Source organism: Streptomyces flavotricini (genome assembly GCF_020639365.1).
GTDB classification, from domain to species: Bacteria; Actinomycetota; Actinomycetes; order Streptomycetales; family Streptomycetaceae; genus Streptomyces; species Streptomyces flavotricini.
Map to the genome: position 1 here is coordinate 3687081 of NZ_JAINUL010000001.1, position 54700 is coordinate 3741780.

Consider the following 54700-nt stretch of genomic DNA (forward strand, 5'->3'; position numbering starts at 1 on the left):
GCTCGTGCCGGGCCGGCAGGAGCAGCGAGAAGGCCAGCCGGCCCTCCCCGTCGGGGCGGTCGAAGCGGGTGGAGGCGAGCGTCTCGGGCGTGCGCCACGCGTGCATCTGCCACCACAGCGTGAAGGCGGCCATCCAGAAGAGCGCGAACGAGATCATGGATATGGCGACAGATGTGTACAAAGCGTCCCCCACAGACATGCCGCGACACCAGGCGGCGATCGTCAATCCCCCCAGGGGATCAGGACGGGCCCCCCGGCCCGCCTGCCCCCGCTTCCCCCGGCTCCCCCTGCTTCCCCCTCGGGCACACCCCCCGGTGTGCCCGCTCGGCGGCTCCCCAGCGACGGCCGCAGACATGAGAGTAGGCAGCGAAAATGAAACCCAGGAGCCGAGGGGATAAAAACCAGGTTTCCGAAATGCGGGACGAGCAACCGGAATTGACGGTACTCCGGAAGATTCAGGGATGAACCGCACCCAATTGATCGGCGAGCTCGACCGGGTCTGTCGTAGGCCGCGCGCAGACGAAATGTCGACACACATACGCCGTCGGAAGGTCGTGCACGAGCGTGCGCTCGGCCAGGAGGGGGAATTCGCCCCCGCTGCCGTCGGCCGCCCGCGGCAGCCCGACCGCCACGACGGCCCCGGGAGCCGTCCCCAGCAACGCCGTCCGGTGCAGCCGGGCCAGCGCAGGATCCTCCGGATGCCCCACCACGGCCACCTCGCGCGGGCCGTCGAGCAGCGCCTCGGCGACGGCGAGCCCGTGCCCGATGAAGCGCGGGACGCGCGGACCCAGCGCGTGCACGACCCCGAGTGCCCGCTCGGCGGCCGTACGGTGCGCCCCGGAGCCGGTGTGGGCGGCGTACGAGAGGAGCGCGCCGGCCGCGGCCGTCCAGCCGGAGGGGGCCGCGGTGTCGGTCGGGTCCTGGGGGCGGCGGATGAGCCGCTCGGCGTCGTGCGCGGTGTCGTAGAGGGAACCGTCCTCGGCGGTGAACCGGTCCAGGACGAGGTCGACGAGGAACCCGGCGAACTCCAGCCAGACGCCCTCGCCGGTCACGGCCGCCAGCGCGAGGAAGCCCTCGGCGACGTCGCCGTAGTCCTCCAGGACTCCGGCGTTGGCGCCGACGCGCCCGTCCTTGCTGGTCCGGGCCAGCCGTGCCCGCCCGGCGGCCGCGTCGAAGTGGACCCGGACGAGGAGGTCCGCGGCCTCGGTCGCCCGCTCGACCAGGTCCGGCCGGTCGAAGTACGCCCCGCACTCGGCCAGCGCGGCGATCGCCAGGCCGTTCCAGGCGGCGACGATCTTGTCGTCCCGGCCGGGAGCGGGCCGCTCGGCGCGCGCCGCGAGCAGCCGCTCCCGGATGCCGGCGACGGTCCCGGCGTCCAGGACGGGACCGTCCTGCGGCAGCTGCAGCACGGACTTCCCGTGCTCGAAGGTGCCCTCGACCGTCACCCCGAAGTACGCCGCGGCCAGGGCCGCGTCGTCCGCGCCGAGCACCTCGGTCAGCTGGGCGGGGGTCCAGGCGTAGTACGCCCCCTCCACGTGCTCGCCGGTCTGCGGGTCCTCGCTGTCGGCGTCGAGCGCGGAGGCGAAGCCGCCCTCGGCGGTGCGCAGCTCGCGCACCATGAAGTCGGCGGTCTCCAGGGCGACGCGCCGCGCGAGATCGGAACCCGTCGCCCGCCACAGGTGCGCGTACACCCGGCACAGCAACGCGTTGTCGTACAGCATCTTCTCGAAGTGGGGCACGACCCACTCCCGGTCCACGGAGTACCGGGCGAACCCGCCCCCGAGCTGGTCGTAGATCCCGCCGCGGGCCATCGCCTCGCAGGTGTCTGCGGCCATCTGCAGGGCCCCCTCGCCCCCGGTGCGCGCATGGTGGCGCAGCAGGAACTCCAGCACCATGGAGGGCGGGAACTTCGGCGCCCCGCCGAAGCCGCCGCGGGCGGGGTCGTAGTCCCGCGTCAGCCCGAGCAGCGCCTGCGCGAGCTCCTCGGGGCCGGGCGTACCGGCCTTGCCGTAGTCCAACTGCCGTCCGGCGAGGTCCCGTACGATCCGCTGCGCGACCTCGGCGACCTCCTCGCGCCGCCCCGTCCACGCGGTCCGCACGCCTTCGAGGACCTCCATGAAGGAGGGCATCCCGTGCCGGGGCTCGGGCGGGAAGTAGGTCCCGAAGTAGAAGGGCTCGGCCTCGGGGGTGAGGAAGACGGTCATGGGCCAGCCGCCCTGTCCGGTGGCGGCCTGCACGGCCTCCATGTAGACGGCGTCGACGTCGGGCCGCTCCTCGCGGTCCACCTTGATGTTGACGAAGTGCTCGTTCATGTAGGCGGCGGCCAGCTCGTCCTCGAAGGACTCGTGCGCCATGACGTGGCACCAGTGGCAACTGCTGTATCCGACGCTGAGCACGACGGGCACCCCCCGCTCCCGCGCCTCCGCGAACGCCTCCGGCGACCAGGGCCACCAGTCGACGGGATTGTCCGCATGCTGCAGCAAATACGGCGAGGTCTCATGAGCGAGGCGGTTCGGCATGGCCCCATCCTCGCGCACCGGGCGGGGCGTCGCGGGGAGCGGAAGACGGCGTGCCACCCCCCGTCGGCCGCGGCCCCGGCCCGCAGGTCGGGCCGCGCGGCCTCGACCGGAGGTCGCGTGCGCGCGGCGGAACGTACATATATGCGCGTGAGCGGGGGGAGTTGGGGCAACTCCCTCTGATCTAGCTCAGATTCCCTCGCGCTCGCGGCAGTCCCGGCGGACACTTGGGGCCACGTTGCCGGAGCTCTCTTGAGGGGGATGCCGATGCGGGACAGCCATCGCGGCGAGGCCGAGCGACTGTTGGAGCGGGCCGTCGACGAGGAGGCCCGGCGGGGGGCCCGTGCGGCGGTCGACAAGGCGGCGCTGATGGCGCGCGGCCTGGAGGCGCTGGACGCGCTCGCGGCGAGCGCGGCCGAGGAGTACGAGGCGTACGTACGGGCCCTGGACGAGGCGGGGGCCGGGGACGAGTCCCTCGGCGAGGCCTTCCGGCGCGGCAACACCTCAACGGCGCTGCTCGTGACGGCGGTTGCGGCGGCCGCTGGCGTCGGGGCGGATCTGTCGCTCGGCGTGGGGGCGGGCACGGCGCTGGCCGCCGGGGCCGTCACCGGCATCGCCGGGGCGGTGGCCACGGTCGCCAAGGTGACCGCCCTGCACCTGCCCGCCGCGAACCGCCGGGCCGGGGTGCGCGGGCGGCCCGGCGGGCCGGAGCAGCTGCGGCTGCAGTGGCTGACGGCGCTGGAGGTGCGCGGGATACGCCCGTTCCTGGAACAGCAGCGCGCGGTGGCCGCCGCGGCGCGGGCGCCCCGGCAGACCTCCCGGGCCACCGCTCCCCAGCTGCGCGGGACCGACCGCAGCGCGGAGGCCCGGCGGCGCAGCGTACTGGAGCAGTCCTTCGGCCAACTCCCTCAAGCAGCGGCCTCGTTCGCGGGCCGGCGGGCGGAGCTGACCCGGATCGCGCAGTGGGTGCAGGCGGCCCGGGCCAGTACGGAGACCCGCCCGGTGGTCGTCGTGCTGCACGGCGAGCCGGGCGTGGGGCGTACGGCGCTGGCGCTGCGGGCGGCGGACGCCCTGCGCGACCAGTTCCGCGGGGCGTGCGTGGTGGACCTGCGGGGCGGCTCGCTCAGCGGGGAGGCGCCGCTGCCGATCCGGGAGGCGCTGCTGCACCTGCTGAACCGGCTCGGCGCCCCGCGCGAGCAGCTGCTGTTCCGCGAGGGGTCCTCGGCGGAGCAGCAGGTGCGGCGCCTGGGCGAGCTGTACCACCAGCACCTCCAGGGGCTGCCGGTCACGGTGCTGCTGGACGACGCGGTGGACGCGGAGCAGGTACGGATGCTGGTGCCGGAGCGGTCGGAGAGCCTGGTGCTGGTCACGGCCCGGGAGCCGCTGGAGCTGCCCGGCCTGTCGGCCTGGGTGCACCAGCTCCCGGTGGAGCGGCTGGCGGAGGCGGAGAGCGCGGAGCTGGTGCGCTCGGGGGCCGGGGCGGCCGGATCGGCCCCGTACGAGAAGGACGGGCAGGACGGGACGGGCGGAGAGGGCGGAGAGGCGGCTCTGCGGGGGCTGCTCGCCCTCGGCTCCGGGCTCCCGCTGGCCCTGCGCGTACTGGCGCCCCTGGCTCCGCTCGGTGCGACCGGAGCGCAGGCCCCGGGTGGCCCCGACGCGCTGGACGGCGCCCTCGCGCTGGCCTACGCGCGGCTGCCGGAGGAGCGGCGGCGGCTGCTGCGGCGGCTCACGCTCGCCGGGCGGGCGTCGCTCGGGCCGTCGGCCGCGGCGGCACTGATCGACGCGGACCGGGCGGCGGCGGGCCCGCTGCTGCGCGACCTGGCGCGGGCGGGCCTGCTGGACCACGTACGCGGCGAGCGGTACCGGATGCACGACGCGGTGCGCTCGTACGCGGCGGCGCGGCTCGCGCAGGACGAGGACCGGGCCGAGTCCTCGGCGGCGCACGGCCGGCTGATCCGCAACTACGCACAGCTCGCAGACTCGGTGATCCGGATGGTCGACGGGAAGATGTCGACCCGTGCGAACGCGCCTTCGAAGACGAGCACGGTCGGGGGGCACGGCTTCGCCTCGCTCGACGCGGCGCTGCGCTGGCTGGACGAGGAGTCGAGCTTCATCACGGCCACGCTGCGGCACTCGGAGGACGTGGACCAGCAGGCAGTGCTGGACCTGCTCGGCGCGCTCTGCGACTTCTGCCTGCTGCGCGGGGACCTGTACCGGCTCGGCGAGATCAACGAGCTCACGCTGGCGGTGGAGGCCGCGCGCCGGGGCGAGCCCGGCCAGGGCCGCCTGGTCCGCTCCGTGCAGTGGCGTACGGGCATCGCCGCCCGCCAGCTCGGCGAGCTGGACAAGGCCCGCACCACGCTGACCTCGGTGGTCGACCAGTACCGGGAGGCCCACCAGGACGCCGGCGCGGGCATGGCCCTCATCTCGCTCGGCATCACCCTGCACCACCAGGGCCAGCTCCCGGAGGCCGCCGCCCGCATCCGCGAGGCGCTGGTGCTCCAGGAGCCGGAGGAGCTGGCCGGCGACCGCGCGTGGGCCCTGCACGCCCTCGCGGCGGTGGAGCGGGACCGGGCGCACCTGGCGGAGGCCGTGCAGCTGCTGGAGCGGTCCCTGGCCCTGCACCTGGAGAGCGAGAGCGTGCACGGCGAGGCGTGGGCGCACTTCCAGCTGGGGCAGGTGTACCTGCGCCTCGGCGACGTCCCGGGGGCGGAGGCGGAGCTCAAACTGGCCCTCGACCTGTACGGGCGCACCCGCGACGAGCGCGGCCAGGCCTGGGCGCTGACCCAGCTGGGCCGCGCCCGGGTCGTCGACGGGGACCCGGGGCCCGCGGTGGAGCGGCTGCGGGAGGCGCTGGCCCGGCACCGGGAGCAGGAGGACGCGCGCGGCGAGGCCTGGTCGCTGTACTACCTCGGGCAGGCGCTGGAGGAGGGCGGCGAGCGTGATCAGGCGGTGCGGGAGCTGGAGCGGGCCCGCACGATGTTCTCGCGGATGCGGGACGTGTACGGGCTGGCGCACGCCCGGCACCACTCGGGCCGGGTCACCCGCGACCAGCGGGCGGCGCAGACGGGGAACCTGCGCAACTCCGGGTTCGCCCGGCAGCTGCTGATGGACGCCCGGGCGGACTTCCGGCGGATCGGGCTGGCGCACGGGGAGGCGTGGACCTGCCTGGAGCTCGCGGTGATCGACGCGGGCAACGGCCGGGTGTCACAGGCGCTGGGCCTGTGCGAGGAGGCGGCCCGGCTGTTCATCTCGTACGGGGACCGGCGCGGGGAGGACTGGGCGCGCTTCCTGCGCTGCACGCTGCTGCCGTACGCGCTCCCGGGCGCGGGCGCGGACGAGGCCCGGGCGGATCTGGCCCGGCTGGCCGCGGCGCCTCACGCGATGCGGGACGGGCGGCTGGAGGACGGCCTGGACGCCTACGCGGTGGTGCTGGGGCGCGGGGTGGACCCGGCGGAGGGCTGGCAGGCGTGGCGGCTCGGACTGGTCCCGAACCTGCGCTCGCGGGAGATCATGGGCGTCCCGATGCCGCCCGCCCCGCCGGTGCGCTGACGCAGTGGGCCGGCCGTGCGGCTGCGCGGGCCGAAGGCGGCCGGCGGCCGTACGGACCCGCCCGCCGCGGATCGGCCCGACCCGGATCGGCCCGACGCGGATCGGCCCTACGGGCGAGGGGCGGAGCCGTGGGCAGCGCGCTCTCGCCGCCCCGCCCGCGGCACGGGCGGGCGGTGGGGCGGCGCCCGCAGCCCGGGCGCGAGGAGCGCTCCGCCGGTGGAACGGCTCCTACGGGGCCTTCTCCGCCGCCGGGGCGGCGGCCGCCGCCCCCGTCTCCGGGGCCTCCTGGAAGTCGACCCGGCCCATGTGCCGGCTCATCGACTTCATCAGGCCCCACACCGCGAGGGCGAGGGCCGCGAACACGATGAAGCCCAGGACTCCGGGGGTCACCTTGTTCTTGTCGAAGGTGTCACCCGCGAGCGGAAGGAGCTCGGTCAGTGCTGCGTGCGTAGCGCTCATAGCTACGCATTCTCCCGGATGCCCTCGAAGAGGTCGGACTCGGGGAGGGAAGTGTCGACGAGCGACTTCGCGAGCTCGTACTCCTCCGTGGGCCAGACCTCCTTCTGGATCTCCATCGGCACGCGGAACCAGCCGCCGTCCGGGTCGATCTGCGTGGCGTGCGCGATGAGCGCCTTGTCACGGATCTCGAAGAACTCGGCGCACGGAACGTGCGTGGTCAGCGTCCGCTCGGCGCGCTCGAACTCCTTCCAGCGCTCCAGCCACTCCCCGTAGGGGGACTCCATGCCGCGCGAGAGCAGCGCCTCGTGCAGGGCCAGGGTGCGCGGCTTGTTGAAGCCCTGGTTGTAGTAGAGCTTCCGCGGCTGGTACGCCGGGCCGAACTCGGCCTCCGGGTACTTCACGGTGTCCGCGGCGCCCTCGAAGGCCACCATCGAGATCTTGTGGGTCATGATGTGGTCGGGGTGCGGGTAGCCGCCGTTCTCGTCGTACGTGGTGATGACCTGCGGCCGGAAGGCGCGGATCTTCTTCACCAGGCGGCCGGCCGCCTCGTCCACGTCCTCCAGGGCGAAGCAGCCCTCGGGCAGCGGGGGCAGCGGGTCGCCCTCCGGCAGGCCGGAGTCGACGTAGCCCAGCCATTCCTGCTCGATGCCGAGGATCTGGCGCGCCTCGTCCATCTCCCTGGCGCGGACCTCGTGGATGTTCTCCTCGATGTACTTGTCACCCTGGAGCTTGGGGTTGAGGATCGAGCCGCGCTCACCCCCCGTGCAGGTCACCACCAGCACGGGAACCCCCTCGGACACGTACTTGGCCATGGTGGCCGCGCCCTTGCTCGACTCGTCGTCGGGGTGGGCATGGACGGCCATCAGTCGAAGCTGCTCGGTCAAGACAGGATCCTCTTTGAGTCGTCAGGGCGTTCGCCTCCTATAGTGACCGAATCGGGGGGTGGAAAAATTCCGGGGCTGCCCCCGGGAATCCGGAGTCCTGCCCTCCCGAAAGGAACGATCAATGAGCGCGGTGCGCGAGGGGCTGCCCGAGGGCCGCTACGGCCGATCGGCGGACGAGCGTGCGGACCGCAAGCTCAAGATCGTCGGTTCGGTGCTGGGCGTCGGGCTGCTGGGCGTGGTCGGGTGGATCGGCTGGGACTACGTCGCGGGCCAGAGCGTCAGCGCCCAGGTGATCAAGTTCCAGGTGGTCTCGGACTCCGAGGTGAAGGTGCAGCTGGAGGTGCGCAAGGACGCCGGGGTCACCGGTGTCTGCACCCTGAGCTCCCAGAACGAGGAGCACGCCGAGGTGGGCCGCGCGGACTTCACCTTCGGGCAGAAGGACACGCGCGTGGACGAAATGCTCTCGCTGAAGACCACCGGCCGGGCCACGATGATCGAGCTCGTGGGCTGCCAGGCCGCCGGCAAGGGCACCACGCCGACGGCAGGCTGAGCTCTTCCCTGCTCACGGGCCCGATGACACACTTCATACACATGGTGTCCTCCCCCTTTTCTTCCCGAATTGTTAGGCTCGTGGTTTCGCCCGCCGCTGGCGGCCAAGTAGTCCCCTGTACCGACGAGGAGCACCCGTGACCCAGACGAGCGAGAGCGTCACCTGGCTGACCCAGGCGGCGTACGACCAGCTGAAGGCCGAGCTGGACTACCTCTCTGGTCCCGCACGCACGGAGATCGCCACCAAGATCGCAGCCGCCCGCGAGGAGGGCGACCTGCGTGAGAACGGCGGTTACCACGCGGCCAAGGAGGAGCAGGGCAAGCAGGAGCTCCGCGTCCGCCAGCTGACGCAGCTCCTGGAGAACGCCAAGGTCGGCACCGCACCCGCCTCCGACGGCGAGGTCGCGCCCGGCACGGTCGTCAAGATCGCCTTCGACGGCGACGAGGACGACACGATGTCCTTCCTGCTCGCCTCGCGCGAATACGCGTCCTCGGACTTCGAGACCTACTCCCCGCAGTCCCCGCTGGGCACCGGCGTGATGGGCAAGAAGGTCGGCGAGAACGCCGAGTACGAGCTGCCGAACGGCAAGAAGGCCACCGTCAAGATCCTGGACGTCAAGCCCTTCACCGGCTGATCACCCCACGCGTACGGGGAAGCCCCCGCCGGACCGGTCCGGCGGGGGCTTTCCCGCGTCTGCGTACCTGCGCGCCCTCGCGTCTGCCCGGGTGCGTACGGACGTACGGGCGTACGGGCCCGCGGCCTAAGCCGTCGCGGAGCGGTACTTGCGGACCGAGAGGGTCCGGAACACCACGATGATCAGCACCGACCACAGGACCGGGGCGAGCACCGGGTGCTGCATCGGCCATGCCGCGGGGGCCTCGTACCCGGGCGGGAAGTTGCCGAACAGCTGCCGGGCCGCCTCGACGGTGGCGCTGAACGGGTGCCGGACCGGGCGGGCGGGGACGCGCCCGGCGTGCGGGCTGTGCGTCAGCCCGCGCCGAGGTAGGTCACGTTGACGGTGAGCAGGCTCTCGGTCGATTTCAGGTTGACCGTGTTCGACTGCTTCGTGCTGCCGATCAGCAGCACCCAGTCCGTCTTCTCGTAGCTCTGCGGCGCCGTCTCGCGCCAGCCGAGGTGCTTGAGCTGCTCGCCCAGCCGGGGCAGGGCCCATTCGGCCTGCTGCGTGGTCGTGACCGCGGTCCAGTCGACCACGCTCGCGTTCTTCGTCGCGTTCGCGTCGCCCGAGCCCTTCCCCTTCTCGGGGTCCAGACCCGCGGCGCGCAGCGAGGACTTGACCTCGTCGTCCACGGCGTCCCGGCCGAGCGGCGCTCCGGTGGCCTTCGGGGACGGCTTGGCCGACTGGGACGCGGCCGCCGGCTTCGGCGCCCCCGCCGCACCGGATCCGTCGGAGGACGAGCAGCCCGCGAGGGCGAGGGCCGCGGACGCGGCCAGAGCGATGACGGCCGCCGTTTGCGGTCTGACGCGAATGTGCACCGAGAGACTCCCACCCCATGTGAACGTGGCCGGGAGTCTCACACAAACGGCCGGATTCCGCACCCCTGTGTCACTGGCGAAGGGGACAAGACCTAGCTCATCACCTTGTATCCGGCGGCGTGGAGCGAGCGCGCGACCTCGGCGCAGTGCTCCTGGCCCTTGGTCTCCAGGTGCAGCTCCACCTCCACCTCCGTGAGCCCCAGCCGCGGATCGGTCCGTACGTGGCTCACGTCCAGCACGTTCGCGTCCACCCCCGACAGCACCGCCAGGAGCCCGGCCAGAGCCCCCGGCCGGTCCGTCACGCGCAGCCGCAGCGACAGGTACCGGCCCGCCGCCGCCATGCCGTGCCGCAGGATCCGCTGGAGCAGCAGCGGGTCGATGTTCCCGCCGGACAGGACGGCCACCACCGGGCCGCCGCCCCCGTACAGCTCGGGCCGGCTCAGCAGGGCGGCCACGGGGCTGCACCCCGCCGGTTCGACGAGGAGCTTGGCCCGCTCCAGGCAGAGCAGCAGGGCGCTGGAGAGGGCGTCCTCGGAGACCGTGCGGACGCCGTCGAGGAGGTCCCCGATGATGTGGAAGGGGATGTCGCCGGGGCGCCCCACCTTGATGCCGTCGGCCATGGTCACCGGATTGTCGACCGACACCGGGTGCCCCACCCGCAGCGAGGGCGGGTAGGCGGCCGCGCCCTCCGCCTGCACGCCGATCACCTTCACGTCCGGCCGCAGCGCCTTCACCGCGACCGCGATGCCCGCCGCGAGGCCGCCGCCCCCGACGCCGACGAGGATCGTGCGCACCTCCGGGCACTGCTCCAGGATCTCCAGGCCGACCGTGCCCTGGCCCGCGATGACGTCGCGGTGGTCGAACGGGTGGATGAACACCGCGCCGGTGCGGTCCGCGTACTCCTGGGCCGCCGCCAGGGTCTCGTCGACGACCTGCCCGTGCATCCGCACCTCGGCCCCGTACTCCTGCGTCGCCGCCACCTTCGGCAGCGGCGCCCCGACCGGCATGAACACCGTCGAGCGGACGCCGAGCAGGGAGGAGGCCAGGGCCACGCCCTGCGCGTGGTTGCCGGCGCTGGCCGCGACCACGCCGGCGGCCCGCTGCTCGGGGCGCAGGCCGGCGATGCGCACGTACGCGCCGCGCAGCTTGAAGGAGCCGGTCCGCTGGAGGTTCTCGCACTTGAAGTGGACCGGGGAGCCGGTGAGGGCGGTCAGGTGCCGGCTGTTCTCCATCGGCGTGACCCGGGCGACGCCGGAGAGCATCTTCTGGGCCCCGCGGACGTCGTCGAGGATCACCTGAGGAACGGGCACGGGCACGCGGTAGTTCATGCCGCCAGTCTCGCAGCCCCCACGGGTCACGGCTCCGGGCAGCCGACCCGGGCTCGCGGACCGGAGGGCCCGGGCGGACCGGAGGGCCCGGGCGGACCGGGCGGACCGGGCGGACCGGGCGCCGCAGGCCAGGGGTCCAGGGCGCACAGGGGGCGAAATCACGCCATCCGGGACGGGCCCGCCGCCTTGGTTCGTACCGCCCGTATCAGTTCTCGTACGAGGCGTACGGGCCGCCCCACGGCCGCGTACTCTGTCCCCCAACCTTGTCGGCCCCACGCGAAGAGAGCTCACGGCCATGTCCTCCAACCCGGCCAATTCCGATCTGCCCACGGCGGCCGAGGCGTCCGCCGAAGCCGGGCTCCTCGACGCGCTCCAGCACCAGGTGGCCGTCTTCGCCCGGCGCGCGGAGCAGACCCGCCTGGGCGGGGTCGGCCAGGCCCGCAACTCGATGGACCGCGCCGCGTACCTGCTGCTGAACCGGCTCGACCTGGAAGGCCCGATGGGCGTCAAGGCGCTCGCCGGCGGCATGGGCATCGACTCCTCCACCGTCACCCGCCAGGTCGCGCCGCTCGTCGACAGCGGCCTGGTCAAGCGGACCTCGCACCCGGAGGACGGGCGGGCCGTGGTCCTCGCGCTCTCCCCGCGCGGCCTCTCGCGCCTGGAGGAGGTCCGCTCCTCGCGGCGCGAGCTGATGGCCCGGGTCACGGAGGGCTGGTCCGAGGAGGAGCGCGAGTCGTTCACGGGGCTGCTGACCCGGTTCAACGGCTCGCTGTCGGAGCTGATGGGCGCAGCTTCCGAGGCCGGCCCCGCTTCCTGAGGCAGGGGGCGGTCCCCCTGCTCGATCCGGAGTCCGTCCGACCTCTTGGCCGGGTGGTCCCGATGCCCGCACTATGTGGCCTGTGGACGCCCACGGGCCGCGCACCTACGCGGAGTTCGAGGCCTTCGTCGCAGGGGCGGCGGGGCGGCTCCTGCACGTCGCCGTCCTGCTGACCGCCGAGCCGGAGGCCGAGCCCGCCGCCGCCCGCCGGCTGCTCGCGGGCGCGCTGGCGCGTACGTATGCGCAGTGGCGGCGGGTGCGCCGCGACGACCCGTACGACCACACCCGCCAGGAGCTGTGCGCCGCCTTCGCCCGCACCGGCTGGCGCCACCACGGCGGTACGGGGCCGCTGGCGCCGCTCGGCCCGGTGGAGCGGCTCGTGCTGGTGCTGCGCGTGTACGAGGGCGTCGCCGAGGAGGTCACGGCCGCCCAGCTGGGGCTGCCGGTCGAGCGGGTGCGGGCGCTGTGCACCCGGGCGGTGGCCGCCGTGCGCTCCCAGGAGGCGGCGTGAGTCCCCCAGACCGCAAGGAAGATCAGGTCAGGCGGTTGCTGGAAGGCCCGCGCCCGGTGGTCCCGGCCGGGCTGGCGGCGAGTGCCGCGGCCCGCGGGGACCGGCTGCTGCGCCGCCGGCGGACCCTGCGGCGGGTGGGCTGGGCGCTGCTCGCCGCGGCGGCGGTGGCCTTCGCGGTGTGGGCCTCGCTGACCCGCCCGTGGGAGGTGCCGCCGAGCGGTGTCTCCCCGCCCCTGGAGGGCTGGTAGCCACCGCCCGGCGGCGCGGTCCTAGCCGAGGGCCTGGGTCAGGTCCGCGATCAGGTCGTCGGCGTTCTCGATGCCCACCGAGACGCGGATCAGGTCCGCCGGGACCTCCAGGGCCGAGCCGGCCACCGAGGCGTGGGTCATGCGGCCCGGGTGCTCGATGAGGGACTCGACGCCGCCGAGGGACTCGGCCAGGGTGAAGACCTTGGTGCGGCCGCAGACCGCGACGGCCTCCTCCTCGCCGCCGGCGACCTGGAAGGACACCATGCCGCCGAAGTTGCGCATCTGCTTGGCGGCGACCTCGTGGCCCGGGTGCTCGGGCAGGCCCGGGTAGAGGACCTTGGTGACCTTCGGGTGGCGCTTGAGCACCTCCACGATCTTCTCGGCGTTCTCCGCGTGCCGGTCCATGCGCACGGCGAGGGTCTTGATGCCGCGCAGCACGACCCAGGAGTCGAAGGGGCCGGCCACCGCGCCCATCGCGTTCTGGTGGTAGGCCAGCTCCTCGCCCAGCGCCGCGTCCGCGGCCACCAGCGCGCCGCCGACCACGTCGGAGTGGCCGCCCATGTACTTGGTCAGCGAGTGCACGACCACGTCCGCGCCGAGCGCGAGGGGCTGCTGCAGGTAGGGCGAGGCGAAGGTGTTGTCCACGACCAGCTTGGCGCCGGCCGACCGCGCGATGTCGGCGACGACGGCGATGTCGGTGATGCCGAGCAGCGGGTTGGAGGGGGTCTCGACCCAGATGACCTTGGTCTTCGGGGTCAGGGCGGCCCGTACGGACTCCGCGTCGGAGGTGTCGGCCACCGACCACTCCACGCCCCAGCGGGAGACGACCTTCGCGAAGAGGCGGAAGGTGCCGCCGTACGCGTCGTTCGGGATGACCACGTGGTCGCCCGGGGAGAGCAGCGTACGCAGGAGGCAGTCCTCGGCGGCGAGCCCGGACGCGAAGGCCAGGCCGCGGGCCCCGCCTTCCAGCGCGGCGAGGTTCTCCTCCAGTGCGGTCCGGGTCGGGTTGCCGCTGCGGCTGTACTCGTAGCCGCCGCGCAGGCCGCCCACGCCGTCCTGCTTGTACGTGGACACCTGGTAGATCGGGGGCACGACCGCGCCGGTCTGCGGGTCCGCCGTGTTGCCCGCGTGGATGGCACGGGTCTCGAAGCTCTGGTGCTCGTGGCTGTCGTCGCTCATGGGCAGAGCTTATGGGGTGCCGGGCCGGACGGCGGGGTGGGGCATTGGCCTTCGCGCAGGTGCGTCTGGTTCGCTGGGGGGCATGGAGATTCTGTGGTTCCTGATCGCGCTCGGCCTGCTCGGGGCCGCCTTCAGCCCGTACATACGGCGCAGGCGGGGCGGCAGCCTGCGCCTGGTCGCGCCGGGCAGCCCTGACGCGGCCGACCCCGAGAACTACGGTTTCGCCCGCCAGGAGCACCTGGACATCCGGGTGCCGGGCCCCGACGAGGACCTGATGGACGCCCTGGACGCCGTGCAGCGCACCGGGCAGTGGCAGGCGGCCTCGCAGCTGCTGGCCGGCACCCCGAAGGAGGGCGAGCTGCGCTGGCAGCGGGTCCAGGCCTTCGGCGGGGCCGCGGCGCTGGAGCTGGTCGCGGAGCCGGGGGTCGGCGCGCGCTGGCTGAAGGCGTGGCGGCTGGAGGCGGAGAAGGACGCGGGCGGCGCGCAGGTGCACGCGGAGCTGCTGGTGCAGCAGGCCTGGCGGCATTCGGGCGGCGTGGGCTCCACGGACCACCGGATCATCCTGGAGGAGGCCCGGGAGGCCTGCCGCAAGGCGGCGCTGCTGGCGCCGGGCGATCCGGTCCCGCACATCACGGAGCTGGCGGTGGCGCGGGCGCTGGGGTACTCGGAGGCGGAGTTCGACGCGCTCTGGGCGAGGGTCATCGACGTCGCGCCCGCGCACATGGGCGCGCACCTGGCGGCGCTGCACTACTGGTGCGAGAAGTGGCACGGCTCGCGGGAGAAGGCGGACGCCTTCGCGCACGCGGCGGCGGCCCGCGCCCCGCAGGGCTCGCTGCTGGCCGCGCTGCCGCTGTTCGCGGTGTACGAGCACGTGCCGGACGTGGTCCTGACGAACTACTGGCAGGGCGCGGTGGTCACCCGGGCCGTGGAGGGCGCGATGTACGCGGTGCACACCGCCCGCCAGGACGACCCGATGCTGGCGCACGTACGGCACATGCTGCTGTCGTTCCTGGTGCCGATGGAGCGCTGGGCCGAGGCGATGGAGCAGATCCGCCACGTCGACGGCTGCGTGGGCGCCCTCCCGTGGTCGGCCTCCCCGGACCCGGCGGCGCAGTACGCGCTGTTCCGCGCCCTGGCGGTGGCCGGCTACGAGGCCAACGGCGGCTCCCCGGCAACCCTCCCCCACTGACCCGGCGCCGTCCGCGTGGCCCGTGCGGCCCCGTGGCGACGGACGCGGGTATGACGAAAGTGTGACGTGGCGGGCGGGGGCGGGTTCGGGGGGAATCCCGGTCCGCCCTCGCCCGTTGAAGGGAGCACCACTAGGAGGGAATCATGTTCTCGTACCGCCGCACGCCCGAGCTCCCCACCCGCGAGGAGGCCCTCCAGGGCCGCGCGACCCCGCAGTTCTCGCTCCCGGACCGGCACACGGTGCTGGGCAACCCGCTCGCGGGGCCTTACCCGGCCGGGCTCCAGGTCGCGGACTTCGGCCTGGGCTGTTTCTGGGGCGCGGAGCGCAAGTTCTGGCAGACCCCGGGGGTGTGGACCACGCTGGCCGGCTACCAGGGCGGGTTCACCGAGAACCCGACGTACGACGAGGTGTGCTCGGGCCTGACCGGCCACACGGAGGTCGTCCGCGTGGTCTTCGATCCGGCGCAGGTCTCGTACGCCACCCTCCTGAAGCTGTTCTGGGAGTCGCACAACCCCACCCAGGGTTTCCGCCAGGGCAACGACGTCGGCACCCAGTACCGCTCGGCGATCTACACCCACTCCGAGGCGCAGCAGGCGGAGGCCGAGGCCTCCCGCACCGCGTACCAGCAGGTCCTGGTGTCCTCCGGCTACGGAGAGATCACGACGGCGGTCCTCCCGGCGGCGGAGCGCCCCTTCTGGCCGGCGGAGCCCTACCACCAGCAGTACCTGGACAAGAACCCGGACGGCTACTGCGGCATCGGCGGCACGGGGGTCAGCTGCCCGATCGGTGTCGCGCGCGCCGCCGACTGACGACGGCGCGCCGCAGGCGCGGGCGGGCGGGCTTCCTCCCGGTCGGGCCCTGCCAGGCGGCAGGGCGCGGCCGGGCGTACGGCCGGCTCACGGTGGGCCGGCGGGCCGCTCAGATCGTCGAGGCGTCGATGACGAAGCGGTAGCGGACGTCGCTGGACAGGACCCGGTCGTAGGCGGCGTTGATCTCGGACGCGGGGATCAGTTCGATCTCCGAGCCCAGACCGTGCTCGGCGCAGAAGTCCAGCATCTCCTGGGTCTCGGCGATGCCGCCGATCATCGAGCCGGCCAGGGTCTTGCGGCCCTGGATGACCGAGAACAGGTTCAGCTCGACCGGCTCCTCGGGGGCGCCCACGTTCACCAGCGCGCCGTCGACCTTCAGCAGGCCGAGGTACGCGTCGAGGCCGAGCGGGGCCGAGACCGTCGAGACGACCAGGTCGAAGCTGCCGGCCAGCTTCTCGAAGGTGGCCGCGTCACTCGTGGCGTAGTAGTGCGAGGCGCCCAGCCGCAGGCCGTCCTCCTGCTTGCGCAGCGACTGCGACAGGACGGTCACCTCCGCCCCGAGGGCCGCCGCGATCTTCACGCCCATGTGCCCGAGCCCGCCGAGGCCGACGATCGCGACCTTCTTCCCGGGACCCGCCTGCCAGTGCTTCAGCGGGGAGTACAGCGTGATCCCGGCGCACAGCAGCGGGGCCGCCACGTCGAGGGACAGGCCCTCGGGGATGCGGACGGTGTAGTTCTCGTCGACGACGAGGTGCGTCGAGTAGCCGCCGTACGTGGGCTCGCCCGCCTTGTCCCGGGCGTTGTACGTGCCGGTCATGCCCTCGACGCAGTACTGCTCCTGCCCGCGCAGGCAGTACTCGCACTCCCGGCAGGAATCGACGAAGCAGCCGACGCCGACGTGGTCGCCGACCGCGAACTTCGTGACGCCCGGCCCGACTTCGGCGACGACACCGGCGATCTCGTGCCCCGGGACCATCGGATAGATGCCCTCGCCCCACCCGTCGCGGACCTGGTGGATGTCGGAGTGGCAGATGCCGGCGTACTTGATCTCGATGAGGACGTCGTGCTCGCCGACGGGACGGCGCGGCACGGTGACGCGCTCCAGCGGGGCCTTCGCGGCGGGGGCGGCGTAGGCGGCGGCCTGGGTGACGGACATGGTGAGGACTCCTCGAACACTGCTGGCGGTCTGCGTGCACCCCAACGATCCCCGGACCGGCCGCCGGCAGCCACGCCCCTGTCCTGCCTAGGACCGGCGGTCCTACCCCTGACGGGGTCAGGAACACGGCTCCGACGCCGGGGCCGCCCGGCGATACTGGCGTCATGGACCACCTTGATCAGCGTGCCGAACTGGGCGAGTTCCTCCGCTCCCGCCGTGCGCGGCTGCGCCCCTCGGACGTCGGCCTGCCGGACCACGGGCGCCACCGCCGCGTGCCCGGGCTGCGCCGCGAGGAGCTGGCGCAGCTGGCGGGCGTCTCGGTGGCGTACTACACGCGGCTCGAACAGGGCCACGGGCAGAACGTGTCCGCGGAGGTGCTCGACGCGATCGCCCGCGCGCTGCGCCTGGACGGCACGGAGACGGCGCACCTGACCCACTTGGCCCGTCCCAGGCCCCGCAGGCAGCGCGCGAGGCAGTACCGGGCGGAGCACGTGCGCCCGGAGCTGCGGACGCTGATGGACGCGATGGACGGGGTGCCGGCGTACCTCCTGGGGCGGCGGCAGGACGTCATCGGGTGGAACCGGCTGGCCGCGGCGGTGTTCGGGGACTTCGGCCTGCTGCCGCCCCAGGAGCGGAACCTGGTGCGGCTGGTGTTCCTGGACCCGGCGGCGGCCGAGCTCTACGCGGAGTGGGACTGCCTGGCCTGCCGGGTCGTGAGCAGTCTGCGCATGTACGCGGGCGAGCACCCGGACGACGAGCAGTTGTCGGCCCTGGTCGGTGAGCTGTCGGTGAAGAACGAGGAGTTCCGCCGGCTGTGGGCGGCGCACACGCTGGCGGACAACAAGACGCACGGGGTGAAGAAGCTGCGGCACCCCCTGGTCGGCGAACTGTCGCTGTCCTTCGAGACGCTGGCCCTCCCGGGCGACTCGGCGCAGGTCCTGGTCACCTACCACGCGGAGCCGGGCTCGCCCTCGCAGGACGCGCTGCGGATGCTGGCCTCCTGGTCGGCGCCTGCCGCGCCGTCGGCCTCCTCCGCCCCGTCCGCCCCGTCGACCTCCGACGGTGCGACGGCCTGAGACGCCGCGGTCCCGGAAACGGCGGATGGCGGGGAGCCTCCGCCGTTTCCGGTGGGGCTCCCCGCCATCCGCGGGAGTCGGTCGAACCCGTTCGGCCGGGGACCCGGGGGTCAGGAGGCCGTGCCGGCCTTCCAGTCCGCCCAGCTCATGTTCCAGCCGTTGAGGCCGTTGTCCGGCTTGATGGTCTTGTCCGGCGAGTTGACCACCGTGACCACGTCACCGATGAGCGAGTTGTCGTAGAACCAGGCCGCGGGCTGGTTCGGGTCGTTCGCGCCCTGGGCGTCGTTCAGACCGACACAGCCGTGGCTCGTGTTCACGCTGCCGAAGATCGAGTCCGATCCCCAGTAGTTGCCGTGGATGAACGTGCCCGACTGGGACAGCCGCATCGCGTGCGGGACGTCCTTGATGTCGTACTCGCCCTTGCCCTCGCTGTTCTTGAAGCCGACGGTGGAGCCGTCCATCCGGGTCTCCTTGAACTTCTCGGAGATCACCATCTGGCCGTTGTACGTCGGGTTCTCCGGGGAGCCCGCCGAGATCGGGATGGTCTTGAGGACCGCGCCGTCCCGGGTGACCGTCATCTTCTTCGTCTTCGCGTCGACGGTCGAGACCTGGCTGCGGCCGATCTTGAAGGTGGCGGTCCGGTTCTGCACGCCCTGGACGCCGGGGGCGCCCTGCACGCCTTCCAGCGCCAGCTTCAGCGTGACGGTGGAGCCGGCCTGCCAGTACTGCTCGGGGCGGAAGTCCAGGCGCTGGGCGCTGAACCAGTGCCCGACGACCTCCTGGCCGCTGCTGGAGGTGACGGTGATCGCCGCCTGGACCGCCTTCTGGTCCTTGATCGCCTTGTTGAAGGTGATCGAGACCGGCATGCCCACGCCGACGGTCTGGCCGTCGTCCGGTATGAACGAGCCGACGAAGCTGTTCTCCGGGGAGACGGTGGTGAAGGACGCGTTCTCGTGCGCCTCCTTGCCGGCCTCGTCCTTGGCGGTGGCCGACAAGGCGTACTTCGTGGAGCGCTTCAGCGCGGCGTCCGGCTTCCAGCTCTTGCCGTCGGCGGCTATCTTGCCGGTCACGGCCGTGCCTTCGGAGGTCTTCAGCTCGACCGCCGTGAGGGTGCCGTCGGCGACGGCGACATTGGCCGCGTCGTTGAGCCCGACATTGGTCGCGCCGTCCTTCGGCGTGATCGTGATCTTGGCCTTGGAGGCGTCCTTGGCCGCGGCCGCGTCCACGTCCGACTGGGACTTGCTGCTGCTCGAATCCCCGCCCTTGGCCTTGCCGTCGTCGCCACCACCGCAGGCCGAGAGCACCAGCACGCCACCGAGTACGGCGGAAATGGCCACCAGGGACCTTCTCCGCCGCTTCTTGTCCGTCCTCACACGCCACTCCATCGTTGCCAGAACCCCCGAGCTTCCCCCGGCAACCGCCGGGTGGTGCTCCGATCGAGGCAGGGAGACGCGCCCCCTGCCTCGCACCAGTCAACGCGTTGAAGGCCCGGAACGGTTCCACATCCCGTTTGAATGTGGGCAACCACACGGTCAGGCGTTGTCGGTCGTCTCTTCGTCGTACTCCCCATCTTCCTCGCCCAGGTCCCACTCCATCGACTCGGGGTCGTATTCGACGGGCTCGCTGCTCCAGGAGGCCTGCGCCAGCTCCACCCCGGGGATGTCCGCGACCAGGTCAGTGGGGTCGACGAGGTACGCGAGCGCCTCCGATTCGTCTTCCCGTACCGCCGATTCGGCGTGGCCGCGCTCCTCGTCCGGCATGAACTCGTCGGCTTGGATGTGCGCGAGCGCGGCGCTGGTGAGCGCCTCGGCGTCAGGCACCTCCAGCACCAAATCAACTCGAAGACGGACGTATCGTGATGTGTCAGAAGGGTTCATACGACGGAGCGTAATCCCGCGGCAGCCCCGACTTTCCCACGACCCGCCCTTGTCCGTAGCATCACCGCACACGGCCAATTCGCTGCGTCCGCAAGGGGGATCGCACCGTGTCCGCACGTCGACCGCTGCTCACCGCTCTCGGGGCGACCAGCCTCCTCGCCGCCCTCTGGTTCGTACCCTCGGCGAACGCCACCGCACCGGGGTCCGCGGGGTCCGGAGCCTCCACGTCCTCCGGTTCCGCCGATTCCTCGGATTCCGGTTCTGCTTCCGGTTCCGCCGCCCCGGAGTCCGCGAACACGGCGGGTACCGGGTCGGTCACCACACTGGCACCGGGTTCCTCCGGGGACACCACGCAGAGCGCCGGCCAGGTTCCGCTGGGGCTCGCCGACACCGGCGGCGTCGACACCACCCCGTACCTGCTGGGCGGCACGCTCTGCCTGGGCCTCGGGGCCGGCTTCGTCACCTACTCCGTACGCCGCTCGCGCGCGTAGCGCCCCGTACGGTCACACGCCGAAGGGCCGCTCCCGGGAAGTCTCCCGGGAGCGGCCCTTCGGCGTGTGACCGCGCGCGGCGGCGGCCTTACGGCTAGGCGAGCGGGCCCGTCACCGGCTCCACCGCGGCGACCAGACCGCCGCTGCGGACGAACGCGTCGGCCGCGGCGAGGTCGGGGGCGAGGAAACGATCCGGCCCGGGTCCCTCGACACCGGCCGCCCGGGCCGCCGCGATGGCCGCCCGGCTCGCCGGGGCCGGGGTGAGCCCGTGCCGCAGCTCGATGGCGCGGGTGGCCGCGTACATCTCGATCGCGATGATCCGGGTCAGGTTGTCGACGGCGGTACGGAGCTTGCGCGCGGCCGACCAGCCCATCGAGACGTGGTCCTCCTGCATGGCGGAGGACGGGATCGAGTCGGCGGAGGCCGGTACGGCCAGCCGCTTCATCTCGCTGACCAGGGCGGCCTGCGTGTACTGGGCGATCATCAGACCGGAGTCGACGCCGGCGTCGTCCGCCAGGAACGGCGGCAGGCCGTGCGAGCGGTTCTTGTCGAGCAGACGGTCGGTGCGGCGCTCCGCGATGGAGCCGAGGTCGGCCGCCGCGATCGCCAGGAAGTCCAGGACGTACGCGACCGGCGCGCCGTGGAAGTTGCCGTTGGACTCCACGCGCCCGTCGGGCAGCACCACCGGGTTGTCGACGGCGGAGGCCAGCTCGCGCGAGGCGACCAGGGCGGCGTGCGCCATGGTGTCGCGGCCCGCGCCGGCGACCTGCGGGGCGCAGCGCACCGAGTACGCGTCCTGCACGCGCGGGGCGGACTCCTCCTGGAAGTGCCCGGTGAGCCCGGACCCCTTCAGGACGGCGGCCATGTTCGCGGCGGAGGCGCCCTGGCCCGGGTGCGGACGGATGGCGTGCAGCTCGGGTGCGAGCACCTTCTCGGTGCCGAGCAGCGCCTCAAGGGTGAGCGCGGCGGTGATGTCGGCGGACTTGTAGAGCTTGTCGAGGTCGGCGAGGGCCATGCACAGCATGCCGAGCATGCCGTCGGTGCCGTTGAGGAGGGCGAGGCCCTCCTTCTCCTTGAGCTCGACGGGCTGGATCCCGGCCTCGGCGAGCAGTTCGCCGGCGGGGCGCACGACCCCGTCCGGACCCTCGGCGTCGCCTTCGCCCATCAGGGTGAGCGCGCAGTGCGAGAGCGGTGCGAGGTCGCCGGAGCAGCCGAGCGAGCCGTACTCGTGGACGACGGGCGTGATGCCCGCGTTGAGTACGTCGGCCATCGTCTGCGCGACGGACGGCCGCACGCCGGTGTGGCCGGAGGCGACGGTCTTCAGGCGCAGGAACATCAGGGCGCGGACGACCTCCCGCTCGACGCGCGGGCCCATGCCGGCGGCGTGCGAGCGGACGATGTTGCGCTGGAGCTGGGCGCGCAGCTCGGGGCTGATGTGCCGGGAGGCGAGGGCGCCGAAGCCGGTGGACACCCCGTAGACGGGTTCGGGCTTGGCGGCGAGGGAGTCGACGATCTCGCGGGCGCGGGCGAGGGCGTCGAGCGCCTCGCCGGACAGCTCGATCCGCGCGTTGCCGCGGGCGACGGCGATGACGTCCTCGGCGGTGGTCCCGGACGTCCCCACCACGACAGTGTGCATATCCATATTCAGCACCCTACGGACTGAATCGCTTCATGTCACTAGCAAGTTTCACGGGCGCCCCTTACGTCGCCCCCACGGCTCACGCCCGGCCGCGGAAGCGGCGGCGTTCGCCGGCCGCCTCCTGCTGTGCGGCGTCGGCCAGGCGGACCACGGCGGTGTCGCGGCCGGCGACGACGGGCTTCGTGGAACGGGCGGCCTTGGCCTTGTACTGCGCGGCGTCGGCCAGCCGGAACAGCCGGCGGGAGGACTTCACGGGCCCGATCGGGTCCCCGGTGGACGCGACCCCGCAGGCCACGCCCTCCCCCAGCTCCAGCTCGGCGGCGCGCAGGCACAGCTCCTCGGTGACCCGCACCACCTCGTCGGCCGGGGGGCCGACGCTGACCAGGCAGAACTCGTCACCGCCGAGCCGGGCGACGAGCGCGCCGGGCAGCATGGCCCCGCAGAGGCTGAGCACCGACCCGAACCTCTCCAGCAGCCGGTCGCCCATGGCGTGACCGAGGGTGTCGTTGACCTTCTTGAGCCCGTTCAGGTCGCAGACGACGAGGCTGACCACGGTGGCGGCGCGCCGGTGCTCCTCCAGGGCCCCGTCGAGCCGCATGTCGACGGCGCGGCGGTTGGCGAGGCCGGTCAGCGGATCGGTGAAGGCGAGGCGGCGGGCCTCTTCCAGCCGCTCGTTCTGGGCGAGGCCGGCCGCCACGACGGCCGCCAGGACGGTCGCGAACTCGGCGTCGTCCTCGTCGAAGTCCGGCAGGCCGGCGTCGCGGGCCACGTACAGCTCACCCCAGGCGCGGCCGCTGAGCACGATGGGCGCGACGACGCAGGTCCCGCGGCCACGGCGGCGCAGGGCCTCTCCGCGGCGTCCGGGACGCCCGCCGCCGGCCGCTTCCACCCAGGCGTGCGGGCCGCCGCCACCGACCCACCGCTCGTGCAGGAACTCGGTGATCTCCGGAAAGTCGTGGACGGGATAGGACTCGTCCTCCGGAAACTCCTCCTCCCCCACCCGCCGCCCGCCCTCGTTCACGAGCACGCGGAGCCGGCCGCGCTCGCGCTCCCAGGCGGAGATCGCGGCGAACGAGCCGTCCATCGCGAGCCGGGCTCCACGGGCGGCGGCCCGCACGCTGTCCCGCGGTGCGCATGCGGCGGCCATGGCCTGCGCCAGGCCCACGACGGCTCGCAGCCGCCCGTCGACTCCCATCACCCCAGGTTAGGGAGTTTTGTCAGATTTGTCGGGGGCCGGGCCCCCGACACCCTCGGCGCCTGACTAGTGCCCGGGCCAGCTCGGGCGGCGCTTCTCGTTGAACGCCGCCACACCCTCCGCGCGGTCCCCCGAGAAGGCCACCGTGCGCCAGGCCGCGTCCTCGATCTCCAGCCCCGCCGTCAGGTCCATCCCGTGGCCCAGGCGCAGGGCGCGCTTCGCCGCCCGCAGGCCCACCGGGGAGTTCGCCGCCATACGGGCGGCCAGCGCGAGCGCCTCGGCGCGGTCCGTGCCCGCCGGGACCACCGAGTCGACCAGGCCCAGCGACAGCGCCTCGGCCGCCTCCACCCGCCGCGCCGTGAAGATCAGCTCCGCCGCCCGCGCCGCACCCACGCGCCGCGGCAGCAGCTGCGTACCGCCGCCGCCCGGGATCACGCCCACGGAGACCTCCGGCAGGCCGACCACGGCCGTCTCGTCCGCCACGATCACGTCGCACGCCAGCGCCAGCTCGAAGCCGCCGCCCAGCGCGAACCCGTGCACCGCCGCGACGGTGGGCATCGGCAGCTCCAGCACGCCCCCGTACGCGCCCCGCGTGGTCGGCCGCTGCCGCACCAGCTCCGCGTCCGAGAGCGAGTTGCGCTCCTTGAGGTCGGCCCCGACGCAGAAGGCCCGCTCCACCGCCGACGACAGCACGACCACGCGTACCGAGGCGTCCGCCGCGAGCTCCGCGCACGCGTCGCCGATGGCCCGCGCCATCTCCGTCGACACCGCGTTCATCGCCTTCGGCCGGTCCAGGACCAGCTCCGCGACCCCGTCCTCATGACGGCGCACAGCCACGAACTCAGACACAGCGACCACCGCGACCCTCCCGGTTAACGAACGTTACCCCGGGGATCTTAGGGGGTACCGGGCGGAACGGGCCGGGCTGGCCCTACCCGGCGCCCCCTCGCTTCCGCCGCGTCAGCGACCAGGGCTCCACGACCCCCAGGCCGCGCACCGGCCGCTGCCACATCGGCTGGAGCGCGAAGCGGTAGGCACCGCCGCCCTCCTCCGCCTCGGCGTCCTTCTCGGATACGGGCGCGGCGCCGGTCCGGCCCAGCTCCTCCGCCATCGCCCCGTCGACCAGCACGGCGTCCTTCGGCGCTATCGACGTCAGCCGCGAGGCCAGGTTCACGGTGGTCCCGAACACGTCGCCCATCCGGGTCGTCACCGTCCCGAACGCCATGCCGACGCGCAGCTCCGGCATCTGGGCGTCCGCTTCCATCGTCTCGATCAGCCGCAGCGCGATCTCCGCCGCCGTCGCCGCGTCGTCGGCGCAGTACAGGACCTCGTCGCCCAGGGTCTTGATCAGCCGGCCGCCGTGCGCGGCCACCAGGTCCGCCGAGGTCGTCTCGAAGGACTCGACGAGCTCCCCGAGCTCCTCCTCCTCCAGCCGCCGCGTCAGGCGCGTGAAGCCGACCAGGTCCGCGAAGCCCACCGCGAGCCGCCGGTCGACCATCTCCTCGTCGTCCGCGACCTGCACCACGCGCCCGGTGGCCGCCGCCAGCTGGCGGCGCCACACGTAGACGAGGAATTCCTCCAGCTCCGGCAGCAGCAGCTCGACCAGCGGGTACGTGACCTCCGTACGGGTCATTCCCGGCTCCGGCGGCTCCGTCAGGCCCTCCAGGAAGGAATCGATCTGCCACTCGGCCAGCCGGGCGGTGGTCTGCCCGGTGGACCGCGCCACCTGTACGGCCATCGGCTCGCTGAGCAGCCCGGCCTCGACCAGGCCGGCGAGCCGCCGCAGGGCCAGCACGTCGGCCTCCGTCAGCGCCTTGGCCTGGCCGATGTCCGCGAAGCCCATGGCCCGCCAGAAGCGGGAGGCGAGCTCCATCGAGACCCCGGCGCTGCGGGCCGCCTGGAACGGGGTGTACCGGCGCTCCGCGCCCAGGATCAGCTGTTCCAGCCGGATGGCGAGGGGGTCGGCCGTCGGCTGCGCCGTGTGGTCGACCTCGTGGTGGGGAGTGTGCTGGTCACGTCCGATCGGGGTGCCCGGACCGGTGGAGCCCGGGCCGGCCGGCCCGGAGCCGCCCGTCCGGGGGGCGGACGCGCCGGACGTAGAGTCGTCGACGGTCAAGGGCCGCCTCCTGTCCATTCCGTGCGCACTGCCCTGCCGAACCGGGTGATCGCCGGGAGGACCGGGATCGCCTAAACCATACGGCAGGTGTGCCGTAGCTCACTCCCCACTCCCCGCAGCCGCGGCCGCCGCCGCGGGCCGGCTACCGCACCGACCGCAGGTGGACCACGTCCCCGGCCCCCACGGCCTCGTGCTCGTCCTCGGCCGTACGGATCACGAGCCGCCCGTCCGCGTCGACCGCTTCCGCCGTCCCGGTGAGCGTGCGGCCGCCGGGCAGGTCGGCCCGTACGTGCCGGCCGAGGGTGACGCAGTCCGCCGCGTACGCCTCCTGCAGCCCGCTGGCGGCCGGATCTCCGCCCGCCGCGCGCCAGTCCCCGTACCACTGCTCCAGGGCGCGCAGTACGGCCTTCAGCAGGGGTTCCCGGTCCGTCACGGCGGCCTTGGCCAGGATCAGCGACCCGGCTTCCGGCACCGGCAGCTCGTCCTCGGTGAGGGTGACGTTGAGCCCGATCCCGATCACCACGCCGTCGCCGACCCGCTCGGCGAGGATGCCGCCGGTCTTGCGCTCCTCGCCGTTCACGGTGACGAGCAGGTCGTTGGGCCACTTGAGGGCCGTGTCCACGCCGGCGGCCCGGGACAGCCCGCTCGCCGCGGCCACCCCGGCCAGCAGGGTCAGCCACCCCCACCGCTCCTGCGGTACGGACCCGCCCGGCTTGAGCAGGACGGAGAAGAACAGCCCGGACCGGGGCGGTGCGACCCAGCTCCGGTCGAGCCGCCCGCGCCCGGCGGTCTGCTCCTCGGCGACGAGGACGGCCCCCTCGGGCAGCCGCCCGGCCCGGGCGGCGAGATCGGTGTTGGTGGACCCGGTGGCGGCGACCACCTCGACCGAGCTCCACAGCCCCCCGTCGGCGACGAGGGCCCGCTCCAGCGCGGCGGCGCTCAAAGGCGGCCGCTCAAGGCTCGACCAGCGGCCGGTGGAAGCCGCACCTGATGCATCTGATGGCGTCATGCAACCCACAGTAGGTGTGTCAAACGCCGCACTGCCGAGCGCCATGCCCGCCGATACGCTACGCACCAGTAGCCAGCAGTAGTCAATCAATTGACCTGGCAGTTGACACCACACAGGGAGCCGCGACCCCGATGTCACAACCCTCAGAGCCGATCGACATGCACACGACCGCGGGCAAGATCGCGGACCTGCAGCGCCGCATCGACGAAGCCACTCACGCCGGGTCCGCGCGCGCGGTGGAGAAGCAGCACGCCAAGGGGAAGCTGACGGCGCGTGAGCGGGTCGCCCTGCTGCTGGACGAGGGCTCTTTCGTCGAGCTCGACGAGTTCGCCCGGCACCGCTCCACCAACTTCGGGCTGGAGAAGACCCGCCCCTACGGCGACGGCGTCGTCACCGGCTACGGCACGGTGGACGGCCGTCCGGTGGCCGTGTTCTCCCAGGACTTCACGGTCTTCGGCGGGGCCCTCGGCGAGGTCTACGGCCAGAAGATCATGAAGGTCATGGACTTCGCCCTGAAGACCGGCTGCCCGCTCGTCGGCATCAACGACTCCGGCGGCGCCCGCATCCAGGAGGGCGTGAGCGCCCTCGGCATGTACGGCGAGATCTTCCGCCGCAACGTCCACGCCTCCGGCGTGATTCCGCAGATCAGCCTGATCGTGGGCCCCTGCGCCGGCGGCGCCGTGTACTCCCCCGCCATCACCGACTTCACCGTGATGGTCGACCAGACCTCGCACATGTTCATCACCGGCCCGGACGTCATCAAGACGGTCACCGGCGAGGACGTGGGCTTCGAGGAGCTCGGCGGCGCGCGGACGCACAACTCCACCTCCGGCGTGGCCCACCACATGGCCGGGGACGAGAAGGACGCCATCGAGTACGTCAAGAACCTGCTGGCGTACCTGCCGTCGAACAACCTCTCCGAGCCGCCCGCCTTCCCCGAGGAGGCGGACACCGAGGTCACCGACACCGACCGCGAGCTCGACGTGCTGATCCCGGACAGCGCGAACCAGCCGTACGACATGCACACCGTGATCGAGCACGTGCTCGACGACGCGGAGTTCCTGGAGACGCAGGCCCTCTTCGCGCCGAACATCCTCACCGGCTTCGGCCGGGTCGAGGGGCACCCGGTGGGCATCGTCGCCAACCAGCCGATGCAGTTCGCCGGCTGCCTGGACATCAACGCCTCCGAGAAGGCCGCCCGCTTCGTGCGGACCTGCGACGCCTTCAACATCCCGGTGCTGACGTTCGTGGACGTCCCGGGCTTCCTTCCGGGCACGGACCAGGAGTACAACGGAATCATCCGGCGCGGCGCGAAGCTGATCTACGCGTACGCCGAGGCCACCGTCCCCCTGATCACCGTCATCACCCGCAAGGCCTTCGGCGGCGCGTACGACGTCATGGGCTCCAAGCACCTCGGCGCGGACCTGAACCTGGCCTGGCCGACCGCGCAGATCGCCGTCATGGGCGCGCAGGGCGCGGTCAACATCCTGCACCGGCGCGCCATCGCCGAGGCGGAGGAGGCCGGCAACGCCGAGGAGACGCGGGCGCGGCTCATCGCCGAGTACGAGGACGCGCTGCTGAACCCGTACACGGCCGCCGAGCGGGGCTACATCGACGCGGTGGCCATGCCGTCGGAGACCCGGGCCCACGTGGTCAAGGGGCTGCGGCAGCTGCGCACCAAGCGGGAGTCCCTGCCCCCGAAGAAGCACGGCAACATCCCCCTCTAGGACGCTGGAACGCTGGGAGGCACTCTCGTGGTGATCAAGGTAGTCAAGGGGAACCCGACGCCCGAGGAGCTGGCCGCCGCACTGGCGGTGGTCCAAGCGCGCGCGGCGGCGCTGGCGTCGGCGCCGTCGGGCGCGGCGCGGGCGGCGGACGAGTGGTCGGCGCCGGCCCGGGTGGCGCGGCGGACGCTGCCGCAGCCGGGGCCGCGCGCGTGGGCCCGTACGTACTGGCCCGGATAGGCGTCGGTCCGGTCGTGAAGATGACGTGAACGGACCGTGGCGCCTGAGTACCCGTACTCAGGCGCCACACCGCCGCGTGGGGCCAGGATCGGGGCATGCTCTGGTCAGACCCGAAGAACGAGCCGCCCAAGGACATGCGCGACGCGCAGGCGATGGTGCGGCGGATGACCGTGGTGGTCGTCCTCGCGATGCTGGTGGTCGTGTACGTGCTGGGCGTGGGCTTCTAGGCCGCGCCTTGGCGGGCACCCCCCGGGGGTGTCTTCCGTGCGGGCCGAGGGGCGTTCGGGGCAGGAGGGCCGCGCCTACGATGGCGGGCATGACTGCTGCTGCCCACGCCCTCGTCCTCGCCTCCGCCTCGCCCGCCCGGCTCAACCTGCTGCGGCAGGCCGGGCTGGCCCCGCACGTGATCGTCAGCCACTTCGACGAGGACGCGCTCAGCGCGGATTCCCCGGCCGAGCTCGCCCTGGCGCTGGCCGAGGCCAAGGCGGGCGTCGTGGCGGCCCTGGACGAGGCCGCGGGAGCCCTGGTGATCGGCTGCGACTCGGTGCTGGAGCTGGACGGCGAGGCGCTCGGCAAGCCGGAGGACGCCGAGGAGGCCACCGCCCGCTGGAAGTCGATGCGCGGGCGGGCCGGCGTACTGCGCACCGGGCACTGCGTGATCGACACGGCGACCGGGCGTCAGGTTTCGGCCACGGCCTCCACGACGGTCCGGTTCGGCGAGCCGACGGACGCCGAGGTGGCCGCGTACGTGGCGAGCGGCGAGCCGCTGCACGTGGCCGGGGCGTTCACCCTGGACGGGCTGTCGGCTCCGTTCATCGAGGGCATCGACGGCGACCACGGGAACGTCATCGGGCTGTCGATGCCGCTGCTGCGCTCGCTGCTGGCCGAACTGGGCGTGTCCATCACGGATTTGTGGGCTTGAGCTCCCCGTACGGCGGCGGCGGGGCGTCCCGGGCGTCCTGGACCCCCGGGGCGTCCCCGGAGGGCGCCCCGCCAGGGCCCTGGAGCGCCCCCTGGGCGGCGTAGAGCATCAGGGTGAGGATCAGCAGGCACAGGATCGCCATCAGCACCACGAAGGCCCCCCAGCCGACCAGGCCGACGGCGAGGGCGCCGAGCACCCCGTGCGTGACGGCGGCGGTGACGAGGACCACGCGGGCGAAGGTGCCGGGCGCGCGGTCGCGCACGGCCGCGACGGCGAGGAACACGGCGCACAGGAGCAGGAACGAGCCGATGCCGGCGCCCATCGCGTACGTTGCCGTGGACATGACATCCGGATCCATGCCCGCGATGGACATCGACTGGTTGCGGGTGGCCTTGCCCAGCACGATGTGGACGAGAACGAGCACAGCCGCCTCGGCGACGAGCACGATCGAGGCCAGTCCGGCCACGAGTCTGCGCAGTGCGACGCCCACGGCGACCCACCCCTCCCCACGAGTCCCCGGCCGCACAGCGACCCAGCATCGGCCCCGCAACAGCCCCACCATGACCACAAGCCTGTTCGACGCCCTGGAGGCTACTAACGGGTAAACGTACGGACAAGGGGTCCGGGCAGCTTCGTTACGCGCGGCGCCCGTACCGGCGATCACGCAAAGAATGTGTGGGCCGTTCGTAGGGACTCGACAAAGAATCACCGGGGCCCGCTGACCGGGCGAACAGAGACCTCGGACGGGTGACGGGGTTACTGTGCAGTCGGGGATCCCCCTGACCTGGGGCGCCACAAGGGCTTTCCTCACTCGAGGCGGACTCGAATCACACTCCGTGTGGGCAAGGTCACCTCTAGGGAAGGGTCGAAACGCCGTGTGGGCTGTCCCTAAACTCAGCTTGTTTCAAGGAGGGAGCCATCGTGCGCAAGGTGCTCATCGCCAACCGTGGCGAAATCGCTGTCCGCGTTGCTCGGGCCTGCCGGGATGCCGGAATCGCAAGCGTAGCCGTCTACGCCGATCCGGACCGGGACGCTCTGCATGTCCGCGCGGCCGACGAAGCTTTCGCGTTGGGCGGTGACACCCCGGCCGCGAGCTACCTGGACATCTCCAAGGTCCTGCAGGCCGCAGCCGATTCCGGCGCGGACGCCATCCATCCCGGATACGGCTTCCTCTCCGAGAACGCCGAATTCGCGCAGGCCGTGATCGACGCCGGCCTGACCTGGATCGGCCCGCCCCCGCAGGCCATCCGCGACCTCGGCGACAAGGTGGCCGCCCGCCACATCGCCCAGCGCGCCGGCGCCCCGCTCGTCGCGGGCACCCCGGACCCGGTCTCCGGGGCCGACGAGGTCGTCGCGTTCGCCAAGGAGCACGGCCTGCCGATCGCGATCAAGGCCGCCTTCGGCGGCGGCGGCCGCGGCCTGAAGGTCGCCCGTACGCTCGAAGAGGTCCCCGAGCTCTACGACTCGGCCGTCCGCGAGGCCGTCGCCGCCTTCGGCCGCGGCGAGTGCTTCGTCGAGCGCTACCTCGACAAGCCGCGCCACGTCGAGACCCAGTGCCTGGCCGACTCCCACGGCAACGTGGTCGTCGTCTCCACGCGCGACTGCTCGCTGCAGCGCCGCCACCAGAAGCTGGTCGAGGAAGCCCCCGCGCCGTTCCTGTCGGAGGCTCAGAACGCCGAGCTGTACGCGGCGTCCAAGGCCATCCTGAAGGAGGCCGGCTACGTCGGCGCGGGCACGGTGGAGTTCCTGGTCTCCGCCGACGGCCTGATCTCCTTCCTGGAGGTCAACACCCGCCTCCAGGTCGAGCACCCGGTCACCGAAGAGGTCTCCGGCATCGACCTGGTCCGCGAGATGTTCCGCATCGCCGACGGCGAGGAGCTCGGCTACGGCGACCCGGTCCTGCGCGGCCACTCCATCGAGTTCCGCATCAACGGCGAGGACCCGGGCCGCGGCTTCCTGCCCGCCCCGGGCACCGTCACCAAGTTCGCCCCGCCCGCCGGCCCGGGCGTCCGCCTCGACACCGGCGTCGAGTCCGGCTCGGTCATCGGCCCGGCCTGGGACTCCCTGCTGGCCAAGCTGATCGTCACCGGCGCCACCCGCGAGCAGGCCCTCCAGCGTGCGGCGCGCGCCCTGGCCGAGTTCGAGGTCGAGGGAATGGCCACGGCCATCCCCTTCCACCGCGCCGTCGTCGTCGACCCCGCGTTCGCCCCCGCCGACGGCAGCCCGTTCACCGTCTACACCCGGTGGATCGAGACCGAGTTCGTCAACGACATCCCCGCGTTCGCCGCCCCGGCGGCCGAGGACGCGGAGGACGAGCCGGGCCGCGAGACGGTCGTCGTCGAGGTCGGCGGCAAGCGCCTGGAGGTCTCCCTCCCGTCCTCGCTGGGCATGACGCTGGCCCGTACGGCCGCGGCGGGCGGCGCGAAGCCGAAGCGCCGCGCGGCGAAGAAGTCCGGTCCGGCCGCCTCGGGCGACACGCTCGCGTCCCCGATGCAGGGCACGATCGTCAAGGTCGCGGTCGAGGAGGGCCAGCAGGTCAACGAGGGCGACCTGATCGTCGTGCTCGAGGCCATGAAGATGGAGCAGCCGCTGAACGCGCACCGCTCCGGCACCGTCGTCGGCCTCACCGCCGAAGTCGGCGCCAGCCTCACCTCGGGCGCCACCATCTGCGAGATCAAGGACTGACGTCCGCGTTCGAGGACCGAGGTCCTCGGACCGCTGAGGCCCGGAACCCCCGCGGGGTTTCCGGGCCTCACGCGTTCCGGCGCCCCGCGGGCGGGGCTCCCGGGCGGACGCCTCCTATCGGCGGCGCATGTCCGCGACGCGGGGGCGGTCCCCCGCCGACTGCTGCTCCAGCATCGACGCGGGGGCGCTGCGCAGCTGCGCGGACGGCCCTCCGCGCCGCTGCACCGGCAGCGGGGACTCCCGGCGCGGGCGGCGGCCCGCCATGCCCTCACCGCTCCCGCCGGAGGCCACGGCCCCGGCGATCGTGATCTGGACGCCCTGGTCCGCCAGGGCCTGGAGCTCCGTGGCCGCGCGGTCGTCGTGCGGCGGGGGCTCGTCCGTGACCAGACGGGTCATCACATCGGTCGGCACCGTCTGGAACATGGTGTCCGTGCCCAGCTTGGTGTGGTCCGCGAGGACCACCACCTCGGCCGCGGCCTGGACCAGGGCCCGGTCCACGCTCGCCGACAGCATGTTGGACGTGGACAGGCCGCGTTCCGCGGTCAGACCGCTCCCGGACAGGAAGGCCCGGGAGACCCGCAGCCCCTGGAGGGACTGCTCCGCCCCGCTGCCGACCAGCGCGTAGTTGGAGCCGCGGAGGGTGCCGCCCGTCATCACCACCTCCACCCTGTTCGCATGGGCCAGCGCCTGCGCGACCAGCAGCGAGTTGGTGACGACGGTCAGTCCGGGCACCCGGGCGAGCCGGCGGGCCAGCTCCTGGGTCGTGGTGCCCGCGCCGACGACGACGGCCTCGCCTTCTTCGACGAGGCCGGCCGCCACGTCGGCAATGGCGGTCTTCTCCGCCGTCGCGAGATGGGACTTTTGCGGAAAGCCGGACTCCCGCGTGAAACCGCCCGGCAATACCGCACCGCCGTGTCGGCGGTCGAGGAGTCCTTCGGCCTCCAGTGCCCGCACGTCCCGCCGTACGGTCACTTCGGAGGTCTGGACGACGCGGGCGAGCTCCCGGAGCGATACCGCTCCGTTGGCCCGCACCATTTCGAGAATCAATTGGCGACGTTCTGCAGCGAACACGAAACTGACAGTAACCCCAACGACCGTCTCGTTTCAGCTCCTTGCGCCGGAATACCGAAGTTGTCCATAAAACAGGGCGACTAGTGGTATACGCGGCGGGTCGGTTGAGTGAACGTCACGCCACCCTCCGGGATGCCGCCCCAAGTCGCGTCTGACGTGGGGCGGTTGCCTTCCTCAGGCCTCGCCGGCGGCCTTGCGCGTGTGCAGCTGGCGCGCCACCTCGGCGATCGAACCCGACAGCGAGGGGTACACCGTGAACGCGTTTGCGATCTGCTCGACGGTCAGGTTGTTGTCGACCGCGATCGAGATGGGGTGGATCAGCTCGCTCGCCCGCGGGGAGACGACCACGCCGCCGACCACGATTCCGGTGCCCGGCCGGCAGAACAGCTTCACGAAACCGTCCCGGATGCCCTGCATCTTGGCGCGCGGGTTGCGCAGCAGCGGCAGTTTCACGACACGGGCGTCGATCTTGCCGGAGTCCACATCCGCCTGGGTGTAACCGACAGTGGCGATCTCCGGGTCGGTGAACACGTTCGACGAGACCGTCTTGAGGTTCAGCGGGGCGACCGCGTCGCCCAGGAAGTGGTACATCGCGATGCGGCCCTGCATGGCGGCGACGGAGGCCAGCGCGAAGATCCCGGTCACGTCGCCGGCCGCGTAGACGCCGGGCGCGGACGTACGGGAGACCTTGTCGGTCCAGATGTGCCCGGAGTCCTTGAGCCGGACCCCGGACTCCTCCAGGTTCATGTTCTTGGTGTTCGGGATCGCGCCGACCGCCATGAGGCAGTGCGTGCCGGTGATGACGCGGCCGTCGGAGAGGGTGACCTCGACGCGGTCGCCGACGCGCTTGGCGGACTCGGCGCGCGAGCGGCCGATGACGTTCATGCCACGGCGGCGGAAGACGTCCTCCAGGACGGCGGCCGCGTCCGGGTCCTCGCCGGGCAGCACGCGGTCGCGGGAGGAGACCAGCGTCACCCGGGAGCCGAGGGCCTGGTAGGCGCCGGCGAACTCGGCGCCGGTGACGCCGGAGCCGACCACGATGAGCTCCTCGGGGAGCTCGTCGAGGTCGTAGACCTGGGTCCAGTTCAGGATCCGCTCGCCGTCGGGCATGGCGTCCGGGATCTCGCGGGGGTGACCGCCGGTCGCGATCAGCACGGCGTCGGCCGTCAGGATCGTCTCGGTGCCGTCGGCGGCGGTGACGATGACGTCGCGCGTGCCGTCGATCCCCTGCGGGCCGCCGAGCTTGCCGCGGCCCCGTACGACGCGGGCGCCGGCCCGGGTGACGGAGGCGGTGATGTCGTGCGACTGGGCGAGCGCGAGGCGCTTGACGCGCCGGTTCACCTTGCCGAGGTCGACGCCGACGACGCGCGCGGCCTGCTCGATGTGCGGGGTGTCGTCGGCGACGACGATGCCGAGCTCCTCGTACGACGAGTCGAAGGTCGTCATGACCTCGGCGGTCGCGATGAGGGTCTTGGAGGGCACGCAGTCGGTGAGGACGGACGCGCCACCGAGGCCGTCGCAGTCGACGACGGTCACCTCCGCGCCGAGCTGGGCCCCCACGAGGGCCGCCTCATACCCGCCGGGTCCGCCGCCGATGATCACGATCCGGGTCACGAAAACTCCGCCTCACGTCTACCCGGCCGGCTGCCGCCCCGGCCGGGGCTTCCGGGTCTCCCCGGGGGATGCATTCCGTGCCCCATTGTCCCGCACGCTTCAAGGTGCTTCTCCCCCGGTCCGGCCATCCGTGAGGACGGCCGGGCACGCGGCCCGCCCCGCCCCTCCCGTACCCTCGACCTCATGTCGCTCTACGCCGCGTACGCCGGCAACCTCGACCCGCGGCTGATGACGCGCCGCGCTCCGCATTCGCCGCTGCGCGGCACGGGCTGGATCAACGACTGGCGGCTGACCTTCGGCGGTGAGCAGATGGGGTGGGAGGGCGCCCTGGCCACGATCGTCGAGGCCCCGCGCCACCAGGTGTTCGTCGCCCTCTACGACATCGCGCCGCTGGACGAGGACTCCATGGACCGGTGGGAGGGCGTCGGGCTCGACATCTACCGCCGGATGCGGATCCGCGTCCACACGCTGGACGGCGAGGAGCCGGCGTGGTGCTACGTGCTGAACGGGTACGAGGGCGGCCTGCCCTCGGCGCGCTACCTCGGCGAGATCGCCGACGCGGCCGAATCGGCGGGGGCCCCGCACGACTACGTGATGGAACTGCGCAAGCGCCCCTGCTAGCCCGGGCCCCTGCCGGGAGGAACCGCCCGGGGCGACCCGCCGGGGGCATTTCGGCGGAAACGACAAGGCAACGATCCGAACACCGTGAGCTGCGCCATCTACGCGCGTAGGCAATGCTCGGCTACGCTCGTCTGCGTGAACGCATCTGTTACCGACCCCTTCGCCGACGCCACCGCCGCAGCCGCCCGCCTGCGTGAGCTGACCGGCGCCGAATCCCACGATGTCGCCCTCGTCATGGGCTCCGGCTGGGCCCCCGCCGCAGAGGCGCTGGGCGCGCCCGAGGCCGAGTTCCCCGTCACCGAGCTGCCGGGCTTCCCGCCCGCCGCCGTCGAGGGCCACGGCGGCAAGATCCGCTCGTACAAGATCGGCGACAAGCGCGCCCTGGTCTTCCTCGGCCGGACCCACTACTACGAGGGCCGCGGCGTCGCCGCCGTCGCCCACGGTGTGCGCACCGCCGTCGCCGCCGGCTGCAAGACCGTCGTGCTGACCAACGGCTGCGGCGGCCTGCGCGAGGGCATGAAGCCCGGCCAGCCCGTCCTGATCAGCGACCACCTCAACCTGACGGCCACCTCGCCCATCGTCGGCGCGAACTTCGTGGACCTGACCGACCTGTACTCGCCGCGCCTGCGCGCGATGTGCAAGGAGATCGACGAGACCCTCGAAGAGGGCGTCTACGTCCAGTTCCCCGGCCCGCACTACGAGACCCCGGCCGAGATCAACATGATCCGCGTCATGGGCGCCGACCTGGTCGGCATGTCCACCGTGCTGGAGGCCATCGCCGCCCGTGAGGCCGGCGCCGAGGTGCTCGGCATCTCGCTGGTCACCAACCTGGCGGCGGGCATCTCAGGCGAGCCGCTCAACCACGAAGAGGTGCTCCAGGCCGGCCGTGACTCGGCCTCGCGCATGGGCAAGCTGCTGACCCAGGTCCTCGCCCGCATCTGAGGCACGGGCACCGGCACCGTACGAGAAGAAGCCGTACGAGAGACAAGGCGGAAGCAGTGGCAGTACAGGAACAGGACGACCTGATCACCCGGGCCCGGGCCTGGCTGGCGGAGGACCCGGACCCGGAGACGGCGGCGGAGCTCGCCAAGATCATCGAGGTCGGCGACGTCGCCGAGCTCGCGGACCGGTTCTCCGGCACCCTGCAGTTCGGCACGGCCGGACTGCGCGGTGAGATCGGCGCGGGCCCGATGCGGATGAACCGCTCCGTGGTCATCCGGGCCGCGGCGGGCCTCGCGGCCCACCTCGTGGCCCAGGGCCACGCCGGCGGCCTGGTCGTCGTCGGCTACGACGCGCGGTACAAGTCCGCGGACTTCGCCCGCGACACCGCCGCCGTGATGACCGGCGCGGGCCTGCGCGCGGCCGTCCTGCCCCGCCCGCTGCCGACGCCCGTCCTCGCGTACGCCATACGGCACCTGGGTGCCGTCGCCGGCGTCGAGGTGACCGCGAGCCACAACCCGCCCCGGGACAACGGCTACAAGGTCTACCTCGGCGACGGCTCGCAGATCGTGTCCCCCGCGGACGTCGAGATCGCGGCCGAGATCGACCGCGTGGACACCCTCGCCTCGGTCCCCCGTCCGGAGTCCGGCTGGGAGGACCTCGGCGAAGAGGTCCTGGAGGCCTACCTGGCCCGTACGGACGCCGTCCTGACCCCCGGCTCCCCCCGGGGCGTGCGGACCGTCTACACGGCCATGCACGGCGTCGGCAAGGACGTCGTCCTGGCGGCCTTCGCCCGGGCCGGCTTCCCCGAGCCGGTGCTGGTCGCCGAGCAGGCGGAGCCGGACCCGGCCTTCCCGACGGTCGCCTTCCCGAACCCGGAGGAGCCGGGCGCGATGGACCTGGCCTTCGCGACGGCCGCCCGGGTGAACCCGGACATCGTCATCGCGAACGACCCGGACGCCGACCGCTGCGCGGTGGCCGTCCCCACCGCGGACGGCTGGCGGATGCTCCGCGGCGACGAGGTCGGCGCGCTGCTCGCGGCCCACCTGGTCCACAAGGGCGCGACCGGCGTCTTCGCCGAGTCCATCGTGTCCTCGTCCCTCCTGGGGCGGATCGCGGAGGCGGCGGGCGTCGGCTACGAGGAGACCCTCACGGGCTTCAAGTGGATCGCCCGCGTCGAGGGCCTGCGGTACGGCTACGAGGAGGCGCTCGGCTACTGCGTGGACCCCGAGGGCGTCCGCGACAAGGACGGCATCACGGCCGCCCTGCTGGTGGCGGAGCTGGCCTCGGAGCTCAAGGAACAGGGCCGTACGCTGACCGACCTGCTGGACGACCTGGCGATCGAGCACGGCCTGCACCACACCGACCAGCTGTCGGTCCGCGTGGAGGACCTGTCGGTCATCGCCGACGCGATGGCCGCGCTGCGGGCGGAGCCGCCGGTGTCGCTGGCGGGCCTGCGGGTCTCCTCCGCGGAGGACCTGACCCGGGGCACGGCGACGCTCCCTCCGACGGACGGCCTGCGCTACCACCTGGAGGGCGACTACAAGGCCCGGGTGATCGTGCGCCCGTCCGGCACGGAGCCCAAGCTGAAGTGCTACCTGGAGGTCGTGGTCCCGGTGGCGGACGCCCCGGACCTCGCCCCGGCCCGCGTCCGCGGCCAGGAGATCCTGGACGCGATCAAGAAGGACCTCTCGGCGGCCGCCGGCATCTGATCCGCCGCGCGCACTCGCGCCCCTGCACCGGATTCCGTCCATCGGGTGCAGTTCCAAGGGCTCCGGCCCTTGCCCGGCCCCCCGAGCCCCGGCTCGGGGGGCCGTCGGCGTCGTCGGGGCGGTACTCCCGCGGGCCCGTCCCGAACCGGGGTTCGGGGGGCGGAGCCGGGGCTCGGGGACGGCGGTCAGGGGCCGCGGCCCCCGGCCCGCACCCGCCGGTCGGAGGCCGGCGCAGCGGCGCGAAGCCGGTGAGGCCCGCGAGGGCCGAGCCGTGCGAGCCGAGCGTCAGGAAGGCGCGGTGCGTCAGGAAGGCGTCGGGGTCGGGCGGACCAGTTCGCCCAGGGTCGGCACCGACTCGGGGCGGGAGCGGACGGCCTCCGTGCACTCCCAGGCCCGCGGCGGGTCCGCGTCCGGGCCGCCCAGGACCACCGGGCCCGGGCCCGCCGAGACGGCCTCGCTGGCCGCCAGCGTGCACACCACCTGCGACAGCGCCACCGGCGGCAGGTCCTCCGGCTTGCGGCTGATGCGTATCGTCCCCGCCGGGTCGCCCGTCCGCGCCGGCGCGACCGTCAGCCCGCCCGGAACCCCGGTCGTGAACCCCGCGTCCCGCTCCTCCGCCGACGGATCCCGCTCCAGCGCCTCCAGCAGCGCCTCGGCGACCAGCACCACGGGGTCCCGCACCGGCTTCTTCTCCGGTACCGGCACCACCCGCTCCACGCCCACCAGCTGCGATCCGCAGACCAGCTCCACCGTGGCCCGGAAGCCCTGCACCCCGGTCTGCGGCTGCGGCGTGTCGCACGACACCCGCGAGGGCGCCGCGCCGACGTCCACCGGCACCGTCGTCGCCCTGATCCCGCACCCGGACACGAGTCCCGCCACGGCCAACAGCACTGCCGCCCTACGCGTCCGCGTCACCGGCGATCACCTTCCCCACGTCCACCGGCAGCCGCAGCGTGAACAGCGCACCGCCCTGCGGCCCGTTGGCCGCCGTGATGTCACCGCCGTGGATGTGCGCGTTCTCCACTGCGATCGACAGGCCGAGCCCGCTGCCGTCCGATTTCGGCCGCGAGGCGCTGGCCTTGTAGAACCGGTCGAAGACGTGCGGCAGCACCTCCTCCGGGATGCCCGGCCCGTTGTCCTGGACCGCGATCGCCAGCCACTCGCCCTCGACGACCACCGACACCCGCACCGGCGAGCCGCCGTGCTTGAGCGCGTTGCCGATCAGGTTGGCGAGGATGACGTCGAGGCGGCGCGGGTCGAGCCGCGCCACGATGCCCCGCTCCGCGTCCAGTTCGACCGCGTCGAGCCAGGCCCGCGCGTCGATGCAGGCCGTGACCTGGTCGGCGACGTCCACGTCGTCCAGGACCAGGCGGGCCGTCCCCGCGTCGAAGCGGGTGACCTCCATCAGGTTCTCCACCAGGATGTTCAGCCGCCGGGTCTCGCTGACCACCAGCCCCACCGCCGGTGCGATCATCGGATCGAGGTCTTCGACCTCCTCCTCCAGCACCTCGGCGACCGCAGTCAGCGCCGTCAGCGGAGTGCGCAGTTCGTGCGACATGTCCGCGACGAAGCGCCGGCTGGCCTCCTCCCGCGCGCTCATGTCGGCGACCTTCTTCTCCAGCGCCTCCGCCGTCTTGTTGAAGGTGTGGGAGAGATCGGCGAGTTCGTCCGTCCCCGACACGTCGAGCCGGTGGTCCAGCTCGCCCTCGCCGAGCCGCCGCGCCGCGTCCCCCAGCCGCTGTACGGGCTTGAGCACGGTCCGGGCGGCCGCCTGGGCCAGCAGCGCGGACCCGAGCAGCGCGAGGCCCGTCGCGATGGTCAGCGACCAGCCGAGCGCGTTCAGGTCGTCCCGCTCCTGCGCCAGGGACTTGTACATGTAGCCGGTCGGGCCGCCGCCCACGATCCGGGTCCCGCCGACCAGGTACGGATTGCCGCGCGGCTTCGTCCGCTGCCAGTACACGTGGTACTCGGCGTCGTTCGCGGCCGTGGCCTTCTGCCGGTCGTTCACCGCGCGCTGCAGCGAGCCCGGTACGTCGTCCAGCCCGAAGGAGTCGGGGCCGGCCGCGCCGAACACCTTGCGGCCGTCCTTGCGCTCGTCGACCAGCAGCACGCTGTAGCCGGGGCTGCTGCCCGCCATCAGCTCGGCGGTGCGCTGCATCTCCTCGGGCGTCGGGTCGGCGGGCAGCGCCGCGGCCCGGTTCTGCATCTCCTGGCGGAAGTCGCCGAGGGCCGCGTCCTGGGTACGGGTGAGCACGGCCTCGCGGTTGAGCCAGTACGCGATCCCGGAGGCGGAGACCGCGGCCACCAGCGCGACCAGGGAGAAGACCATCAGGAGCCGCAGCCGCAGGCTGGTCCAGCGCCGGCCCGCGAACAGGGCTTTGATCACTGTGGCGAGTCCAGCCGGTAGCCGACACCACGGACGGTCCGGATGAGGGTGGGCGAGGACGGCACTTCCTCGACCTTGGCGCGCAGCCGCTGCACGCAGGCGTCCACGAGCCGCGAGTCGCCGAGGTAGTCGTGCTCCCAGACGAGGCGCAGCAGCTGCTGGCGGGAGAGCGCCTGCCCGGGCCGGCGGCTGAGCTCCAGGAGCAGCCGCAGCTCGGTCGGCGTCAGCTGGAGGTCCTCGCCGTTCTTGGTGACCGTCATCGCGGCCCGGTCGATGACCAGGGAACCGAACATCGCGGAGTCGCTGGCCTCCCGTTCCCCGCGGCGCAGGACGGCCCGGATACGGGCGTCGAGCACCCGGCCCTGGACGGGCTTGACGACGTAGTCGTCGGCCCCCGACTCCAGGCCCACGACGACATCGATGTCGTCGCTCCGGGCGGTCAGCAGGATGATCGGCAGCTGGTCGGTGCGGCGGATCCGCCGGCACACCTCGAAGCCGTCGATCCCGGGCAGCATGACGTCGAGCACGATCAGGTCCGGCCGCTGCTCGCGCAGCAGCTTCAGGCCGTCCTCGCCCGTCGCCGCAGTGGCCACACGGTGGCCCTGGCGAGACAGGGAGAGTTCGAGGGCCGTGCGGATGGCGTCGTCGTCCTCGATCAGCAACAGGAAAGGCACGCGCTCATTCTGTCCCATCGACCGTTCGGAGTTCGACCGTCGGGCGCGGGGGATCGTGCGGGGGCTCGTAGGGGGACCCGCCGGAGTCGCTGTGACAGGCCTGTGACAGTCGGCGGACACCCCGGTTAAGTCGGCCGGGCAGTCTTTTACCAACGAAACCGAGCAGGATCCGAAGCAGACTCCACGACGGGGGGCGCGAGATGAACACGCTGCACAGCACCACCACCAGCGCGATTGTCACGCGGCTGCACGATGTGAACCGCCGGGCAGGTGTCCGTACGGTGACGGTCGCCCGTCCGCGGCCGGCGCACACGGTGGCCATCGACGCGAACACGTACCAGTCGGCATCCGCCGTCCCGGTGCAGCGCACGCCCGAACTCTCCGCCACCTCGGAGGCCGAGTTCACGGCGTACGTCCAGGAGCGGCGGGCCGCCCTCTACGCGACGGCCTTCCACCTGACCGGTGACCGTTACGAAGCCGAGGACCTGCTCCAGAGCGCGTTGTTCTCCACGTACCGCGCCTGGGACCGGATCAGCGACAAGGCCGCGGTCGGCGGGTACCTGCGGCGCACGATGACGAACCTGCACATCAGCGCGTGGCGCCGCCGCAAGCTGAACGAGTACCCGACCGAGGAGCTGCCGGAGACGGCCTCCGACACGGACGCGATGCGGGGCACGGAGCTGCGCGCGGTGCTGTGGCAGGCGCTGGCCCGTATCCCGGAGCCGCAGCGCACGATGCTGGTGCTGCGGTACTACGAGGGCCGTACGGACCCGGAGATCGCGGAGATCCTCGGCATCAGCGTCGGCACGGTGAAGTCGAGCATCTGGCGGTCGCTGCGGCGGCTGCGGGACGACGAGGTGCTGAGCTTCGGCCGCGACGAGGCGGAGTCCTTCGAGGAGCTCGTCGCGTAACACGGCACACCACAGACCATGGGCCAGGGGGCCCGTCCTACGGGGGTGGGGCGGGGGCCTGCGGGGGGAGAAGGCGGGATCAGGCGGACGGGGGTCCGCGTGGTCCCGTCTTCTCGTATGTCCGGGGTGCCGGCGGGGCCGGCCCGTCCCGCTACGCCGGGGCCGGCGTGCGGTGGCGGCCCGCCGCGCAGGCCGCCAGCCGGCCCAGGGCCTCGTCGCGGCCGCAGGCGTGCGCGCCCAGGGCGATGTGGCGGGCCACGATGCCCCGTTCCTCCCTCATCAGGCGCAGGCCGCGACGCAGCAGGAAGAGCACCGACTTGCGGCCCTCCTTCAGGTCACGGGCGAGGCGGCGGCGGAACGTCGTGGAAGGACGTCCGCGCAGACAGATCGCGTCGGCGAGCAGGCCCATCTCCTGGCAGCGCGCCGCCACGTCGGCCGCGAAGATCCCCTCCGCGATGAACAGCGGGGTGCGGGAGATGTCCAGCGTCTCCGTACCCCGGCGGGAGGAGGTGGCGATGTCGTACACCGGGACCTCGGTGCGCCCGGACCGGCACAGGTCGGCCACCGCCGCCACCGCCGCGTCCGCGTCCCACGACAGCGGGGAGTCCCAGTCGATGTCGGAACTGCCCTCGACCAGCGGGAGGGTCGGGTCGTCGCCCTCCTTGTAGAAGTCGTCCAGGCGCAGCACCGGCAGCCCGGAACGGGCGGCCAGCCGGGACTTGCCGGAGCCCGAGGGCCCGGTCAGCAGGACGACACGCGTAGGCAAAGGAGAGGAGGAGCTCACGGGACACCAGTTTGACATCCTCCCCCTCTCAAACACAAAGGGGGATTCCTGACTCACGCTGCCTGACGGACCTGCGGCCCGTCGGGTCTTCCGCGATCGGCGTCAGCCGGGTTGAGACCAGCCCGGACGAGCATCACGCGTGCGGAGTTCTTGTCCCGGGGTGAGACGGCCCCGCACGCGTCGCAGGTGCAGGTGCGTTCCGACAACGGGAGTGCGCGCTTGGCTCTCGCTCCGCAGCGCCCGCAGTCCATGGTGGTGTGCGCGGGGTGCACGAGGCCCAGGTTGCGGCCGTGCTTGCGCACCATGGTGATCAACTCGTGTTCGGTGCCTTGGTGAAGTCCCGGACGGTCTGCTGCTGGGGCACGCTACCCCCGGCACGCAGCCACGCGTGCTCCGCGCGCCAGCCCGTCAGCCCGTCAGCCCGTCAGCGTCCTGTCCGGCGCCGCCGGCCCGCGCTCTTCCCCGGCCGTGCGTGCCGCCCGCGACACGGCCACGCACTGGTTCCACACCCAACGGCAGCGGTCCCACTCGGCCAGCAGGGCCGAACGGGCCGAGGACGACAGGCGGAGCCGAAAGGAGTACCGCGCGTACGCGACGTCCCCGGCTTCCACCGGCGCCGTCACGCCGGAAACGTACCCCCGGGGCCGGCCTCGCCTCCGCGGAACCCCCGAAGGCCTCCCCGAACGGGTGACGAGTGCCGCCTCCGCGGTGGGCTCACCGGAAGCGCGCACCGCAGGTCATCGCGGCGGACAGGCCGTTCCCCCGCTCAGGGGACGCCTCCGGTGGCCGGTTGGTGTCCAGGATCACACCTCAACTACGCTGCGTGCGCACGCGACTACGACCTCAGGTGGGATCCCCATGGCACGTCACGCAGCTCCCAGCAGCTCCACGCTGCGCTCCGCAGGCCTCACGCTCTCGATGGCCGGCGCGGCCCTGGCCATGGCCGCCGGCGGCGCCCAGGCCGGTGAGCTCTCGGTTCCGGCGGCCCTCGCGGGGGTCACCGACCCCGTCGCGAACCTCAAGGTGAACCCGTTGGCCCACACCGGCGTGGACCCGCTCGACAACGGCGTGGCCACGCGGGTCGCCGACTTCCCGGCGGTCGGCACGACCATGGTCACGGGGATCCTGACGCAGGGTCCGTCCGTCGGCGAGCTGCCCGGGGCGGCCGCCTCCTCGCTGCTCGGCCCGCTGCTGCCGAAGCAGCCGTAGGCGCCGGTTCAGGGCGCGAAGAGGCCCCGGCAGCGCGGGGGTCGCTGCCGGGGCCGGTTCCGGAGGGGGATCCCTCAGTACGAGGATCCGCCCGAGCCCAGCGAACCCGTCGGGTGCCAGACCGTCTTCGTCTCCAGGAACGCCGTCATGCGCGACGTGCCCGGGTCGGCGCTCCAGTCGTCCACAGGCTGTGGACGCAGGACGCGCTTGAGGTTGTCGGCCGCCGCGATCTCCAGCTCCTTGGCCAGCGCCGCGTCGGCGCCCGCCAGGTCGATCGCGTTGACGTCCTGGTGGGACGCCAGGTGCGGGCCCATCTCCGCGGCCTTGCCGGACAGGATGTTGACGACGCCGCCCGGCAGGTCGGAGGTGGCCAGCACCTCGCCGAGGGAGAGGGCGGGGAGCGGGGACTTCTCCGAGGTGATCACGACCGCCGTGTTGCCCGTCGCGATGACGGGGGCGATCACCGAGATCAGGCCCAGGAAGGAGGAGTCCTGCGGGGCGACGACGGTGACGACGCCCGTCGGCTCCGGGGTGGAGAGGTTGAAGAACGGGCCCGCGACCGGGTTGGCCCCGCCCACGATCTGGCCGATCTTGTCGGTCCAGCCCGCGTACCAGACCCAGCGGTCGATGGCCGCGTCGACGACCGCGGCCGCCTTCGACTTCGACAGGCCCTCGGCCTCGCCGACCTCGCGGACGAACTGCTCCCGGCGGCCCTCCAGCATCTCGGCGATGCGGTAGAGGATCTGCCCGCGGTTGTACGCGGTCGCACCCGACCAGCCGCCGAAGGCCTTGCGGGCCGCGACGACCGCGTCACGCGCGTCCTTGCGGGAGGACAGGGGGGCGTTGGCCAGCCACTTGCCCTTGGAGTCCGTCACCTCGTACACCCGGCCGCTCTCGGAGCGGGGGAACTTGCCCCCGACGTACAGCTTGTAGGTCTTGAAGACGTTCAGACGCGTCGACTCGACGGTTGCCATTAGCGCTCACCCTTCGGGTTCGACGGGGCGAGGTAGCCCTCCAGGCCGTGGCGACCGCCCTCGCGGCCGAAGCCCGACTCCTTGTAGCCGCCGAAGGGCGAGGTCGGGTCGAACTTGTTGAACGTGTTGGCCCAGACGACGCCGGCGCGGAGCTTGTTCGCGACCGCGAGGATGCGCGAGCCCTTCTCCGTCCAGATGCCGGCGGACAGGCCGTACTGGCTGTTGTTGGCCTTCGCGACGGCCTCGTCGGGGGTACGGAAGGTCAGCACGGACAGGACCGGGCCGAAGATCTCGTCGCGGGCGACGGTGTGCGCCTGGGTGACGTTCGTGAAGAGCGTCGGGGCGAACCAGTAGCCGGAGGACGGCAGCTCGCACGCCGGGGACCAGCGCTCGGCACCCTCGGCCTCGCCGGTCTCCGCGAGCGCGGTGATCCGGGCCAGCTGCTCGGCGGAGTTGATCGCGCCGATGTCGGTGTTCTTGTCGAGCGGGTCGCCCAGGCGCAGCGTGGAGAGGCGGCGCTTGAGGGAGTCCAGCAGCTCGTCGTGGATCGACTCCTGGACCAGCAGGCGCGAGCCCGCGCAGCAGACCTGGCCCTGGTTGAAGAAGATCCCGTTGACGATGCCCTCGACGGCCTGGTCGATGGGGGCGTCGTCGAAGACGATGTTGGCGCCCTTGCCGCCGAGCTCCAGGGTGACCTTCTTGTCCGTACCGGCGATCTGGCGGGCGATGGCCTTGCCGACCGCGGTCGAGCCGGTGAAGGCGACCTTGTTGACGTCCGGGTGCTCGACGAGGGCCGCGCCCGCGTCCCCGTAACCCGTGAGGATGTTGACGACGCCCTTGGGCAGGCCCGCCTGGCGGCAGATGTCCGCGAAGAACAGGGCGGTGAGCGGGGTCGTCTCGGCGGGCTTGAGGACGACGGTGTTGCCGGTGGCGAGCGCCGGGGCGATCTTCCACGCCAGCATCAGCAGCGGGAAGTTCCACGGGATGACCTGGCCGGCCACGCCGAGCGGGCGCGGGTTCGCGCCGTAGCCCGCGTGGTCGAGCTTGTCGGCCCAGCCCGCGTAGTAGAAGAAGTGCGCGGCGACGAGCGGGAGGTCCGCGTCGCGGGTCTCCTTGATCGGCTTGCCGTTGTCCAGGGTCTCCAGGACGGCCAGCTCGCGGCTGCGCTCCTGGATGATCCGGGCGATGCGGAAGAGGTACTTGGCGCGCTCGGAGCCGGGCAGCGCGGACCAGGTCACGAAGGCCTTGCGGGCGGCCTTGACGGCGCGGTCCACGTCGGCGGCGCCGGCCTGGGCGACCTCGGAGAGGACCTCCTCGGACGACGGGGAGACGGTCTTGAAGACCTTGCCGTCGGCGGCGTCGACGAACTCGCCGTCGATGAAGAGCCCGTACGAGGGGGCGATGTCGACGACGGAACGCGACTCGGGGGCCGGTGCGTACTCGAAAAGGGATGCCATGGTGATCAGTCCACCGTCACGTAGTCGGGACCGGAGTAACGGCCGGTGCTCAGCTTCTGGCGCTGCATCAACAGGTCGTTGAGCAGGCTGGAGGCGCCGAAGCGGAACCAGTGGTTGGACAGCCAGTCCTCGCCCACGGTCTCGTTGACCAGGACCAGGAACTTGATGGCGTCCTTGGTGGTCCGGATGCCGCCGGCCGGCTTCACGCCGATCTGGATTCCAGTCTGCTCCTTGAAGTCGCGGACGGCTTCGAGCATCAGCAGCGTGTTGGCGGGGGTGGCGTTGACGCCGACCTTGCCGGTGGAGGTCTTGATGAAGTCGGCGCCCGCGAGCATGCCGATCCAGGAAGCCCGGCGGATGTTGTCGTACGTCGACAGCTCGCCGGTCTCGAAGATGACCTTGAGGCGGGCGGCGGTGCCGTCGGGGCGTACGCACGCCTCCTTGACGGCCTTGATCAGCTCGTACGTCTCCAGGTAGCGGCCGGCGAGGAAGGCGCCACGGTCGATGACCATGTCGATCTCGTCGGCGCCCGCGGCGACGGCGTCGTGGGTGTCCGCGAGCTTGACGGGCAGCGCGGCGCGGCCGGCCGGGAAGGCGGTCGCGACGGAGGCCACCTTGACGTCGGCGCCGTTCAGGGCGGCCTTGGCGGTGGCCACCATGTCGGGGTAGACGCAGACCGCGGCGGTCATGGGAGTCGTGCGGTCGGTCGGGTCGGGGTTGACGGCCTTGGCGGAGAGCGCTCGGACCTTGCCCGGGGTGTCCGCACCCTCAAGCGTGGTCAGGTCGATCATCGAAATGGCCAGGTCAATGGCGTACGCCTTGGCCGTGGTCTTGATCGAACGGGTACCGAGCGCGGCCGCGCGGGCCTCCAGGCCGACGGCGTCTACGCCGGGCAGCCCGTGCAGGAAGCGGCGCAGCGCGCTGTCGGACGTCGTCACGTCAGCGAATGCGGTGAGGGTGGTGGGCATGGTCACCAGATGAGCATATCTACGCGCGTAGCGGCCTGTCACCCCCCGCCGACGCACATATGTGCGGACTCGGGCACATCCGGGCACGGCGCAGGCCGGGACGAAGATCGCGCTGCGGACCGCTGACCTCCACTTTCCCCGTTGCGTGGCGAAGACGGGAACCCCGTGGTCGAGTCGAACAAGAAACGTGAATTTCTCTTCAGCAGCCCGCCAGACCTCCCCGGATGAAAGCCTTCGGCAGGGAACCCGCAGAGAAAGGGGGCATGCGACTCGCCCACCTCCCCGCGACACCGCACCAAGGAGTCGTCATGCGTTCCGCCCTCCGCACCTCGATCGTCACCGCCGCCCTCGCCGGGGCCCTCCTCGCACCGGCCGCGACCGCGATCGCCGCGGCGACCGCTCCGCAGCCGGTGCCGTCGACCCGGGCGCCCGTTCCCTCCGGCGACAACGGGCGCTACGAGGGCCGGCCGGTCCACGTCGGCAACGGGATGGTCGCGGTGCTGCGCAACGGGGCCGAGGGCCCGGAGGCCTGGATCCGCTACGTCGGCGACCAGTGGAAGCCGGGCGACGACTACATGACCCACGTCGTGGGCCTGGTCACCCGCGGGCAGACCACCGCCGAGGCGTACGGGGCCTCCTTCGAGCTCACCAAGGCGCAGACGACGGCCCCGGTGCTCGTCGTCACCACGAAGGGCGTCGCGAAGTCCTACCCGCTGCCCGAGGGCAAGGCCGGCCAGGTCTGCTCGGCCGAGAAGTCGCAGGACATCGGTGCCGGCATGAGCGCCAAGCTGTTCACGTCCCCCGACGGCCCGCGGGCCGAGCTGTGGGTCGCCGGTGAGGACACCGCCTGGCGGCTCCTGGACCGGAGCTACCCGTCGCTGCCCGAGTCGGCCGGCATCACCGCGCGCATCGTGAACCCGAGCGGCGCAGCGCCCGGCTTCGAGTGGAAGACCCAGGGCGGTGGCACCCCGCTCGGCCGGACCGCCTTCCCGGCGCTGCCCAAGGGCTGCGAGCCGAACTACAAGATCACCGAGGATCAGGCCGCCGACAAGCCCGCGCCGAAGCCCGCGCCGACCGTCACGGTGCACGTCCGGCCGGCCGCCGACGTGAAGCCGCAGGGCGGGGCGCAGACCGTGGTCGTGCCCAAGGGCGGCGTGGCCGCCGGGGCCCAGTACGCCGCCGAGGACACCGACGACAGCGTCACCGTCGCCGCCGGCGCGGGTCTCGTCGCGTCCTCGCCGGGCTCGGTGTGGCCCTGACGGCCCGCGGCCGCCGCGCAGCCCGCGACCGCACCGTCGCCCGGGCCGACGGCGCCGCCGCCGTCTTCCGGGTACGGGCGCTGGAACGGGTCGACAAGAAGAGCTTCCCGACCGACAAGGTGTACGGGAACACCGCGCGCCCGGAGCTGCGGCCGATCACCTGCGGCGGCGAGATCACCGACGGCCACCGGCCGGACAGCGTCATCGTGTACGCCGATCTCGTCGGCTGAGATGACGTGAGGCAGAATCGGCCTCATGAGCAGCCAGCAGCCCCCTGAAGAGCCGGCGTACGAAGACCGGGTCTACCGCTCCCCCATGGCCGTCGTGACCGGGGTGCTGCTGCTCGCGCTCATCGCGTGGCTGTGCGGGGACGCCATCGTGCGCGGATCGGGGAACAGCCCGTGGTTCGCCGCGGCGATCGCCCTGCTGGCCGTACCGCTGATCGTGGCGTTCACCATCCGCCCGGCCGTCTTCGCCAATGACGACCGGCTGCGCGTGCGGAACCCCTTCCGGGTCATCGAGCTGCCCTGGGGCGCCGTGGACGCGGTGCGCGCCGGGTACTCGGCGGAGGTGCTGGCCGGGGGGTCGAAGTACCAGCTGTGGTCCGTCCCCGTCTCGCTGCGCGAGCGGAAGAAGGCGAGCCGGCAGCAGACCAAGCAGGAGCTCTCCCGCCGCGGCGGACCCACCGGCAAGGGCGCCCAGGGCTCGCCGGGCAAGTCCGGTCCGGCCGCCTCCGCCGAACCTCAGCGGGCCCAGGCCGACCAGGTCGTGAACGAGCTGCGGGAGCTGGCCGAGCGCGGCGCCTCGCGGGCCGGTGCGCAGGGCAGCGTGCACGTGCGGTGGTCGTACGAGGTCCTCGCCCCCGCCGCCCTCGGCGTGGTGTTCCTGATCGTGCTGCTCGTCATCGGCTGACGCCGCCGATCGGCGGCGGCAGGCGGCGGCAGGCGGCGGGAGGCGGCGGCAGGCGGTCGTCGCGGCCCCGTACCGGCCCCCGTACGGGGGGTGCGAGCCCGCTCACAGGATCCGACCGGAACCGCGGCGGCCGGGACCTGCGTCCTCGCACATGTGCAGCGCAACGAGGTCGGCCGCAGTGCCGCCACCGCCATTCACCTCCGGCTCCGGCTCCTGGGCGGGGGGCTGCTGATCGCCCACCTCCTCCTCGTCGGCTGGCTCACTCTGCGGCCCCTGGACGTGCCCTGGGCGGCCGCCGCCAATCTGAACCCCCTGGAGGGGATCCGGGCGGACCTCTCGTACGGACCGCTCGAGGCGGCCCGGCGGATCGGGGAGGCGCTGGCGCTGCTGGCCCCGCTCGGGGTGCTGCTGCCGCTCGCCAACGGGAACCTGGCGCCTTCGCCGCTGGCCGCGTGGTCCTCGCTGGGCCGGACCGCCGCCGCGGGCGTGCTGGTCTCGCTCCTCATCGAGATGCTGCAGAGCTCCGTGCCCGGGCAGGTGGTCGATGTGGACTCGGTCCTGCTGAACGGGCTGGGCGTCGTCCTCGCACACGTGGCCGTCGTGCCGGCGCTGAGGGCGCGGCTGCGGCGCTCGCGCCGCTCCGAGCAGTCCTCTCAGGGGTCCACCCCGAGAATTCCCAGGGTCGGGCTCGGCCCCTGGACCGACGTTCTGTCGGCGGTGCCGCGGGAGTATTGAGGCATCGCGGGAAACTTCCCGCCGGATGTCACAGAGGAGATCCCATGAGCGCCATTGTCCGCCCCCGTGAAGGCCGCTGGATCGGCGGCGTCTGCGCCGGACTGGCGCGCCGCTTCGGAATATCCGCGAACACGATGCGCGTCATTTTCGTCGTCTCGTGCCTGCTGCCCGGCCCGCAGTTCCTGATCTACCTGGCGCTGTGGCTGCTCCTGCCGAATGAGAAGTCCGCCTCGAACGCCTGGTAAAGCGGCAGAGGCGGCCGTCCCGGGGGGCGGAGCCGGGCCCGGACCGGGCCGGCGGGGCCGGGTCACGAGGCCGGGCATCAGCCCGCGGCGCGGACCTTCTCCAGCTGCTTGTCGGCCACCTCTTGCGGGACCTGCGCCTTCTGCTGTGCCCCGGCGACATTGAGGGCCATCAGCCGTACGACGGTGTCGCCCCGGCGGACGACGACCACGTGGACCTGGGCCGAGACGCCCTGGGCGGCCGCGGTGGTGGTCCAGCTGACGGTCTCGTCGCCGGCCGTCTTGTACTCGCTCGCCCGCACGTCGCGGTAGCTGCCGCTCTGCTTGTCGACGGTGGCGGTGAAGCCCGTACCGCAGGCGCCGACGGCGCCCTTGAGGCGGGCGATGAGCGCCTTGGCGTCGCTCTCGGCGTAGGAGCTGACGGAGGCGGAGACGGCGAGTCCGACCTGCTTCTGGGAGCCGATGCCGCGGTTGACGGTCTCGCGGGCGGCCGGGTCCGGCTTGTCGCCCATGATGTCGGCCAGGGGCTGGCAGGCCTTGCGGTCGGCCTGCGGCTGACCGTCGGGGGCGTTCGGGTTCTTGCCCTGCGCGGAGACCTGGTAGCCGGGCAGATCGCCCTGTTCGAGCGCGGAGCGCTCCAGCTTGCTCGCCCCGGCCTTGGGCGCGGGGGCGCCGCTCGGGGCGGAGCCCGGGGACGCGGCGGCGGAGGCCGCGGGGGCGGAGCCCTTGGGGTCGGGCGTCTTGCCCGCCGCGGGGGCGGCGTCCTTGTTGCTGCTGCAGCCCACGGCCCCCAGGAGGAGGGCGGGGAGCAGGGCGGCGGTGGCCGCTCCGACCGTGACTCGTGCCTTCAAGCGCATGACCGATGACCTCATACCCAGTGCGTCGGCGGGCAGTTGGTGGTGATCGTGGCACACGCCACGACGTGGCACACACCCGATCGAACCGGCGTGCGCCACGTGCGTGCGCGTACGAAAATCCGCGGACGGATCCGCGGACCGATCAGACGGGGATCAGCTTCCGCCGAGCGCGCCGATGGGCAGGCCGCCGAGGGTCGGGCCGACCGCGTCGGTGAGCTGGTTGAGGGGGGCGGCCGGGTCGCTCTGCTGCTGACCACCCTCGGGGCTCACCTGCTGCTGGCTCGTGAGTCCCTGAGCGGCGCCGGTCACGGTGCCCAGCGCGTCGGAGAGCCCGATCGCCGGCACGGCGGCCGAGGCGGAGCCCGCGGCGGCGGCGACGAAGGCGGCGCCGAGGGCGGCGGCACCGAGGGTCTTGGCAGCTGACTTCTTCATGAAGATTTAGTCCTTGCGACGGGGAATTGAGCGGCTCCGCAAACTAGTCACTTCAAACCCCCGCCCGCAAACATACGTAAATACGAGAAAGCGCCCGGGAATTGCTCCTCCCGGGCGCTTTCCGTCTGTTACGCCATGGCCTAGGCCAGGATGGAACCGCTGGTCGAAGCAGTCTGCTGGAACAGCCATTCCGACTTCAGCTCGGCATAACCGGGCTTGATGACCTCATTGATCATGGCCAGTCGTTCATCGAAAGGAATGAACGCGGACTTCATCGCATTGACGGTGAACCACTGCATGTCGTCGAGCGTGTAGCCGAAGGTGTCGACCAGGTGCTCGAACTCGCGGCTCATGCTGGTGCCGCTCATCAGGCGGTTGTCGGTGTTGACCGTCAGCCTGAAGTGCAGCTTTCGCAGCAGGCCGATCGGGTGCTCGGCGTACGAGGCGGCCGCGGCGGTCTGCAGGTTCGAGGTGGGGCACATCTCCAGGGGGATGCGCTTGTCCCGGACGTACGAGGCCAGCCGGCCCAGCTTCACGGAGCCGTCGGCGGCGACCTCGATGTCGTCGATGATCTTCACGCCGTGACCGAGGCGGTCGGCGCCGCACCACTGCAGGGCCTGCCAGATCGACGGCAGGCCGAAGGCCTCGCCCGCGTGGATGGTGAAGTGGTTGTTCTCGCGCTTGAGGTACTCGAACGCGTCCAGGTGGCGGGTGGGAGGGAACCCGGCCTCGGCGCCGGCGATGTCGAAGCCGACCACGCCGTTGTCGCGGTAGCGGTTGGCCAGCTCGGCGATCTCCAGCGCGCGGGCGGCGTGGCGCATCGCGGTGAGCAGGGCTCCCACGCGGATGCGGTGGCCGGCCGCCTTCGCGCGGCGCTCGCCCTCGCGGAAGCCGTCGTTCACGGCCTCGACGACCTCTTCGAGGGTCAGGCCTGCTTCCAGGTGCTGCTCGGGCGCGTAGCGGATCTCGGCGTACACGACGCCGTCCTCGGCCAGGTCCTCGGCGCACTCGGCGGCGACGCGGAACAGGGCCGCCTTCGTCTGCATGACGGCGCACGTGTGCGCGAACGTCTCCAGGTAGCGCGGCAGGGAGCCGGAGTCGGCGGCTTCGCGGAACCAGATGCCGAGCTTGTCGGCGTCGGTCTCGGGAAGGTTCTCGTAGCCGGCCTCCCGGGCCAGCTCGATGATGGTCCCGGGGCGCAGACCACCGTCGAGGTGGTCGTGGAGCAGCACCTTCGGGGAGCGGCGGATCTGATCCGGGGTCGGCAGGTTGGGGGTCTCGCTCGTCATCCGGGCACTCTACTCCTACGCGCGTAGAGCAACGCGTCGGCGACAGGGGTCGATACGTAACAGAGACCGTACGGACGGGTCGCGTACACCTGTCAGTCTGAGACTGTTCCGCCATGGCACAGCATGCGCCGCCGGCGCGCGGGGCCCGCCTGGGGCGGGCGGCCGGCGCGAACGGGTCGGTCTCAGAAGGCAACACGGTCAACGGAGTCGTCCTCTTACTCCCCGGCGCGTCCAGATTCTCCACCGGTCCGGTGCGTCCGCTCGCGCGGGCACTGGTCCGGGCGGGCGGGCCGGACGGGCTGGTCACGCACACCGTGCTGCACGGCAAGGGGGGCTGCCGCGAGGACGACGCCCGGTGGGCGGCGGACGAGGTGGTGCGCAGGTACGGGGACGTGCCGGTGTGCCTCGCCGGGTACGACGCGGGCGGCCGGGCGGCGCTGCGGGCGGCGGGCCACGAAGCCGTCAACGCGGTGCTGGCGCTTGCCCCTTCTTTGGGGGAGGTCCTCTCGCCGGACTCCCCGGAACCGGTGAAACAGCTGTCGGGGCGCCAGGTGCTGATCGTGCACGGGACGAACGACGCGCACAGTGACCCGGAGGCATCGTTTCGGCTGGCGGCGCAGGCGAAGAAGGCGAACCGTTCCACCTGCCGGTTCGAGGTGCACTCCGACGGCCATGGGCTGCGCGAGCACCGGGCCGAAGTCGTGGCGCTGTCCGTGGATTTCGTCCTGGGGGCGGTGTTCTCCGGGCGGTTCTCGCGGCCGGTGACGGACGCGCTGGCGGCGCCGCCGCCGCTGGGGCTGCGGATGCCGCTCGCGACGGGCTTCGGGCGTTCGCTGCGGGGCTGATCGGGCGGAGCCGAGGACGGTCCGGCTGCCCGGCAGGCCGCCGGGCAGACCGGGCGTAGAGTGAGGAGTGGACTCGGGGCGCTTGTCTGCGGGAGGCGATGCGGTATGGCCGCGATCGTACGCAAGAGCTTCGACCAGGCCGACGAGACACGTCCCTTCGCGGACGGCAAGGGCAGGCTCGACCTCATCCAGACCGACGGCGGCGCCGTGGGCCGCGCGGTCTTCGAGCCGGGCTGGCGCTGGTCGGAGCACATCAAGCCGCTGGCGGGCACGGACAGCTGCCAGGCCGCGCACACGGGCTACATGGTGAGCGGCCGGATGAAGGTCGTCATGGACGACGGGACCAGCGAGGAGTACGGGCCCGGCGACTTCATGCAGATCGAGCCCGGGCACGACGCCTGGGTCGTCGGCGACGAGCAGTGCGTGGCGCTCGACTGGACCGGCTTCGGCCAGTACGCGAAGCCGGCCTCCTGACCCCTCGCCGCTCTCAGCCCGCCGCGGGCAGCCACACCGGATTCGTGAACGCCGCCAGGGCGCCCGGCAGCGGCGGGTGCGCGGCGGGGTGGCGGACTTCGGCCCGTACGTAGGCCGAGCGGGCCGGGCTGGTGTGCCATTCCAGCGCGGCGTCCGACGAGGTCAGGGCCAGGCCCTGGTCGGTGACCAGCCGCAGTTCGCAGCCCGGGGCGCCCGTGGCCGTGAGCCGCACGGTGACGTCCGCGTCCGGGGCCACCCGCAGGCGCTCCCCGATCCCGGCGTGCTCCCCGCGCGGGCCCACCGCCTCGAAGGCGACCGATACCTGCGCGGACTCGGCCCCGTAGGAGCGCCCGGCCCGCAGCCCCGCGAGGATCGCCTCCCGGGTCAGGTCCTCGGCGAGGACCACGGTCTGCGGGCCGCCGACGCGGTCCGGATCGCGGTGGTGGTCGCTGTTCGCCACGGCCGGCAGCCACCGCTCGTCGTCGGCGCCGCGCAGGGTGGCGTCCCAGGAGGCCAGGGAGACCTCGTCGTCCGGGGTCCAGGGGCCGTTCCACACCTCCACGGCGTCGGCGTCGGCGAAGCCGAACTTCCAGGCGCAGCCGATGCAGGTGGCGTGCGGGTGGGCCGGTACGACCAGGCCGCCGGCGCCCCGGATCGCACGGGCGAACC

Annotated in this window: 56 protein-coding genes and 3 pseudogenes (2 of these 59 only partly in view); 27 read left to right on the plus strand and 32 right to left on the minus strand. The window is 72.6% G+C overall.

The genetic code is table 11. The annotated features are described in order from the left end of the window. Positions 1-157 carry the 5' end (the start) of a glycosyltransferase gene (locus K7B10_RS16450; protein ID WP_372481423.1) on the minus strand. Its footprint begins 1127 nt before the window's first position, so the window shows 157 of its 1284 coding nt (coding positions 1-157); its start codon is at positions 155-157; the stop codon falls past the left edge of the window. 298 nt (positions 158-455) lie between these two features. Continuing rightward, a complete protein-coding gene (locus tag K7B10_RS16455; protein ID WP_229336762.1) occupies positions 456-2519 on the minus strand; it encodes a thioredoxin domain-containing protein in 2064 nt (687 codons plus the stop codon). Between the two features lie 264 nt (positions 2520-2783). On the opposite strand from K7B10_RS16455, the gene K7B10_RS16460 reads away from it, so the two are divergent. Beyond that, positions 2784-6068, plus strand: a complete 3285-nt coding sequence (locus K7B10_RS16460) for a tetratricopeptide repeat protein (protein ID WP_229336763.1) — start codon at positions 2784-2786, stop codon at positions 6066-6068. 228 nt (positions 6069-6296) lie between these two features. On the opposite strand, the gene K7B10_RS16465 is transcribed toward K7B10_RS16460, so the two are convergent. Beyond that, a complete protein-coding gene (locus K7B10_RS16465) occupies positions 6297-6527 on the minus strand; it encodes a hypothetical protein (protein ID WP_229336764.1) in 231 nt (76 codons plus the stop codon). A 2-nt stretch (positions 6528-6529) separates the two neighbouring features. Then, positions 6530-7411, minus strand: a complete 882-nt coding sequence (gene mca / locus K7B10_RS16470) for a mycothiol conjugate amidase Mca (protein WP_229336765.1) — start codon at positions 7409-7411, stop codon at positions 6530-6532. A 121-nt stretch (positions 7412-7532) separates the two neighbouring features. On the opposite strand from mca, the gene K7B10_RS16475 reads away from it, so the two are divergent. Both K7B10_RS16475 and greA read left to right on the plus strand, forming a co-directional pair. Further along, the gene (locus K7B10_RS16475) at positions 7533-7961 is read left to right on the plus strand and encodes a DUF4307 domain-containing protein (protein ID WP_229336766.1); all 429 of its coding nucleotides are present in this window, start codon (positions 7533-7535) and stop codon (positions 7959-7961) included. Between the two features lie 136 nt (positions 7962-8097). After that, the gene (gene greA, locus K7B10_RS16480) at positions 8098-8595 is read left to right on the plus strand and encodes a transcription elongation factor GreA (RefSeq protein WP_030865473.1); all 498 of its coding nucleotides are present in this window, start codon (positions 8098-8100) and stop codon (positions 8593-8595) included. Between the two features lie 126 nt (positions 8596-8721). Here greA and K7B10_RS16485 read toward each other — a convergent pair. The 3 genes and pseudogenes from K7B10_RS16485 to ilvA form a co-directional block, all read right to left on the minus strand. Further along, positions 8722-8904, minus strand: a pseudogene (locus K7B10_RS16485) (ABC transporter permease); the annotation flags it as partial. A gap of 44 nt (positions 8905-8948) precedes the next feature. Then, complete coding sequence (locus K7B10_RS16490) at positions 8949-9455, minus strand: hypothetical protein (protein ID WP_229345781.1); 507 nt, start codon at positions 9453-9455, stop codon at positions 8949-8951. 92 nt (positions 9456-9547) lie between these two features. Then, positions 9548-10783 carry a threonine ammonia-lyase gene (ilvA, locus tag K7B10_RS16495; RefSeq protein ID WP_229336767.1) on the minus strand — a complete coding sequence of 412 codons (1236 nt, stop codon included), beginning with the start codon at positions 10781-10783 and terminating at the stop codon, positions 9548-9550. Positions 10784-11078: 295 nt separating this feature from the next. Between ilvA and K7B10_RS16500 the strand changes: the two genes are divergently transcribed. The 3 genes from K7B10_RS16500 (at position 11079) to K7B10_RS16510 (ending at position 12359) form a co-directional block, all read left to right on the plus strand. Continuing rightward, positions 11079-11600 (plus strand): MarR family winged helix-turn-helix transcriptional regulator, encoded by a 522-nt coding sequence (locus K7B10_RS16500; RefSeq protein ID WP_229336768.1) that lies wholly within the window; start codon positions 11079-11081, stop codon positions 11598-11600. An 82-nt stretch (positions 11601-11682) separates the two neighbouring features. Further along, positions 11683-12111 (plus strand): sigma factor-like helix-turn-helix DNA-binding protein, encoded by a 429-nt coding sequence (locus tag K7B10_RS16505; protein ID WP_229336769.1) that lies wholly within the window; start codon positions 11683-11685, stop codon positions 12109-12111. Beyond that, positions 12108-12359 carry a hypothetical protein gene (locus tag K7B10_RS16510; protein WP_229336770.1) on the plus strand — a complete coding sequence of 84 codons (252 nt, stop codon included), beginning with the start codon at positions 12108-12110 and terminating at the stop codon, positions 12357-12359. The genes K7B10_RS16505 and K7B10_RS16510 overlap by 4 nt, the downstream gene beginning before the upstream one ends. 21 nt (positions 12360-12380) lie before the next feature. Here the strand turns inward: K7B10_RS16510 and K7B10_RS16515 are convergent, their stop codons facing one another. After that, a complete protein-coding gene (locus tag K7B10_RS16515; protein ID WP_229336771.1) occupies positions 12381-13538 on the minus strand; it encodes a cystathionine gamma-synthase in 1158 nt (385 codons plus the stop codon). 82 nt (positions 13539-13620) lie between these two features. Here K7B10_RS16515 and K7B10_RS16520 point away from each other — a divergent pair, with 82 nt between their 5' ends. Next, positions 13621-14727, plus strand: a complete 1107-nt coding sequence (locus K7B10_RS16520) for a hypothetical protein (protein WP_229336772.1) — start codon at positions 13621-13623, stop codon at positions 14725-14727. A 143-nt stretch (positions 14728-14870) separates the two neighbouring features. Beyond that, complete coding sequence (gene msrA, locus K7B10_RS16525; RefSeq protein WP_229336773.1) at positions 14871-15536, plus strand: peptide-methionine (S)-S-oxide reductase MsrA; 666 nt, start codon at positions 14871-14873, stop codon at positions 15534-15536. A 109-nt stretch (positions 15537-15645) separates the two neighbouring features. Here msrA and K7B10_RS16530 read toward each other — a convergent pair whose 3' ends face one another. Then, on the minus strand, positions 15646-16692 hold the full coding sequence (locus K7B10_RS16530; protein ID WP_229336774.1) for an NAD(P)-dependent alcohol dehydrogenase: 1047 nt from the start codon (positions 16690-16692) through the stop codon (positions 15646-15648). A 164-nt stretch (positions 16693-16856) separates the two neighbouring features. Between K7B10_RS16530 and K7B10_RS16535 the strand changes: the two genes are divergently transcribed. Further along, a complete protein-coding gene (locus K7B10_RS16535; RefSeq protein WP_229336775.1) occupies positions 16857-17768 on the plus strand; it encodes a helix-turn-helix transcriptional regulator in 912 nt (303 codons plus the stop codon). A 110-nt stretch (positions 17769-17878) separates the two neighbouring features. On the opposite strand, the gene K7B10_RS16540 is transcribed toward K7B10_RS16535, so the two are convergent. Continuing rightward, on the minus strand, positions 17879-19153 hold the full coding sequence (locus tag K7B10_RS16540; protein ID WP_229336776.1) for a L,D-transpeptidase: 1275 nt from the start codon (positions 19151-19153) through the stop codon (positions 17879-17881). Between the two features lie 147 nt (positions 19154-19300). Then, positions 19301-19597 (minus strand): hypothetical protein, encoded by a 297-nt coding sequence (locus tag K7B10_RS16545; RefSeq protein ID WP_229336777.1) that lies wholly within the window; start codon positions 19595-19597, stop codon positions 19301-19303. Positions 19598-19752: 155 nt separating this feature from the next. On the opposite strand from K7B10_RS16545, the gene K7B10_RS16550 reads away from it, so the two are divergent. Beyond that, complete coding sequence (locus tag K7B10_RS16550; RefSeq protein ID WP_229336778.1) at positions 19753-20136, plus strand: hypothetical protein; 384 nt, start codon at positions 19753-19755, stop codon at positions 20134-20136. 94 nt (positions 20137-20230) lie between these two features. Here the strand turns inward: K7B10_RS16550 and hutH are convergent, their stop codons facing one another. From hutH to K7B10_RS16575, 5 genes are all read right to left on the minus strand, one after another. Beyond that, positions 20231-21772, minus strand: a complete 1542-nt coding sequence (gene hutH / locus K7B10_RS16555) for a histidine ammonia-lyase (protein ID WP_229345135.1) — start codon at positions 21770-21772, stop codon at positions 20231-20233. A gap of 82 nt (positions 21773-21854) precedes the next feature. After that, on the minus strand, positions 21855-22970 hold the full coding sequence (locus K7B10_RS16560; RefSeq protein ID WP_229336779.1) for a GGDEF domain-containing protein: 1116 nt from the start codon (positions 22968-22970) through the stop codon (positions 21855-21857). Between the two features lie 66 nt (positions 22971-23036). Beyond that, complete coding sequence (locus K7B10_RS16565; RefSeq protein ID WP_372481424.1) at positions 23037-23819, minus strand: enoyl-CoA hydratase/isomerase family protein; 783 nt, start codon at positions 23817-23819, stop codon at positions 23037-23039. An 82-nt stretch (positions 23820-23901) separates the two neighbouring features. Then, entirely contained in the window at positions 23902-25086 is a 1185-nt protein-coding gene (locus K7B10_RS16570; RefSeq protein ID WP_229336781.1) for an adenylate/guanylate cyclase domain-containing protein, read from the minus strand. Positions 25087-25228: 142 nt separating this feature from the next. Next, positions 25229-26095: a biotin--[acetyl-CoA-carboxylase] ligase gene (locus tag K7B10_RS16575; RefSeq protein ID WP_229336782.1), complete on the minus strand. Its 867-nt coding sequence runs from the start codon at positions 26093-26095 to the stop codon at positions 25229-25231. 131 nt (positions 26096-26226) lie between these two features. Here K7B10_RS16575 and K7B10_RS16580 point away from each other — a divergent pair, with 131 nt between their 5' ends. From K7B10_RS16580 to K7B10_RS16590, 4 genes are all read left to right on the plus strand, one after another. Then, positions 26227-27822: an acyl-CoA carboxylase subunit beta gene (locus tag K7B10_RS16580; protein ID WP_030865408.1), complete on the plus strand. Its 1596-nt coding sequence runs from the start codon at positions 26227-26229 to the stop codon at positions 27820-27822. A 30-nt stretch (positions 27823-27852) separates the two neighbouring features. Next, positions 27853-28059, plus strand: coding sequence for an acyl-CoA carboxylase epsilon subunit (locus K7B10_RS16585; RefSeq protein WP_199813694.1), 207 nt, complete (start codon positions 27853-27855; stop codon positions 28057-28059). Positions 28060-28154: 95 nt separating this feature from the next. Beyond that, positions 28155-28286 (plus strand): morphogenic membrane protein MmpB, encoded by a 132-nt coding sequence (gene mmpB, locus K7B10_RS40840; RefSeq protein WP_099889787.1) that lies wholly within the window; start codon positions 28155-28157, stop codon positions 28284-28286. Between the two features lie 80 nt (positions 28287-28366). Further along, complete coding sequence (locus K7B10_RS16590) at positions 28367-28981, plus strand: Maf family protein (protein ID WP_229336783.1); 615 nt, start codon at positions 28367-28369, stop codon at positions 28979-28981. Here the strand turns inward: K7B10_RS16590 and K7B10_RS16595 are convergent. Further along, complete coding sequence (locus K7B10_RS16595) at positions 28962-29471, minus strand: hypothetical protein (RefSeq protein WP_229336784.1); 510 nt, start codon at positions 29469-29471, stop codon at positions 28962-28964. The genes K7B10_RS16590 and K7B10_RS16595 overlap by 20 nt on opposite strands. 431 nt (positions 29472-29902) lie before the next feature. Here K7B10_RS16595 and K7B10_RS16600 point away from each other — a divergent pair, with 431 nt between their 5' ends. Continuing rightward, entirely contained in the window at positions 29903-31666 is a 1764-nt protein-coding gene (locus K7B10_RS16600) for an acetyl/propionyl/methylcrotonyl-CoA carboxylase subunit alpha (protein WP_229336785.1), read from the plus strand. 114 nt (positions 31667-31780) lie between these two features. Here the strand turns inward: K7B10_RS16600 and K7B10_RS16605 are convergent, their stop codons facing one another. After that, a complete protein-coding gene (locus tag K7B10_RS16605) occupies positions 31781-32737 on the minus strand; it encodes a DeoR/GlpR family DNA-binding transcription regulator (protein WP_229336786.1) in 957 nt (318 codons plus the stop codon). 174 nt (positions 32738-32911) lie between these two features. Continuing rightward, on the minus strand, positions 32912-34351 hold the full coding sequence (locus tag K7B10_RS16610; protein WP_229336787.1) for an NAD(P)H-quinone dehydrogenase: 1440 nt from the start codon (positions 34349-34351) through the stop codon (positions 32912-32914). A 183-nt stretch (positions 34352-34534) separates the two neighbouring features. On the opposite strand from K7B10_RS16610, the gene K7B10_RS16615 reads away from it, so the two are divergent. From K7B10_RS16615 to K7B10_RS16625, 3 genes are all read left to right on the plus strand, one after another. After that, the gene (locus K7B10_RS16615) at positions 34535-34972 is read left to right on the plus strand and encodes a gamma-glutamylcyclotransferase family protein (RefSeq protein ID WP_030865395.1); all 438 of its coding nucleotides are present in this window, start codon (positions 34535-34537) and stop codon (positions 34970-34972) included. 135 nt (positions 34973-35107) lie between these two features. Continuing rightward, positions 35108-35914 (plus strand): purine-nucleoside phosphorylase, encoded by an 807-nt coding sequence (locus K7B10_RS16620; protein WP_030865390.1) that lies wholly within the window; start codon positions 35108-35110, stop codon positions 35912-35914. 56 nt (positions 35915-35970) lie between these two features. Next, a complete protein-coding gene (locus tag K7B10_RS16625; RefSeq protein ID WP_229336788.1) occupies positions 35971-37623 on the plus strand; it encodes a phospho-sugar mutase in 1653 nt (550 codons plus the stop codon). A 303-nt stretch (positions 37624-37926) separates the two neighbouring features. On the opposite strand, the gene K7B10_RS16630 is transcribed toward K7B10_RS16625, so the two are convergent. From K7B10_RS16630 to afsQ1, 3 genes are read right to left on the minus strand one after another with little or no spacing between them, the layout of a single operon-like run. After that, positions 37927-38538, minus strand: a complete 612-nt coding sequence (locus tag K7B10_RS16630; protein ID WP_229336789.1) for a hypothetical protein — start codon at positions 38536-38538, stop codon at positions 37927-37929. Then, on the minus strand, positions 38522-39952 hold the full coding sequence (locus tag K7B10_RS16635) for a sensor histidine kinase (protein WP_229345137.1): 1431 nt from the start codon (positions 39950-39952) through the stop codon (positions 38522-38524). The genes K7B10_RS16630 and K7B10_RS16635 overlap by 17 nt, the downstream gene beginning before the upstream one ends. Positions 39953-40005: 53 nt before the next feature. Continuing rightward, entirely contained in the window at positions 40006-40683 is a 678-nt protein-coding gene (gene afsQ1, locus K7B10_RS16640) for a two-component system response regulator AfsQ1 (protein WP_199813692.1), read from the minus strand. A 200-nt stretch (positions 40684-40883) separates the two neighbouring features. Here afsQ1 and K7B10_RS16645 point away from each other — a divergent pair, with 200 nt between their 5' ends. Next, positions 40884-41594 (plus strand): SigE family RNA polymerase sigma factor, encoded by a 711-nt coding sequence (locus K7B10_RS16645; RefSeq protein WP_030865377.1) that lies wholly within the window; start codon positions 40884-40886, stop codon positions 41592-41594. 151 nt (positions 41595-41745) lie between these two features. Here the strand turns inward: K7B10_RS16645 and K7B10_RS16650 are convergent, their stop codons facing one another. From K7B10_RS16650 to K7B10_RS16660, 3 genes and pseudogenes are all read right to left on the minus strand, one after another. Continuing rightward, positions 41746-42396, minus strand: coding sequence for a uridine kinase family protein (locus tag K7B10_RS16650; RefSeq protein WP_229336790.1), 651 nt, complete (start codon positions 42394-42396; stop codon positions 41746-41748). Positions 42397-42431: 35 nt separating this feature from the next. After that, positions 42432-42704: pseudogene (locus K7B10_RS16655) on the minus strand (zinc ribbon domain-containing protein); the annotation flags it as partial. A 90-nt stretch (positions 42705-42794) separates the two neighbouring features. Continuing rightward, positions 42795-43001: a hypothetical protein gene (locus K7B10_RS16660; RefSeq protein ID WP_229336791.1), complete on the minus strand. Its 207-nt coding sequence runs from the start codon at positions 42999-43001 to the stop codon at positions 42795-42797. Between the two features lie 235 nt (positions 43002-43236). Here K7B10_RS16660 and K7B10_RS16665 point away from each other — a divergent pair, with 235 nt between their 5' ends. Then, complete coding sequence (locus K7B10_RS16665; protein ID WP_229336792.1) at positions 43237-43587, plus strand: hypothetical protein; 351 nt, start codon at positions 43237-43239, stop codon at positions 43585-43587. A 74-nt stretch (positions 43588-43661) separates the two neighbouring features. Here K7B10_RS16665 and K7B10_RS16670 read toward each other — a convergent pair whose 3' ends face one another. The 3 genes from K7B10_RS16670 to deoC are packed head-to-tail and all read right to left on the minus strand — an operon-like array spanning position 43662 to position 46986. Further along, on the minus strand, positions 43662-44561 hold the full coding sequence (locus K7B10_RS16670; protein WP_229336793.1) for an aldehyde dehydrogenase family protein: 900 nt from the start codon (positions 44559-44561) through the stop codon (positions 43662-43664). Continuing rightward, positions 44561-46018, minus strand: a complete 1458-nt coding sequence (locus K7B10_RS16675; RefSeq protein WP_229336794.1) for an aldehyde dehydrogenase family protein — start codon at positions 46016-46018, stop codon at positions 44561-44563. Before K7B10_RS16675 ends, K7B10_RS16670 begins: the two co-directional genes overlap by 1 nt. A 5-nt stretch (positions 46019-46023) precedes the next feature. Then, positions 46024-46986 (minus strand): deoxyribose-phosphate aldolase, encoded by a 963-nt coding sequence (deoC, locus tag K7B10_RS16680; protein ID WP_229345139.1) that lies wholly within the window; start codon positions 46984-46986, stop codon positions 46024-46026. Between the two features lie 308 nt (positions 46987-47294). Between deoC and K7B10_RS16685 the strand changes: the two genes are divergently transcribed. The 5 genes and pseudogenes from K7B10_RS16685 (at position 47295) to K7B10_RS16705 (ending at position 50137) form a co-directional block, all read left to right on the plus strand. Next, positions 47295-48245: a hypothetical protein gene (locus K7B10_RS16685; protein WP_229336795.1), complete on the plus strand. Its 951-nt coding sequence runs from the start codon at positions 47295-47297 to the stop codon at positions 48243-48245. A 32-nt stretch (positions 48246-48277) separates the two neighbouring features. Then, positions 48278-48475 (plus strand): annotated as a pseudogene (locus K7B10_RS16690) (class F sortase); the annotation flags it as partial. 25 nt (positions 48476-48500) lie between these two features. Continuing rightward, positions 48501-49157, plus strand: coding sequence for a PH domain-containing protein (locus tag K7B10_RS16695; RefSeq protein WP_229336796.1), 657 nt, complete (start codon positions 48501-48503; stop codon positions 49155-49157). A 153-nt stretch (positions 49158-49310) separates the two neighbouring features. Further along, positions 49311-49892 (plus strand): VanZ family protein, encoded by a 582-nt coding sequence (locus tag K7B10_RS16700; RefSeq protein WP_229336797.1) that lies wholly within the window; start codon positions 49311-49313, stop codon positions 49890-49892. Between the two features lie 44 nt (positions 49893-49936). Next, the gene (locus tag K7B10_RS16705; RefSeq protein WP_030865353.1) at positions 49937-50137 is read left to right on the plus strand and encodes a PspC domain-containing protein; all 201 of its coding nucleotides are present in this window, start codon (positions 49937-49939) and stop codon (positions 50135-50137) included. A 77-nt stretch (positions 50138-50214) separates the two neighbouring features. Here K7B10_RS16705 and K7B10_RS16710 read toward each other — a convergent pair whose 3' ends face one another. The 3 genes from K7B10_RS16710 to K7B10_RS16720 form a co-directional block, all read right to left on the minus strand. Beyond that, positions 50215-50991 (minus strand): hypothetical protein, encoded by a 777-nt coding sequence (locus tag K7B10_RS16710; RefSeq protein WP_229336798.1) that lies wholly within the window; start codon positions 50989-50991, stop codon positions 50215-50217. Between the two features lie 153 nt (positions 50992-51144). Further along, on the minus strand, positions 51145-51423 hold the full coding sequence (locus K7B10_RS16715) for a hypothetical protein (protein ID WP_030865344.1): 279 nt from the start codon (positions 51421-51423) through the stop codon (positions 51145-51147). Between the two features lie 140 nt (positions 51424-51563). Further along, positions 51564-52712 carry an adenosine deaminase gene (locus K7B10_RS16720; protein WP_229336799.1) on the minus strand — a complete coding sequence of 383 codons (1149 nt, stop codon included), beginning with the start codon at positions 52710-52712 and terminating at the stop codon, positions 51564-51566. 113 nt (positions 52713-52825) lie between these two features. Between K7B10_RS16720 and K7B10_RS16725 the strand changes: the two genes are divergently transcribed. Both K7B10_RS16725 and K7B10_RS16730 read left to right on the plus strand, forming a co-directional pair. Then, complete coding sequence (locus tag K7B10_RS16725) at positions 52826-53557, plus strand: alpha/beta hydrolase (RefSeq protein ID WP_229336800.1); 732 nt, start codon at positions 52826-52828, stop codon at positions 53555-53557. A 105-nt stretch (positions 53558-53662) separates the two neighbouring features. Then, positions 53663-54031 carry a cupin domain-containing protein gene (locus K7B10_RS16730; protein WP_229336801.1) on the plus strand — a complete coding sequence of 123 codons (369 nt, stop codon included), beginning with the start codon at positions 53663-53665 and terminating at the stop codon, positions 54029-54031. Positions 54032-54044: 13 nt separating this feature from the next. Here K7B10_RS16730 and K7B10_RS16735 read toward each other — a convergent pair whose 3' ends face one another. Continuing rightward, positions 54045-54700, minus strand: the final stretch of a protein-coding gene (locus tag K7B10_RS16735; protein ID WP_229336802.1) for a CehA/McbA family metallohydrolase. It continues 805 nt past the right edge of the window; the window shows 656 of its 1461 coding nt (coding positions 806-1461); its start codon lies beyond the right edge, outside the window; it ends in the stop codon at positions 54045-54047.

What these genes read in the sequence shown, in the direction of transcription:
- hutH (WP_229345135.1), bottom strand. Translation starts at nt 21,772, where the DNA reads ATGCACACTGTCGTGGTGGGGACGTCCGGGACCACCGCCGAGGACGTC.
- K7B10_RS16670 (WP_229336793.1), bottom strand. Translation starts at nt 44,561, where the DNA reads ATGGCAACCGTCGAGTCGACGCGTCTGAACGTCTTCAAGACCTACAAG.
- K7B10_RS16615 (WP_030865395.1), top strand. Translation starts at nt 34,535, where the DNA reads ATGTCGCTCTACGCCGCGTACGCCGGCAACCTCGACCCGCGGCTGATG.
- K7B10_RS16465 (WP_229336764.1), bottom strand. Translation starts at nt 6,527, where the DNA reads ATGAGCGCTACGCACGCAGCACTGACCGAGCTCCTTCCGCTCGCGGGT.
- K7B10_RS16725 (WP_229336800.1), top strand. Translation starts at nt 52,826, where the DNA reads ATGGCACAGCATGCGCCGCCGGCGCGCGGGGCCCGCCTGGGGCGGGCG.
- K7B10_RS16675 (WP_229336794.1), bottom strand. Translation starts at nt 46,018, where the DNA reads ATGGCATCCCTTTTCGAGTACGCACCGGCCCCCGAGTCGCGTTCCGTC.
- K7B10_RS16705 (WP_030865353.1), top strand. Translation starts at nt 49,937, where the DNA reads ATGAGCGCCATTGTCCGCCCCCGTGAAGGCCGCTGGATCGGCGGCGTC.
- K7B10_RS16515 (WP_229336771.1), bottom strand. Translation starts at nt 13,538, where the DNA reads ATGAGCGACGACAGCCACGAGCACCAGAGCTTCGAGACCCGTGCCATC.
- K7B10_RS16455 (WP_229336762.1), bottom strand. Translation starts at nt 2,519, where the DNA reads ATGCCGAACCGCCTCGCTCATGAGACCTCGCCGTATTTGCTGCAGCAT.
- K7B10_RS16730 (WP_229336801.1), top strand. Translation starts at nt 53,663, where the DNA reads ATGGCCGCGATCGTACGCAAGAGCTTCGACCAGGCCGACGAGACACGT.
- K7B10_RS16535 (WP_229336775.1), top strand. Translation starts at nt 16,857, where the DNA reads ATGGACCACCTTGATCAGCGTGCCGAACTGGGCGAGTTCCTCCGCTCC.
- K7B10_RS16590 (WP_229336783.1), top strand. Translation starts at nt 28,367, where the DNA reads ATGGCGGGCATGACTGCTGCTGCCCACGCCCTCGTCCTCGCCTCCGCC.
- K7B10_RS16720 (WP_229336799.1), bottom strand. Translation starts at nt 52,712, where the DNA reads ATGACGAGCGAGACCCCCAACCTGCCGACCCCGGATCAGATCCGCCGC.
- K7B10_RS16695 (WP_229336796.1), top strand. Translation starts at nt 48,501, where the DNA reads ATGAGCAGCCAGCAGCCCCCTGAAGAGCCGGCGTACGAAGACCGGGTC.
- msrA (WP_229336773.1), top strand. Translation starts at nt 14,871, where the DNA reads ATGTTCTCGTACCGCCGCACGCCCGAGCTCCCCACCCGCGAGGAGGCC.
- mmpB (WP_099889787.1), top strand. Translation starts at nt 28,155, where the DNA reads ATGCTCTGGTCAGACCCGAAGAACGAGCCGCCCAAGGACATGCGCGAC.
- K7B10_RS16540 (WP_229336776.1), bottom strand. Translation starts at nt 19,153, where the DNA reads ATGGAGTGGCGTGTGAGGACGGACAAGAAGCGGCGGAGAAGGTCCCTG.
- K7B10_RS16575 (WP_229336782.1), bottom strand. Translation starts at nt 26,095, where the DNA reads ATGACGCCATCAGATGCATCAGGTGCGGCTTCCACCGGCCGCTGGTCG.
- ilvA (WP_229336767.1), bottom strand. Translation starts at nt 10,783, where the DNA reads ATGAACTACCGCGTGCCCGTGCCCGTTCCTCAGGTGATCCTCGACGAC.
- K7B10_RS16530 (WP_229336774.1), bottom strand. Translation starts at nt 16,692, where the DNA reads ATGTCCGTCACCCAGGCCGCCGCCTACGCCGCCCCCGCCGCGAAGGCC.
- K7B10_RS16710 (WP_229336798.1), bottom strand. Translation starts at nt 50,991, where the DNA reads ATGCGCTTGAAGGCACGAGTCACGGTCGGAGCGGCCACCGCCGCCCTG.
- K7B10_RS16685 (WP_229336795.1), top strand. Translation starts at nt 47,295, where the DNA reads ATGCGTTCCGCCCTCCGCACCTCGATCGTCACCGCCGCCCTCGCCGGG.
- K7B10_RS16500 (WP_229336768.1), top strand. Translation starts at nt 11,079, where the DNA reads ATGTCCTCCAACCCGGCCAATTCCGATCTGCCCACGGCGGCCGAGGCG.
- K7B10_RS16650 (WP_229336790.1), bottom strand. Translation starts at nt 42,396, where the DNA reads ATGTCAAACTGGTGTCCCGTGAGCTCCTCCTCTCCTTTGCCTACGCGT.
- K7B10_RS16520 (WP_229336772.1), top strand. Translation starts at nt 13,621, where the DNA reads ATGGAGATTCTGTGGTTCCTGATCGCGCTCGGCCTGCTCGGGGCCGCC.
- deoC (WP_229345139.1), bottom strand. Translation starts at nt 46,986, where the DNA reads ATGCCCACCACCCTCACCGCATTCGCTGACGTGACGACGTCCGACAGC.
- K7B10_RS16475 (WP_229336766.1), top strand. Translation starts at nt 7,533, where the DNA reads ATGAGCGCGGTGCGCGAGGGGCTGCCCGAGGGCCGCTACGGCCGATCG.
- K7B10_RS16560 (WP_229336779.1), bottom strand. Translation starts at nt 22,970, where the DNA reads ATGGGAGTCGACGGGCGGCTGCGAGCCGTCGTGGGCCTGGCGCAGGCC.
- K7B10_RS16645 (WP_030865377.1), top strand. Translation starts at nt 40,884, where the DNA reads ATGAACACGCTGCACAGCACCACCACCAGCGCGATTGTCACGCGGCTG.
- K7B10_RS16665 (WP_229336792.1), top strand. Translation starts at nt 43,237, where the DNA reads ATGGCACGTCACGCAGCTCCCAGCAGCTCCACGCTGCGCTCCGCAGGC.
- K7B10_RS16460 (WP_229336763.1), top strand. Translation starts at nt 2,784, where the DNA reads ATGCGGGACAGCCATCGCGGCGAGGCCGAGCGACTGTTGGAGCGGGCC.
- K7B10_RS16715 (WP_030865344.1), bottom strand. Translation starts at nt 51,423, where the DNA reads ATGAAGAAGTCAGCTGCCAAGACCCTCGGTGCCGCCGCCCTCGGCGCC.
- K7B10_RS16580 (WP_030865408.1), top strand. Translation starts at nt 26,227, where the DNA reads ATGTCACAACCCTCAGAGCCGATCGACATGCACACGACCGCGGGCAAG.
- K7B10_RS16635 (WP_229345137.1), bottom strand. Translation starts at nt 39,952, where the DNA reads ATGGTCTTCTCCCTGGTCGCGCTGGTGGCCGCGGTCTCCGCCTCCGGG.